General features: G+C 51.3%; 54 protein-coding genes and 1 other RNA gene (2 of these 55 cut by a window edge). 3 read left to right on the forward strand and 52 right to left on the reverse strand.

The window, feature by feature from the left end:
• The 14 genes from K5753_05805 to K5753_05870 all read right to left on the reverse strand — a co-directional run.
• On the reverse strand, positions 1-895 hold the 5' portion of the coding sequence (locus K5753_05805; protein ID MCR4726710.1) for a hypothetical protein. It extends 563 nt beyond the left edge of the window; 895 of the gene's 1,458 nt are visible here — the first part of the coding sequence; the start codon lies at positions 893-895; the stop codon falls past the left edge of the window.
• Positions 888-1,931 (reverse strand): flavodoxin-dependent (E)-4-hydroxy-3-methylbut-2-enyl-diphosphate synthase, encoded by a 1,044-nt coding sequence (gene ispG, locus K5753_05810; GenBank protein MCR4726711.1) that lies wholly within the window; start codon positions 1,929-1,931, stop codon positions 888-890. Before ispG ends, K5753_05805 begins: the two co-directional genes overlap by 8 nt.
• A gap of 3 nt (positions 1,932-1,934) precedes the next feature.
• On the reverse strand, positions 1,935-3,038 hold the full coding sequence (locus K5753_05815; GenBank protein MCR4726712.1) for a site-2 protease family protein: 1,104 nt from the start codon (positions 3,036-3,038) through the stop codon (positions 1,935-1,937).
• Positions 3,035-4,177 (reverse strand): 1-deoxy-D-xylulose-5-phosphate reductoisomerase, encoded by a 1,143-nt coding sequence (gene dxr, locus K5753_05820; GenBank protein ID MCR4726713.1) that lies wholly within the window; start codon positions 4,175-4,177, stop codon positions 3,035-3,037. Before dxr ends, K5753_05815 begins: the two co-directional genes overlap by 4 nt.
• Entirely contained in the window at positions 4,174-5,040 is an 867-nt protein-coding gene (locus K5753_05825; GenBank protein ID MCR4726714.1) for a phosphatidate cytidylyltransferase, read from the reverse strand. The genes dxr and K5753_05825 overlap by 4 nt, the downstream gene beginning before the upstream one ends.
• Entirely contained in the window at positions 5,033-5,722 is a 690-nt protein-coding gene (uppS, locus tag K5753_05830; protein MCR4726715.1) for a di-trans,poly-cis-decaprenylcistransferase, read from the reverse strand. The genes K5753_05825 and uppS overlap by 8 nt, the downstream gene beginning before the upstream one ends.
• Positions 5,723-5,733: 11 nt before the next feature.
• Positions 5,734-6,294, reverse strand: coding sequence for a ribosome recycling factor (frr, locus tag K5753_05835; protein MCR4726716.1), 561 nt, complete (start codon positions 6,292-6,294; stop codon positions 5,734-5,736).
• A gap of 82 nt (positions 6,295-6,376) precedes the next feature.
• Positions 6,377-7,081, reverse strand: coding sequence for a UMP kinase (pyrH, locus tag K5753_05840; GenBank protein ID MCR4726717.1), 705 nt, complete (start codon positions 7,079-7,081; stop codon positions 6,377-6,379).
• Between the two features lie 89 nt (positions 7,082-7,170).
• Entirely contained in the window at positions 7,171-8,049 is an 879-nt protein-coding gene (tsf, locus tag K5753_05845) for a translation elongation factor Ts (GenBank protein MCR4726718.1), read from the reverse strand.
• 17 nt (positions 8,050-8,066) lie between these two features.
• Positions 8,067-8,852, reverse strand: coding sequence for a 30S ribosomal protein S2 (gene rpsB / locus K5753_05850; protein ID MCR4726719.1), 786 nt, complete (start codon positions 8,850-8,852; stop codon positions 8,067-8,069).
• A 221-nt stretch (positions 8,853-9,073) separates the two neighbouring features.
• Complete coding sequence (locus K5753_05855; GenBank protein MCR4726720.1) at positions 9,074-9,406, reverse strand: DUF1292 domain-containing protein; 333 nt, start codon at positions 9,404-9,406, stop codon at positions 9,074-9,076.
• Positions 9,407-9,417: 11 nt separating this feature from the next.
• Positions 9,418-9,822, reverse strand: a complete 405-nt coding sequence (gene ruvX / locus K5753_05860) for a Holliday junction resolvase RuvX (protein ID MCR4726721.1) — start codon at positions 9,820-9,822, stop codon at positions 9,418-9,420.
• 39 nt (positions 9,823-9,861) lie between these two features.
• Positions 9,862-11,154, reverse strand: coding sequence for a replication-associated recombination protein A (locus tag K5753_05865; protein MCR4726722.1), 1,293 nt, complete (start codon positions 11,152-11,154; stop codon positions 9,862-9,864).
• A gap of 46 nt (positions 11,155-11,200) precedes the next feature.
• Complete coding sequence (locus K5753_05870) at positions 11,201-18,526, reverse strand: hypothetical protein (GenBank protein MCR4726723.1); 7,326 nt, start codon at positions 18,524-18,526, stop codon at positions 11,201-11,203.
• A gap of 74 nt (positions 18,527-18,600) precedes the next feature.
• Between K5753_05870 and rnpB the strand changes: the two genes are divergently transcribed.
• An RNA gene (rnpB, locus tag K5753_05875) (RNase P RNA component class A) lies at positions 18,601-18,928 on the forward strand.
• A 34-nt stretch (positions 18,929-18,962) separates the two neighbouring features.
• Here the strand turns inward: rnpB and sigK (K5753_05880) are convergent.
• The 26 genes from sigK (K5753_05880) to tig all read right to left on the reverse strand — a co-directional run bounded on the left by sigK (K5753_05880) (position 18,963) and on the right by tig (position 45,260).
• Positions 18,963-19,667, reverse strand: a complete 705-nt coding sequence (gene sigK, locus K5753_05880) for an RNA polymerase sporulation sigma factor SigK (protein ID MCR4726724.1) — start codon at positions 19,665-19,667, stop codon at positions 18,963-18,965.
• A gap of 84 nt (positions 19,668-19,751) precedes the next feature.
• Entirely contained in the window at positions 19,752-20,567 is an 816-nt protein-coding gene (locus tag K5753_05885; protein ID MCR4726725.1) for an RluA family pseudouridine synthase, read from the reverse strand.
• The gene (nrdR, locus tag K5753_05890) at positions 20,567-21,022 is read right to left on the reverse strand and encodes a transcriptional regulator NrdR (GenBank protein MCR4726726.1); all 456 of its coding nucleotides are present in this window, start codon (positions 21,020-21,022) and stop codon (positions 20,567-20,569) included. The genes K5753_05885 and nrdR overlap by 1 nt, the downstream gene beginning before the upstream one ends.
• A 97-nt stretch (positions 21,023-21,119) precedes the next feature.
• Positions 21,120-21,380 (reverse strand): YlmC/YmxH family sporulation protein, encoded by a 261-nt coding sequence (locus K5753_05895; protein ID MCR4726727.1) that lies wholly within the window; start codon positions 21,378-21,380, stop codon positions 21,120-21,122.
• A gap of 104 nt (positions 21,381-21,484) precedes the next feature.
• Entirely contained in the window at positions 21,485-22,261 is a 777-nt protein-coding gene (locus K5753_05900) for a sigma-70 family RNA polymerase sigma factor (protein MCR4726728.1), read from the reverse strand.
• Between the two features lie 53 nt (positions 22,262-22,314).
• Positions 22,315-23,028, reverse strand: coding sequence for an RNA polymerase sporulation sigma factor SigK (gene sigK, locus K5753_05905; protein ID MCR4726729.1), 714 nt, complete (start codon positions 23,026-23,028; stop codon positions 22,315-22,317).
• Between the two features lie 12 nt (positions 23,029-23,040).
• Positions 23,041-23,799, reverse strand: coding sequence for a sigma-E processing peptidase SpoIIGA (locus K5753_05910; GenBank protein MCR4726730.1), 759 nt, complete (start codon positions 23,797-23,799; stop codon positions 23,041-23,043).
• 113 nt (positions 23,800-23,912) lie between these two features.
• Positions 23,913-25,160 (reverse strand): cell division protein FtsZ, encoded by a 1,248-nt coding sequence (gene ftsZ / locus K5753_05915; GenBank protein MCR4726731.1) that lies wholly within the window; start codon positions 25,158-25,160, stop codon positions 23,913-23,915.
• Between the two features lie 9 nt (positions 25,161-25,169).
• Positions 25,170-26,321 carry a hypothetical protein gene (locus K5753_05920; GenBank protein MCR4726732.1) on the reverse strand — a complete coding sequence of 384 codons (1,152 nt, stop codon included), beginning with the start codon at positions 26,319-26,321 and terminating at the stop codon, positions 25,170-25,172.
• 99 nt (positions 26,322-26,420) lie between these two features.
• Complete coding sequence (locus tag K5753_05925) at positions 26,421-27,239, reverse strand: FtsQ-type POTRA domain-containing protein (GenBank protein ID MCR4726733.1); 819 nt, start codon at positions 27,237-27,239, stop codon at positions 26,421-26,423.
• The gene (gene murA / locus K5753_05930; protein MCR4726734.1) at positions 27,239-28,489 is read right to left on the reverse strand and encodes a UDP-N-acetylglucosamine 1-carboxyvinyltransferase; all 1,251 of its coding nucleotides are present in this window, start codon (positions 28,487-28,489) and stop codon (positions 27,239-27,241) included. Before murA ends, K5753_05925 begins: the two co-directional genes overlap by 1 nt.
• 24 nt (positions 28,490-28,513) lie before the next feature.
• Positions 28,514-29,698 carry a putative lipid II flippase FtsW gene (gene ftsW / locus K5753_05935; protein MCR4726735.1) on the reverse strand — a complete coding sequence of 395 codons (1,185 nt, stop codon included), beginning with the start codon at positions 29,696-29,698 and terminating at the stop codon, positions 28,514-28,516.
• Positions 29,658-30,917, reverse strand: a complete 1,260-nt coding sequence (murD, locus tag K5753_05940) for a UDP-N-acetylmuramoyl-L-alanine--D-glutamate ligase (protein MCR4726736.1) — start codon at positions 30,915-30,917, stop codon at positions 29,658-29,660. The genes ftsW and murD overlap by 41 nt, the downstream gene beginning before the upstream one ends.
• Complete coding sequence (gene mraY / locus K5753_05945) at positions 30,907-31,911, reverse strand: phospho-N-acetylmuramoyl-pentapeptide-transferase (GenBank protein MCR4726737.1); 1,005 nt, start codon at positions 31,909-31,911, stop codon at positions 30,907-30,909. Before mraY ends, murD begins: the two co-directional genes overlap by 11 nt.
• A gap of 7 nt (positions 31,912-31,918) precedes the next feature.
• A complete protein-coding gene (locus K5753_05950) occupies positions 31,919-33,352 on the reverse strand; it encodes a UDP-N-acetylmuramoyl-L-alanyl-D-glutamate--2,6-diaminopimelate ligase (protein MCR4726738.1) in 1,434 nt (477 codons plus the stop codon).
• 2 nt (positions 33,353-33,354) lie between these two features.
• Positions 33,355-35,157 (reverse strand): PASTA domain-containing protein, encoded by a 1,803-nt coding sequence (locus tag K5753_05955; GenBank protein MCR4726739.1) that lies wholly within the window; start codon positions 35,155-35,157, stop codon positions 33,355-33,357.
• 105 nt (positions 35,158-35,262) lie between these two features.
• Positions 35,263-35,961, reverse strand: a complete 699-nt coding sequence (locus tag K5753_05960; GenBank protein ID MCR4726740.1) for a hypothetical protein — start codon at positions 35,959-35,961, stop codon at positions 35,263-35,265.
• 16 nt (positions 35,962-35,977) lie between these two features.
• On the reverse strand, positions 35,978-36,904 hold the full coding sequence (gene rsmH / locus K5753_05965) for a 16S rRNA (cytosine(1402)-N(4))-methyltransferase RsmH (protein ID MCR4726741.1): 927 nt from the start codon (positions 36,902-36,904) through the stop codon (positions 35,978-35,980).
• Positions 36,904-37,335 (reverse strand): hypothetical protein, encoded by a 432-nt coding sequence (locus K5753_05970; GenBank protein MCR4726742.1) that lies wholly within the window; start codon positions 37,333-37,335, stop codon positions 36,904-36,906. Before K5753_05970 ends, rsmH begins: the two co-directional genes overlap by 1 nt.
• A 285-nt stretch (positions 37,336-37,620) precedes the next feature.
• Entirely contained in the window at positions 37,621-38,304 is a 684-nt protein-coding gene (locus K5753_05975; protein ID MCR4726743.1) for a metallophosphoesterase, read from the reverse strand.
• A 68-nt stretch (positions 38,305-38,372) separates the two neighbouring features.
• Entirely contained in the window at positions 38,373-39,005 is a 633-nt protein-coding gene (locus tag K5753_05980) for a hypothetical protein (protein MCR4726744.1), read from the reverse strand.
• A 92-nt stretch (positions 39,006-39,097) separates the two neighbouring features.
• Positions 39,098-39,685, reverse strand: coding sequence for a ribosome biogenesis GTP-binding protein YihA/YsxC (yihA, locus tag K5753_05985; GenBank protein ID MCR4726745.1), 588 nt, complete (start codon positions 39,683-39,685; stop codon positions 39,098-39,100).
• On the reverse strand, positions 39,685-41,979 hold the full coding sequence (gene lon / locus K5753_05990; GenBank protein MCR4726746.1) for an endopeptidase La: 2,295 nt from the start codon (positions 41,977-41,979) through the stop codon (positions 39,685-39,687). Before lon ends, yihA begins: the two co-directional genes overlap by 1 nt.
• Positions 41,980-41,996: 17 nt before the next feature.
• On the reverse strand, positions 41,997-43,229 hold the full coding sequence (gene clpX / locus K5753_05995; GenBank protein MCR4726747.1) for an ATP-dependent Clp protease ATP-binding subunit ClpX: 1,233 nt from the start codon (positions 43,227-43,229) through the stop codon (positions 41,997-41,999).
• Between the two features lie 29 nt (positions 43,230-43,258).
• Positions 43,259-43,849 carry an ATP-dependent Clp protease proteolytic subunit gene (locus tag K5753_06000; GenBank protein MCR4726748.1) on the reverse strand — a complete coding sequence of 197 codons (591 nt, stop codon included), beginning with the start codon at positions 43,847-43,849 and terminating at the stop codon, positions 43,259-43,261.
• A 61-nt stretch (positions 43,850-43,910) separates the two neighbouring features.
• Entirely contained in the window at positions 43,911-45,260 is a 1,350-nt protein-coding gene (gene tig, locus K5753_06005; GenBank protein MCR4726749.1) for a trigger factor, read from the reverse strand.
• Between the two features lie 194 nt (positions 45,261-45,454).
• Here tig and K5753_06010 point away from each other — a divergent pair, with 194 nt between their 5' ends.
• Positions 45,455-47,140, forward strand: coding sequence for an NFACT family protein (locus K5753_06010; GenBank protein ID MCR4726750.1), 1,686 nt, complete (start codon positions 45,455-45,457; stop codon positions 47,138-47,140).
• Between the two features lie 2 nt (positions 47,141-47,142).
• Here the strand turns inward: K5753_06010 and K5753_06015 are convergent, their stop codons facing one another.
• The 10 genes from K5753_06015 to yqeK form a co-directional block, all read right to left on the reverse strand.
• Positions 47,143-48,057, reverse strand: a complete 915-nt coding sequence (locus tag K5753_06015) for an RluA family pseudouridine synthase (GenBank protein MCR4726751.1) — start codon at positions 48,055-48,057, stop codon at positions 47,143-47,145.
• The gene (lspA, locus tag K5753_06020; GenBank protein ID MCR4726752.1) at positions 48,041-48,700 is read right to left on the reverse strand and encodes a signal peptidase II; all 660 of its coding nucleotides are present in this window, start codon (positions 48,698-48,700) and stop codon (positions 48,041-48,043) included. The genes K5753_06015 and lspA overlap by 17 nt, the downstream gene beginning before the upstream one ends.
• Positions 48,681-49,166, reverse strand: a complete 486-nt coding sequence (locus K5753_06025; protein ID MCR4726753.1) for a cell division protein SepF — start codon at positions 49,164-49,166, stop codon at positions 48,681-48,683. The genes lspA and K5753_06025 overlap by 20 nt, the downstream gene beginning before the upstream one ends.
• A gap of 9 nt (positions 49,167-49,175) precedes the next feature.
• The gene (locus K5753_06030; GenBank protein ID MCR4726754.1) at positions 49,176-49,862 is read right to left on the reverse strand and encodes a YggS family pyridoxal phosphate-dependent enzyme; all 687 of its coding nucleotides are present in this window, start codon (positions 49,860-49,862) and stop codon (positions 49,176-49,178) included.
• 85 nt (positions 49,863-49,947) lie between these two features.
• Positions 49,948-50,592 (reverse strand): single-stranded DNA-binding protein, encoded by a 645-nt coding sequence (locus tag K5753_06035; GenBank protein ID MCR4726755.1) that lies wholly within the window; start codon positions 50,590-50,592, stop codon positions 49,948-49,950.
• Positions 50,593-50,600: 8 nt separating this feature from the next.
• Positions 50,601-51,368 carry a polysaccharide deacetylase family protein gene (locus K5753_06040; GenBank protein MCR4726756.1) on the reverse strand — a complete coding sequence of 256 codons (768 nt, stop codon included), beginning with the start codon at positions 51,366-51,368 and terminating at the stop codon, positions 50,601-50,603.
• Positions 51,369-51,531: 163 nt separating this feature from the next.
• Complete coding sequence (locus tag K5753_06045) at positions 51,532-53,478, reverse strand: YgiQ family radical SAM protein (protein MCR4726757.1); 1,947 nt, start codon at positions 53,476-53,478, stop codon at positions 51,532-51,534.
• An 88-nt stretch (positions 53,479-53,566) separates the two neighbouring features.
• Complete coding sequence (locus K5753_06050) at positions 53,567-53,917, reverse strand: hypothetical protein (GenBank protein ID MCR4726758.1); 351 nt, start codon at positions 53,915-53,917, stop codon at positions 53,567-53,569.
• A 28-nt stretch (positions 53,918-53,945) separates the two neighbouring features.
• Positions 53,946-54,302, reverse strand: coding sequence for a ribosome silencing factor (gene rsfS / locus K5753_06055; protein MCR4726759.1), 357 nt, complete (start codon positions 54,300-54,302; stop codon positions 53,946-53,948).
• Between the two features lie 42 nt (positions 54,303-54,344).
• On the reverse strand, positions 54,345-55,448 hold the full coding sequence (gene yqeK / locus K5753_06060) for a bis(5'-nucleosyl)-tetraphosphatase (symmetrical) YqeK (protein ID MCR4726760.1): 1,104 nt from the start codon (positions 55,446-55,448) through the stop codon (positions 54,345-54,347).
• Between the two features lie 79 nt (positions 55,449-55,527).
• Between yqeK and K5753_06065 the strand changes: the two genes are divergently transcribed.
• Positions 55,528-56,295 (forward strand): hypothetical protein, encoded by a 768-nt coding sequence (locus K5753_06065; protein MCR4726761.1) that lies wholly within the window; start codon positions 55,528-55,530, stop codon positions 56,293-56,295.
• Between the two features lie 134 nt (positions 56,296-56,429).
• Here the strand turns inward: K5753_06065 and K5753_06070 are convergent, their stop codons facing one another.
• Together K5753_06070 and obgE are read right to left on the reverse strand one after the other, a co-directional pair.
• The gene (locus tag K5753_06070) at positions 56,430-56,735 is read right to left on the reverse strand and encodes a YhbY family RNA-binding protein (GenBank protein MCR4726762.1); all 306 of its coding nucleotides are present in this window, start codon (positions 56,733-56,735) and stop codon (positions 56,430-56,432) included.
• Between the two features lie 3 nt (positions 56,736-56,738).
• Positions 56,739-57,671 carry the 3' portion of a GTPase ObgE gene (gene obgE / locus K5753_06075; protein ID MCR4726763.1) on the reverse strand. 327 nt of this gene lie beyond the right edge of the window, so 933 of the gene's 1,260 nt are visible here — the last part of the coding sequence; its start codon lies beyond the right edge, outside the window — the gene reads right to left on this strand; its stop codon occupies positions 56,739-56,741.

The following is a 57,671-nucleotide window of genomic DNA, read 5'->3' on the forward strand; positions in this document are numbered from 1 at the left end:
AAGGAACCGTGCAAAGCGCGATCGAACGCGCGTACATACTCAAAGACGCTTTATCGTCGCGGCTGTTCACCCTACCGCGGCAAACGACGTCGACCCCGTTTTGCAAAAGAGGCATCGCCCCGTCGATATTGACGAAGACGTTCAAAGAACCCGTCGTGTCGTTGATACTGAACGTGTAATAATGCGGATAAAACCTTCTTCCTTCCACACGCTTGCTCTCGTCTCGATCATAATAGCGCAGGAAAGCGACTTTCCCGCAACAGACGACGTCTTGCCCTTCGCCTTTGAGCGTGCTGATATGGACGGCGGGCGAAAGCAGTTCGGACTCTTTTCCGAAAAGTATCTTTTTATCCGTGACCGAAACGCTTTTTCCGTAGCGTTGCGCCGATTTGGTCTCGATTTTGATCTCTTGATCGTCCGGGATCAAGACGAAGGTCAATTCGGAATCCGATGAAAAACGTTCGTATATGAACTTTTTGATGCGTTCGTCGAAATCGACGATCTCCATATACTTTTTCAAATTTTCCGCGACGGGGATATCCAAACGGATCTTATCGTCGATTTTCACTTGGATCGCGGTAAAATCGATATTCGCGCTGACCAAAGGAAAATGCTTTTCCATATACTCGATCAAAGCGGACTTGAAATTCTCCTCGGTAACGACGATCTTTTCGAATTTGCAATACACGGTAAACGACCCGCCGAGAGCCTTTTTAACGACGTCCTTGATCTTTTCGACGTCGGTCGAATTAAAATGGTAATCGAAAATATCCTCGGGCATCAAAAAGACGACGTTCGCGCGTCGATCCTGCGTGGAGACCTCCACCCGTCCGAGACGAAGATAATCGTACGCTCCGTCGAATTCTTCTTTCAGCAAATGCAAAATATCAGTCACGGAGATCCTCCTCGATGATCGAAAGGAGTTCGAGCAGGATTTTATCGTTCGGAACGGTCTTTATGATCTTTCCGCTCTTCATAATCGCAGACTTTTCCTTACCTCCCGCGACGCCGACGTCCGCGTTCGACCCCTCGCCCACGCCGTTTACGACGCAGCCCATAACCGCGACCGTGTAGGGCTTTTTGATATCCTTCGTCGCTTCCTTGATCTTTTCGGAAAAAGTTAAAACGTCGATCTCCGTTCGCGCGCAAGTCGGACATGAGATCACGTCCACGAAATTCTTTTTGAGTCCGATCGCCTTCAAAAGGTTGTCCGCCGCGTAGACTTCGCGAACGGGATCTCCCGTCAAAGAAACGCGGATCGTATCGCCGATCCCATCCAAAAGAAGCGCGCCGATCCCGGCGTACGATTTCGCGAGCGCGATCTCGCCGCCCCCCGCTTCGGTCACGCCGACGTGAAGCGGATAATCGCATTCCTTCGCGATCAATCGATAGGCTTCGACGTTCGTTTGAACGGACGAACACTTCGCGGAGATCACAATATCGTAAAAGCCGAATTTTTCGAGCAATTTGACGTTTTCGAGCGCGCTTGCCGCAAGCGCTTTCGCGCCGAATCCGTAGGCTTCGCGGGCTTTCTTTTCAAGCGAACCGCCGTTTACGCCGACGCGGATCGGGACTCCGTGACGCTTCGCCGCGGTAACGACGGATTCGACCGCCCTTTCCGAACCGATATTCGACGGATTCAACCTGACTTTGTCCACTCCGTTTTCGATCGAGGCGATCGCGAGTTTATGGTCGAAATGAATATCCGCGACCAAAGGAAGATCGGTCGATTCGCGGATCTCGCGAAGAGCCTTCGCGGCGGCTTCGTCGTTTACGCTGACGCGAACGATCTCTACGCCCGCTTTTTTAAGCGCGGAAATTTGAGCGATCGTCGCTTTCGCGTCGCTCGTCTTCGTGTTCGTCATGGATTGGATCGAAACGGGCGCGCCCCCTCCGATCTGTAAATTTCTTATCTTAACGGATTTCGTCATACGCTAAAATAACCTCGCAATCGTCCCGAGATTCAAAATGTCGCATAGGATCGCGAACCCGAATAGCAAGACCAAGCCGACCGTGTGAATGATGGCTTCGACCTTGCGATTGACCGGTTTCCCCGCGATCCATTCGATCAAGACGAAGACGACGTGACAGCCGTCGAGCGCGGGAAACGGAAGCGCGTTCATCAAAGCGACGCTCGCGCTCATAATCCCGAACATCAAGAGAACGCCGCGGAAACCGAGCGACATCGTGACTCTGCCCATCGCCGCGACGCTCGTCACCGTCCCGCCGACCGAGCCTTTGAGCCCGACCGCACCGGTAAACAAACCGCCGAGCGTCTTAAAGGTCAAGACGACGAGCTGACCGATAAAAATAAAACTGCGAATGAACGCTTCCCAAACGTTCAGCCGATAATAATCGTAGCCGATATTGATGCCGAAGCCGTGATAGACTTCCGTAACTTCATTCCCGTCTTCGTCCGTTTCGTGCGATTTGAAATCCGCCTTATAGACGGAAATATCCGTCTTTTTGCCGTTTCGGATAACGGTCACCGTCGCTTCTTCGTCGCAACTCGAAAGCAGAGTCGAAATATTCGTGTCGATCACGGAATAGACGTTCTTCCCGTTTACGCGATACAGAAGATCCCCGACCTCGAAATTCTGCTCGATCGCAGTTTGCGGCTCGTTCAACGTAACGATTTTCGGAAGGGTGTAACCGTAGGTCGCGAAAAGGATCGTAAGAATTAGGACGGCGGAAATAAAGTTAAAAGTAACGCCCGCGAGCAGGACGAGGATGCGCTTCCAAGGTTTTTGGCTGTTGAACGCGCCTTCTGCCTCACTGTCGCCTTCTTCCCCTTCAAACGCGCAAAAACCGCCGAGCGGGATCGCGCGAAGCGAAAAGACTTCTCCCGTCGATGCGTTTTTCCGAGAAAAGAGCTTCGGACCGAATCCGATCGAGAACTCGTTGATCTTGAATTTCAAAAGTTTCCCGACGAGATAATGCCCGGATTCGTGCACCATAATCATCACCATTAAAGCGACGATCGCGATCAAAATGGAAAGGGCTATATGCAAGCCACCGTTCAACGCGCTTAAAATCATACCTCACCTACCGCTTGTAGAGTATATTTTCGAGCCTCGGCGTTTATGTTGAAAACGTCCGAAAGGTCGTATGCGCCGCCGATCCCTTGAAAATGCGACACGACTTTTTCAAGAACGCGGGCGAGATCGAAATAACCGATCTTCCCGGAGAGATACATCGGGACGAGGACGTCGTCCGCTGCCATATAACACGCGCCGTAAAGTCCACCCTTTTTCGCCGCTTCGAGAGCGACGGCAAAAGCGGGATAACGCGCGAGATCGACGGGCTTAAAGGAAAGATCCAAATCGAGCGGCAATCTCGAAACAAGCGTTTTCACACGATCGGGATACGAGAACGCATAGGCGATCGGGAGACGCATATCGGGATTCGCGAGCTGCGCGATCACAGCCCCGTCGACAAAGCGAACCATCGAATGAACGATGCTTTCGCGATGGATCACCGTCTCGATCTTCTCGATCGGCATCTCAAACAAATGCATCGCTTCGATGACTTCGAAGCCCTTATTGACCATCGTGGCGCAATCGACCGTGATCTTTTTTCCCATATTCCAATTCGGATGCGAAAGCGCGACCGAAGGATCGAGAGAATCGATCTCGCGAAGAGGAACGTCGCGGAATGCGCCCCCGCTCGACGTTATGATCAAAGACTCGACTTCCGATCTCTTCCCCGCTTGCAAGCATTGAAACAGCGCGGAATGTTCGCTGTCCACGGGAATGATCTCGGAAGAAAGTTTTTTCGCGAGATCCATAACGAATTCGCCGGCGCAAACGAGCATTTCCTTATTGGAAAGCGCGATACGCGCGCCTTTTTTTATCGCGGCGATCGTCGGTTCGAGTGAAGCGATCCCGACGACGGAATTCAGAAACACGTCGTAAGAGGATTCTTCGGCGGCTCGGACCAAAGCTCCCTCGCCCGTAAAAACACGGCAAGGATAGGAAAGATCTTGCGCCGAAAACGATTCTTTCCCGGTATAACAAACGTTCGGAACTTGAAATTCGTTCGCAAGTGAGATCAAGCCCCCGAGATTCGAATGCGCCGAAACGAGCGAGATCGAGTACGCCCCGCCGCTCTTTCGTATGATATCGACGGCTTGTCCGCCGATCGAACCCGTAACCCCGATGATCGCGATCTTTTTCATAGCGCGGCTCCGTTATAGATCACGAAAAAGAAGAAAACGGCGGGAACGACGAAGAGCAAACTGTCCAGCCTGTCCATAACGCCGCCGTGACCGGGGAAAATCTTTCCGAAATCTTTGATTCCCATTTTGCGTTTGAGCCAAGAAGCCGCGAGATCGCCGATGATCGCGAGCAAGGTGCAAACGGGTGTGAACAAAAGATAAGCAAGCGCGGAAAAGCCGACTTTATCGAACAGGTGCGTCAAGCCGACGTTCGGCAGACGATCGAAAACGCGGAACACGTCGAATAAAAGAAGGACGACGGTCGCTCCGATCAAACCGCCGACGAACGCGCCGACCGCGCCCGCAACGGTTTTCTTCGGACTGACGTCCTCGATCAGTTTCTTTTTTCCGAAAAGCATCCCGGCGAACAGCGCGAACGCGTCGGACAAAAGCGTAACGAACAAAATATAGAATATGCCGAGCAAATTACCGTAAGAACGGTTTACGAGCATAAAGAGCGAACAAAGCAACATCGGATACACGAGGATCAAAACCGTGTATTCGAGGTCTTTGAGTTCGAATTTTTTTCTTTCGAGAATAAAATCGCCGAGCGCGGAAACGCAAGAAAGCGAAAACGCCGCGAGGACTCCGGTCGCGCCGAAGAACCAAAAGCAAGGATAGACGGCGAGCGCGAAAAACACAAGCGGGATCAAAAGCGCGTTAAATCCGCTCTTTTTGCCGACGAGGACCATTTCCGCGCCGCCGAGAAAGGCAAACGCCAAAAACAAAACGTCCGCAAACGCGGTGTGGAACGTTCGAAGATAAAGAAGAAACAAAAGCGCGATCGAAACCAAGACGATCGCCGTCAGATTTCGTTTAAGCATTTTTATCCTCCAAACCGCCGAATTTTCTCGAACGCGATGAAAATTCTTCGATACATTTCGTCAAATTTCTTTTATTGAAATCCGGCCAAAGAGTTTTCGTAAACAAAAGCTCGGCGTATGCGCTTTGAAGAAGCAAAAAGTTGCTGAGACGGATCTCCCCGCCCGTTCGAACGACGAGATCGGGAAACGGAACGTCCTTCGTGTAAAGCGCGGCGGCGATCTCTTCTTTCGTAACCGAAGAAACCCCCTTCGCGAGAAGTTTATTCACGGCGTTCGTGATTTCCTCCCAACTTCCGTAATTGATCGCGATGCAGACCGTCAGACCGGTTTTCGAAGCGCTTTCCTTTTCGATCTTCTCCGCGCCCTCCCGAATGTCGGGCGGCATTTCGCGCATATTTCCGATAAAAATTACGCGATAATTTTCATCTTTATGCTCTTCGATCTCACCGATAAAGCGGCGAAACATATCGAAAAGATAATCGACCTCATCTTTGGGTCGATTCCAGTTCTCAGTAGAAAAAGCATAAAACGTAACGTATTTTACTCCGATCTCCGCACAATTTTCGATCGTGCGTTTCAGAGCTTCCGTTCCCATTTTATGCCCGTACTTTCTCGGCAAGCGGCGGCGTTCCGCCCACCTGCCGTTTCCATCCATAATAAAAGCAATATGCTCGGGTATCATCAGACCTCCGATTATACGCTCAAAATCTCGCTTTCTTTATCCTTAAAGGCTTTTTCGACACCGGCAAGGTAATCGTTCAAGAGTTTATCGACGTCCTTTTCGAGAGCTTTGACGTCGTCCTCGGTAATGAGCGAGTCTTTTTTGAGCTTTTTAAGACCTTCGTTCGCGTCGCGTCTGTGATTGCGAAGCGCGACTTTCGCGTTCTCCGTCGTCTGTTTGAGCTCTTTGACAAGGGCTTGGCGACGCTCTTCGGTAAGATCGGGGAAGACCAAACGAATGACTTTACCGTCATTATTCGGCGTGATGCCGACGTTCGCGTCGATTATTGCCTTTTCGGCGGCTTTTAATGCGCTCCCGTCCCAAATCGAGACGACGATCATTTTCGCTTCCGGTACGGTAATGCTGCCCATTTGGTTCAAAGGCGTCGGAGTCCCGTAATAATCGACCATAACCTTATCGAGAATATGCGGATTCGCCCTGCCGGCGCGAATATTCAGGATATGGGTTTTATAAGAATCAACCGCCTTTTTGAGCGCGGATTCATATCCGTCCAAAAGTTCCAAAACTTCCATAATATCGTATGACATAGTTCAAACTCCCGTTACATAATTATATATTTTAACATAAGTTCGCGCGGAAAGCAACCCGCGAATTTCAGTGGATCAACGTTCCGATCTTTTCGCCTCTGACCGCTTTCAAGATGCTGCCTTCATCCTTCAAACCGAAGACGATAAGAGGGATCTTGTTATCCATACAAAGCGAAGCGGCGGTGTAGTCCATAACGCCGAGGGACTTATTCAAAAGATCAATATAGTGCAACTCGTCGTATTTCAAAGCGGCGGGATCGATCTTCGGATCCGCGCTGTAAACGCCGTCCACATTCTTCGCGAGAAGGATCGCGTTCGCTCCGATTTCGGCGGCGCGAAGGACGGCGGCGGTATCCGTCGTAAAGTACGGGTTTCCGGTTCCGCAAGCGAAAATCACGATCCTGCCCTTTTTCAGGTGATTGATCGCCTTTCTTTGGATATAAGGCTCCGCGACGCGCGTGATCGTCAGGGCGGTCATGACCCTCGTTTCCGCGCCGAAACGCTCGAATGCGTCTTGCAGAGCAAGCGCGTTCATGACGGTCGCGAGCATCCCCATATGATCGGCGGTCGCGCGGTCGGACATATGTTTCGCCTTTCCGCCTCTCCAAAAGTTTCCGCCTCCGCAGACGATGCCGACTTCGACGCCCTGCTGCTTGACCTGAATAATATCTTTGACGATACGTTCGATCGTCTCGGGGCAAAGCCCGAAGCCGCTCTCTCCGCCGAGCGCCTCGCCCGAAATTTTGATAATGACTCTCTTATATCCGCTCATTCGAAAATTCTCCCGTATATCCGATTATTTCAAGAAAAATGGGTTATAAAAAAGGGCAAAATGAATTGCCCTTTTCCCGGTAAGTTTCCTTACTTGATTTGGCTCATAACTTCGTCGACGAAGTTGTCTTGTCTCTTCTCCAAGCCTTCGCCCATTTCGAAGCGAACAAAACGCTTGACGGCGAGATTCAGACCCGCTTCTTTATTGACGGAAGCAAGATATTGCTTGATCGAAAGATCGGGGTTCTTGACGAACTGTTGATCCATCAAGCAAACGTCCTTATAGTACTTATTGATACGACCGAGAACCATTTTTTCGACGATCGCGGCGGGCTTTCCTTCATTCAAAGCCTGCGCGGTCAGGATCTCTTTTTCTTTGTCGAGTTCCGCTTGGGGAACTTCGGAGCTGAAAACGTAAGACGGTTTCGCCGCGGCGATTTGGAGCGCGACGTCGTGCGCGAATTCACGGGAAGCGGGGGTGTCTTCACCCGTTACTTCGACGAGAACGCCGACCTTGCCGCCCATATGAATGTAGCTCTCGAGGATACCGCCTTCCGCGGTGAATTTTTGAAAACGACGGATCGCGATTTTTTCGCCGATCTTCGCGGTCGCTTCGATAACGTCCGCATTTTTCGCGGCGATCAAAGCGTCGACGTCAGCGACGTCGTTCTTAACCACGTAATCCGCGACGCCCGCTACGAACGCTTGATACGCGTCGCCCTTCGCGACGAAATCGGTTTCACAGTTCACTTCGACGAGCGCGCCGACGTTGCCTTCGATCTTCGCGGCGACGACGCCTTCCGCGGCGATCCTCGACGCTTTCTTCGCGGCGGTCGCCATTCCTTTTTCACGAAGGATCTCGATCGCTTTTTCCATATCTCCGTTCGCTTCGGTCAGGGCTTTTTTGCAGTCCATCATACCGACGCCGGTCTTTTCTCTGAGTTCTTTAACGTCACTTGCGGTAAACATAGTTCTATCCTCCTAAATTATTCAGCGGCGGGAACTTCCGCGGCTTCCGCGGGAGCGGCTTCTTCTGCGGTTTCTGCGGCGGGAGCGACTTCTTCTTCCTCATCGGAGACGCTGAACTCGACGCCCTCTTTCGCCTCTATGACCGCGTTCGCGATCGTGGAAGCGATGAGTTTGACCGCACGGATCGCATCGTCGTTGCCCGGGATCACGCAGGTGATGTTGTCGGGGTTACATTTCGTGTCGACGAGAGCGACGACGGGAATGCCGAGCTTATTCGCTTCGTCGACGGCGAGGTGCTCTTTATCGACGTCCACGACGAACATAAGATCGGGGAGTTGGCGCATATATTTGATGCCGCCGAGGTTTCTTTCGAGGATATCGCGCTCTTTCAAAAGCAAGCCGACTTCTTTCTTCGGAAGAAGATCGAATTCTCCGAGCTGCTCCATTTGATTGAGCTTATTCAAGCGCTCGATACGGGTGCGGATGGTCTTGAAGTTCGTAAGCGTGCCGCCGAGCCATCTTTGATTGATGTAATACATCGAGCAACGCTCCGCTTCTTCCTTGATCGCGTCTTGCGCTTGTTTCTTGGTTCCGACGAAAAGGACGGTCTTGCCCATTTTGACTTGGTCGCGAACGAACGCATAGGCTTTTTCGATCTCAACGACCGTCTTTTCGAGGTCGATGATATGAACGCCGTTACGAGCCGTATAGATATACTTGCTCATCTTGGGGTTCCAAGTGCGCGTTTGGTGACCGAAATGAACGCCGGCTTCCAAAAGTTGTTTCATGGTGATTACTGACATACAAAAAATTCCTCCTGTTTTTTCTTCCCGCAGCTTCAACGACCGCCCCAACTCAAACGAGCAACAGTACGATCTCGACCGCAGTGCTTTTTTAGCAATATAAATAATATCATATTAAAAACCGCTTCGCAACGATTTTCGCGCTGTTTTTGGCAAAAAAAATAAAAAAGTCGTGCGAACGAAATCGAACGCGCGACTTTTTCACGTTGCAAAAAGAAAACTTATTTCTTATCTTCGCAGCCCGCGCAACCGGAGCAATCGCCGTCGCAGCCTTCGGAATTATTCTCCAAAAACTTTTCGAAGACGGCGTTCAATTCCGCTTCGTCCTCGATCGGAGTAAGATCGACGGTCTCGTCCCCGTTATCGTTCAAGTGGAAGATATAACAGCTGCCCTCTTCGTACTCCTCGCCGCCCTCGATCGGTTCGACGACGCAATACAGCTTTCCGTTCAACTCGACGGTGTCCAAAAATTCGCATTGAATTTCTTTTCCGTCCTCGTCCGTCAAGACGATGGTTTCGATCTCTTCGTTGTTTTCGATTTTTTCGTTTTCCATAATACCCTCGCTTATTTATTCAGATAATCGCGCAAGATGATCTCCGCCGCGACTTTATCAATGACTTTTTTCCTTTCTTCGCGGCTGAGCCCCGCTTCGATCAAGATCTCTTCCGCTTCGACGCTCGTCAGGCGCTCGTCCTCATATTCGACGGGAAGCCCCGAAGTTTCTTCGAGAAGATCGCCGAACGCGCGAACCTTCGAAGCTCTTTCGCCTTCCGTCCCGTCCATATTCAAAGGAAGTCCCAAAAGGATCATTTCGCAGCCGCGCGATCTCGCCATTTCGGTGAAATACAACGCGTCCGCCTTATAGCCTCTCGAAAGATGGATCTCGACGCCGTTCGCGCTGATCCCCAAAGGATCGCTGATCGCAACGCCCGTGCGCTTTACTCCGACGTCCAAACAAAGAATCCTCATAATCCGATTATATCGTAAAAGCGCGCCGTTGGCAAGGGTTTAGCCCTTGTTGCGCTTCAAAACTTTCGCGCGTTGCAACGTTTTTTCGAAACCGTTCGAAGAGGGTTCGTAAAAAGTCTCGTCTTTGATCGCGTCGGGCAAATATTGTTGCTCGACCCAACCGCCGAAAGAATGCGGATACTTATATCCTTCGATCTTTTCCTGCTTATAGTTCGCGTCCTTCAAATGTTTCGGGACGATATCGCCGTAGGTCTTTTCCACCGCGTCGTGAGCGGAATAGAGCGCGCGAACGACGGAATTGCTTTTCGAAGCTTCGCAGACGTAGATAATCGCTTCGGTCAAAGGAATTCTTCCCTCGGGAAGTCCGATATTCTGCATCGCGGTCAAAGCCGAGATCGCAATCGTCAAGGCGTAAGGATCCGCCATACCGACGTCCTCCGCCGAATGGACGACGAGCCGACGGCACACGAGGAGCGGATCGCACCCCGAGGAGATCAAACGCTCCATCCAATAGACGGCGGCGTCCGCGTCGCTTCCGCGGAGAGATTTGCAAAAAGCGGAGATCATATCGTAATAGGTGCTTTCGTCGATCGCAAGATACTTCTTTTGGACGGACTGCGAAGCGATCTCTTTCGTGATCGTTACAACGCCGTTATTATCCGGAGGGGTCGTTATGACCGCGAGTTCGAGGGCGTTATAAGCGATGCGGAGATCTCCGTCGGAAGCATAGGCGAAATGCTCGAAAACGCCGTCTTCGACTTTTACGTTATAGCTTTTCAACCCGCGCTCGTCCGAAAGAGACAAGCGAAGCGCGTTTACGATCTCTTCGGAAGAAAGCGGCTTGAACTCAAACAAGCGGCATCTCGAAACGATCGCTTTCGTCATCGCGATAAAGGGGTTCTCCGTCGTCGAGCCGATAAAGGTGATGACGCCCTCTTCGATCGCGGAAAGCATACAATCGGATTGCGCTTTACTCCAACGGTGACACTCGTCGAGAAGAAGATAGGTCTTCGTCCCGTACATTTTCAAACGCGCGCGCGCTTCGTCGATGACTTTTTTCGCGTCCGCGACGCCGCTCGAAACGGCGTTCAACTTTTCGAAATGAGATTTCGTCGTCTCAGCGATGATATTCGCGAGGCTGGTTTTTCCCGAACCGGGAACGCCGTAAAAAATGCAACTGCCGAGCCGATCCGCCGCGATCGCGCGGCGAAGAAGAGTTCCTTCTCCGACGATATGTTTTTGCCCGATAAACTCGGAAAGAGTCCGAGGGCGCATTCTCTCGGCGAGCGGTTTGGCTTGATCGGCGTTTGAAGTAAAATCAAATAAATCCATAGAAATATCATACCACGCCTCCGATCTTTTATCAAGAGATTCCGCGTTAAACGAAGGTGACTTCGATCTTTTCTTCCGCCCGGCACTCGGAAAGCGGAACGAACGCGACTTCTTTTCCGCGAAACAGGAGCGAGGGTTTCCCGCCGCGGCGATAATTCGCCTCGATCTTGACCCCACCGAGATCGATTCGGACGGTCAACGCTCCGAAAGCGGCGGGCAAACACGGCTTGAAGTACAGCCGATCGCCTCGCTTTTTGATCCCGAAAAAGTCTTCGGTCAGCGTGTATTTGAGCCAAGCCGCGCTTCCCGTGTACCAAGTCCAACCCGCTCTTCCCGCGTACGGCTCCGCGCCGTAGACGTCTCCCGCGAGGACGTAGGGTTCGCCTTTATAGACCTCCGCGCCCTTTTTCGTCTTCGCCCGAAGGATAGGATTGAGGCTTCGGATCGCGCGATACGCTTCCTCCGCTTTTCCGCATTCCAAGAGAGCCTTGACGTACCAAACCGCGGCGTGCGTATATTGTCCGCCGTTTTCGCGAACTCCCTTCGGATAAGCGGAGATATAGCCGAAATTCGAAGTTTCGTCGAAAGGCGGCGCGGAGAGTTTAACGATCCCGTTCGACGGATCGACGAGTTCTTTCGCGCTGCCCAGCGCGGTCTCGGCGTCCGCTCTCGGGGTCGCTTCGGAAAGGATCGCCCAAGTCTGCGGATTCAAAGCGATCGTACATTTCGGCGTGGTTTTATAACCGAGCCACTCCCCGCCGTCCGTAAAACACAGGGGATATCTGCCGCCCTTAAACAAAGGTTTTAAAGCCGCGAAAAGTTTTTCCGTTTCTCTTTTCAGTTCACGCGCCGTCTCTTCCTCGAAAAACGGCAAACACTTTTTAATGCAGGCATAGGCGAATTCCGTCAGCCAAACGCTTTCGCCGCGCCCTTTTTCACCCACGCGATCGAGTCCGTCGTTCCAATCGCCCGTTCCGATCTTCAAAAGTCCGTGTTCGCCGTAGGAAAGAGAGACGCGGATCGCGCGAAGAAGATGCTCGCGAAGCGGCGCGCTCGATCCGACGAGCGGGATCTCATAGCGGCTTTGCTCCCCCTCATTGAGCGGATCGGAAGAAAGGAACGGAACGATTTCGTCGAGGATCGAAAGGTCGCCCGTAACGGAAACGTATTTTTCGGTCACGAAGCAAAGCCAAAGTCGATCGTCGGAAATGCGCGTTCGAACGCCCGTCCTCGGCGAATGCCACCAATGCTGGACGTCGCCATCTTCGAACTGATGCGACGCGGCGAGCAGGATCTGTTCGCGCGCCCTCGCCGGACAAGAGATCAAAAGGGACAAAACGTCTTGCAGTTGGTCGCGAAACCCAAACGCGCCGCTGACTTGATACAGACCCGCCTTCGCGTTCAAGCGAGCGCTTTGCACCTGATACGGCAACGAAAAATTATACAACCGGTCGAGCGCAGGATCGGAAGAAGAAACCGTGATCGCGTTTCGAAAAATATCCGAAAGCGTTTTCGCGCTGGATAAGGGCAAATCTTTCTCGGAAATCGTTTGATCGGACGAAGAGATCGCAAATCGAAACGCGCCCTTTTCAAGCGGTTTGCAGAAAGTAAAGACGAAGGGTTCGCCCGACGCTTTCGGGAGATCGACCGTCGCGTCGCCGCCGAGCGCATAGACGAAAATGCTTTTTCCGTTGCTTGCGTTCGTCAGCTTGATCTTCTCATCGATCCGTTCGGAAAAGATCGCATCCGAACCGCGCCACCCGAGCGCGGGTATAAGCTCGAAGGACAATCGGATTTCCTTCCGAGGGTCGGAAGACAAAACGATCTCGAAAATCTTCGTCTCTCCGCTTTGGACGGGAAAGACGTTTATCTTCACGAACGCGCCCGAGATCTCGCGGGAAAAACCGCTCGATCCGATCGAATGAACGCAGGAAAACGAAGAAAGCGAATAAGTCTTTCCGTCCGAAGACAAAAGGACGGTTTCGGGAGAAGCATCCGAGATTGCATCGCCGAACCAAACGGAGAGTTTATCCTCTCTGGAATTTTCGCCGAACGAAAAACCACCGCCGCTTTCGGTAAGGACGAATCCGCCTTTTTTCGCGCCGACGACGTTTGCATAGGGTAAAAGGGTCTTTTTGCCAAACGGGCGGACTTCATATCCGCTTTCCGAAAATCCGCCCTCTCCGCTCTCCTCGACCAACCGGAAGGCGGCGGACGAATCGTTTCTTTCGAAAACCCTCGGGAGTTTCGGAAACCCTCTTCGCTCTTCTGTTTTCGTAGGATAGCGAACGCACGCGCATTTCTCGAAATCCTTCCCTTCTTCGACCGAAAAGACCGAGACTTTCGGATGACTTGCCGTTATTCCTCGGACAAACGACAATCCGTCCGCGCCCGCCCCGCCGACGTTCTCCGCAGTAACCACGAGCTTATGATCGATCCCGCAGGACACGAGCAACACCGAAGCCTCGACAAACCGCTCGACGACCTCCTTTTTCCATCCTTTATCCAGACGATAATACGCGATCTTTTCTTCGGGCGAAACGGAGAGCGCGGCAAGCTTATCCTTCAAAAGAAAGCGCATTCGGATCGCATCGTTCGACGGACGAGAGAAAAGAAGTTTGCTTCCGAGATCGGAGACTTCCGAAAGATCGATCCTTTTTTCTTTCGATCGCCCGAGGAGATCCAACGCGCCCGCGGGAAAGGCAAGCGAGAGTCTTTCCGCTTTGTTTTTTACTTCCTCTTCCCCTTTCGCCGCAAGCATAAAAACGTAAATCGAGCGTTTGGAATGCGGGCGAACGGTCACTTCACCGCAAAAGGCAAAGCAAGGATATAAAACGTCGCCGAACGGCGGCGCAAGATCTCGTTTGACGCCCTCCGCAGTGTCCTCGATCCCATCCCGCCCCGGGACGTTATATCGGTTCGTGTTGAAAATGAGATTTTCCAATCCTTTGACCGTAAGGGACGAGGCGATCTCCGTTTCACAGCGCGCGTTCGTCCGTTTCGCATAGACGGTCTCGCCCTCTCTTCTCGTCGAAACGAACAGATCGGAAAATGCGGGATGGGAATCGTAAGCGTCCGTCCCGTTCAGTTGTAGATCGAGAAAACCGGAGACCGTGACTTTTCGATCTTCGTCACCGTCGTTTACGACCGTCAATTTCCGCATTTCTCCGTTATAACCCGACAAAAGATACGTTTCGAGTGAAACTCCGCGATTTTCGTTTTCATACGTTACGCCGCCGCTCGAAAAAATCGCTCGGACGTCTTTTTCACACAAAGGATAAAAGGTCGGAGAAAAGATCTCCCCGTTCTCCTTGATTTGAAAGAAAAAACCGCCCTTTTCGGGTCGATAAGAAGAAAACTTATTGACGCGCTTCCCGTCAAAACAGGAAAAACTTCGACCGAGCGAATCCGAGACGATCGAATACGAACCGTCCTTCGCGGCGTAAACGGAAGCGGGCTCTTCGGGCGAAAAAGAAAGCGATTCTTTCATGGGAGAGCGGTCGGCGCAAATCGAGACCCTCATCGGTTGTTTCGACGAGACGTTCTCTTCGGCAAGCAAAAGAGCGACGGAAGCGTTCTCGACGCGCTCGTTAAAGAGTCGGACGACGGCGTCCCCCGTCAAGGCGTTCGTGATCGCGGCGAGGCTCATCCCCTGATGATGGGTCATAAAAGTTCGAACGACCGCGCCGCCCGCGTCGAAATCAATGGATTCGTAAAAACCGAACTTTCCTCGTAAGCCCAATTTTTCGAGATTTTCGAGGTTCGAAACGCAAGCGCGCGGATTGCAAGGAAGATAGAGAAAGGTCGCGTAAGGCGCGATCACGTTCGCGCATTCTTCGGAAAGAGCGAGAGAATTTACCCCGATCGCTTTATACTTATACGCCGTCGCGTCGTTAAAATCGTGATAGGCGCATTCCGATCGCCCGAACACGCCTTCTACCCGATCGTCGAATTGCGCGGCAAACGATTTTATTTCCTGAACGCCGAGAAACGCGTCCTTCGGCGCTTTCATAAACAGTCTGGGAAGCATATACTCGAAAGCCGTTCCGCTCCAAGACAAAAGCGTGTTCCCGCGCAGCGAAGAGCAATCCCTTCCGAGGGAAAAATAGCAAGTCGGATCCACGCCCTGCTCGATCAAAAACGCGTAAGCGAGCCTCGATTCGGAAGCAAGAAGATCGTATCTTCCGTACAGACGATCTTCGGGAACGTTTTTCGAGATCGCGAGGAGTTTATCGGTCTTATCGAAAAGCGCGGTAAAGTCCGCCGAACGGATCGCGGCGTCGATCCGAGAAGCGAGGTCGAACGCTTTCTCTTCTTTCGCGAACGCCCAGACGACCGATAAACACGCGAGATAATTCGCGCTGTCCACGGAAGAGACGACGCGCGGAGCTTTTACTTCGAGCGTCTTTACGTCATACCAGTTATAAAGGTGACCTTTCCACGTTTCGAGTTTTTCCGTTTGATCGAAGATCCGCTTTATCCGTTCGAGAGCGGTCTTTCGGTCGACGAGAGAAAGGAGCGCGGCGCAAACTTCCGAGAGCATCCAAAAGCCGAGATTCGTCGGAGAAGTCATATTCGCTTTGGTCTCAAACGGATAATATTGATAATTGTCCGGGATCAAACCGTCTTCGCTTTGCTCGGAAAAATAGGAATAAATATCCTTTGCGTAAGAAAGAAGGACGTTCTTTTCCTTTTCTTCGAGCGGTTTTTCTTTTCGATCCTTTCCGCAAAGGATCAGGAAAAACAGATAAACGGAAAATAGAAACGCATAGAGCGTAAACCAGACGTTTCCGAGGGCGAGAACGAGCGCGGCGGACAGAATCACCGAAGGAAGCGCGATTCTTGCTCCGTCCGCAAAGCCGCCCGCTTTTTGCGTTTTTCGAAAGGGCGTCCATTGAAGCAGCGTCTTACTGCGCGTCGCCATTTTGAAAACGGTTGCGAAAAACAAATACGCTCCGTTCAACGCTCGAAACGGCGCGAGAAACAATCGCTCCGCGAGATTTCCGATCGAAAACGAAACGGCGGTCAAGACGTAGCGAAGCCGCACTCTTCCGAAAACCGAACGAAAGGACGCGACGAGCGCATAAACGTGGGCGAATAACAGGATCGAAAGCGCGTAAAACAGCATAAAATGAGCGTTCAGAAAGAGCGCGACGACGGCGAGCGTAAAGAGACAAGCGTCGGAAAAGACCGAGAAGCCGTTGATAAACAAAACGAGCTTATAGATCGGCGCGATCGGATTTACGATCCGCTCTCCGCTTTTCTTTCGAATCTTCGGGCAAAGCGCGTACGGAAGCAGTTGAACGTCGCCTCTTTGCCAACGGGATTCCCGCATAACGTCGGCGGCAAAGGTTTTTGGCGCGTCTTCGTAAACGCACCGCTTAACCGTCGAAGAGCGAAGGACCGCTCCCTCGATCACGTCGTGACTTAAAATTTTGCCGTCGGGGAAGAAATCCGATAGTTTCCGAACGTACGGCTCGATGCGAACGATCGCTTTTCCGGAATAGCTCGCCGCGTCGAATCGATCCGCGTAAAAATCGCTGTAAAAAGGATAGGCTTCGATTGCGCAGGAACGAGAATATTTTTCGGAATAGAAAGTCGTCAGCGAATAGCGATTCACCTTTCCGCCGAACGTCAAAAGATCGTATTCGGCGTTCAAAGGATGGCTCAAAGCAAGGATGGAAGCTTTGATCGTCCCGGGAAGGACGGCGCTGTCATCATCCAGCAAGACGGCGAAGACGCCCTGCGGAGGATCGCCGAAAAGATCGAATTTCGAAAAATCCGACTTCAAAACGGCGGATAAAAAAGAAAGCAAAGCGCCGCGTTTTCTCTCGTAGGCAACCCACTTCCCCCCGATCTTCTCCCGATGACGGATCAAGACGGAAACGCGCGGCGGCAACTCCTTTTCTCGCAAATACGAAAGCAGTTTTTCATCTCTTTCCGTTCGCGAAGCGTCACTCTCGGGGAAATCCGCCACGACGGAATATGCGACGTTTTCATCCGTGCAAGTCGCCGCTATGATCGAGATATGTCGGATCGCTTCGTCGATATCCTTTTCGGACGAGAGAAACCTTGACACGGCAACGACGGTTTTGCACTTCTCGGGCAGAACTTCGTAGTCCATTTGCGGCACGGGGCGTTTTACGCCTGCGGCGGATAAAAACCTCTTGATCAAGTATTCGACGGGGTGCAATGCCGCGATAAACAGCGGCAAAACGGCAAAATAGGAAAATACCGTTCGAAGAAAATAGGCGGGAAACGCCGCGACAAGCAAAGAGATTCCGAGCACAGCGGTCGCGTAGCCGCCCTGCACTTTTCTTTTATCGAGCGGCGGTTTTTCGGTCTTGCCCGTTTTCAGATACTCTTTTACGCTCGCTTCGCATTTGTACAAAACCGTTCCAAAGTGGACGTCCCATTCCTTCGCGAGAAAGAGCGACGCGCGCGCGACGACGCTTTCGGTCGTTTGAAGTTTTCTCGCCGTCTCGAAAGTTACGGAAAGATAATCTTTTCGGGCGGCGTCGGACATCGAGCGATAGTCTTCGTCTTCCGAATAAATCTCGTTGATCTTCGAAAGCGAAACGAAACTTTCGTCCGGAAACGTCCTCAATAAATCTCTGAGCGCGTTTACGGCGGTCGCCGAAATATGCTCGTTCGCCGCCAGATCGTTCTCGAATCCGAGTCTCGCGCCGTCGAAATCGATTTCGGGATGCGCGCGCTCGACTGCTTTGATTTGCTCTCCGCGAAAAGTCGCGTAATAAAAAAGATAACTGTCCGAAAGGCGATACTTCGAATTGAATTTCGGTTTTTCCGCGCGCACGCGATTCCCGTAATACCGAACGGAACGGACGAATATTTCCGACAGTTCGAGCAAAAGTCGGTACGCGATCGCGTCGCGGAGAGCGGTAAGCTCTGGATAGGTTAAGGGCGTAACGATCGAAAAAGTCCGAACGACGTTCTCGATCTTTTCCCTCGTCAAAAGATCCCCCGAATATCGAACGATAAAATCGGCGAGAACGCAAACGCGCGGCGCGCCGTCCGTGTGTGGCAACGAGACGAAATCCGCGGCTCGAACGCGCTTCAAAGAGCCGTACAGCAACCGATAATTTTCAAGAATCCATTTCTCGAAAGGGTACAAATCCAAGCCGCGACCCTTCTTCCGAAGAACGGTTCGATAGCATTGTCTCAAAGAAAAAGCGATCGGAAAGACGGAGACCCCCGCCCCTCCGCTTTTTACGTTTCGAAGGGATTTCGCAAGAAAATTCAGCGTTCGGACGGCGTCTTCGTCCGATTCGATCTTCCCGTACTCGTACGTTCTTTTCGAAAAGAGTTTCGTTAAGAAATACAAAAGCTTATTCGCAAGATAGAAAATCATAAACGAAGTATTTACGATTTACGATCAAAATAATCATTTGCAATCGGCGTTTCGAAGTGGTATAATGCAAAACGTGAGTTAACCAGACGGTCGCATCGAAAGATGAGGAAAGTCCGAGCACCGCAGGACAGAGTGCCGGCTAACTACCGGTGGAGGCGACTTTAAGGAAAGTGCACAGAAATATACAGCCCGGTTTTCGCCGCGGCGATAGGTGAAATGGCGAGGTAAGAGCTCACCGGCGCTTCGGTAACGAAGCGGCCAGGTAAACCCCACTTGGTGCAAGAGAGGATAGGTTTTAACGCGGTCCGCCACTATCCGACGTTCGCTTGAACGCGTAGGTAACTGCGCGTCTAGATAGATGACCGTTTAATACAGAACTCGGCTTACAGATTAACTCACTTTTTCAAAAAACCTCGGAGTTTCCGAGGTTTTTTGCTTATCCTTCAATCCCTTGTTCGATCAAATATCCTTTGAGTTTTTGAAGGACTTTCGTCTCGATCCGAGAAATATAGGATCGGGAGATCCCGAGCCGTTTCGCGATCTCGCGCTGCGGAAGGACGTCCGCGCCGTCGAGCCCGTAACGGTATTTGATGATCGTGTATTCCCTTTCGTCCAAAACTTCCTTTACGATCTCGCCGAGTTGCTTTTCGGATTCCTTTTTCTCCACGATCTGCGCCACGTCGCCGTCCGGTTGCTCGATCGTCTCCATCAACGTGATCTCGTTTCCGTCTTTATCCGATCCGATCGAAGAAGTCAGCGAGACGCAAACGCGGTGCTTTTTATTCGCGCGTATCGCCATCAAAATCTCGTTTTCGATGCAGCGGGCGGCGTAGGTCGCGAATTGCGTCCCTTTATCGTATCGAAAAGTTCGGATCGCTTTCAAAAGACCGATCGAACCGATGCTGATCATATCCGACGGATCGAGCGCGTCGACGTACTTTTTCGCGACGTGAACGACGAGGCGCATATTATGGGAAACGAGTTCGTCGCGCGCTTTCGGATCGCCCGCCGTATAACGCTCGAAACACGCCCTCTCTTCTTTCGCGGTAAACGGCTTCGGAAAAACATTGTTTTTCTCGATATAGCTCGTCAGACAAAACGCGCCCGATAACAGCGCGAGGATGCTCTCGATCAAAAAAATAATACCTCCGAAATAAGGTATTATTTTATATTCCGACAAAAAGCGAATATTGCTTGTACGCCTCTAAAACGTACAAGCCGCCGTCTAAATACGGATCGTGATTCGATTCAAATAAAAAAGTGCGGAATTTTCGGGAAATGAGAAAGAAACGGACGTCGCCGTCAGGCGATGCTTTTTGATACCGAGCGCTTTATTGATCCGATCGTCGCCGTATTTACCGTCCCCGAGAATGAAATATCCGTAAAAAGCGAGCATCGCGCGGATCTGATGCATTTTCCCTTTATGCAGGCGCACCTTTACGATCGAGCTTTCGTCTTGCCTTTTTTCGACGGAAACGAAGATCGAAACGGGGATATATCCTTCCTTCGGAAGATCGGAGATCATCGCCCTGCCCTCGGCTTCGTTCTTTTTGTAATAATAGTTCAATTCGATTTCGCCGCGGATCGGCGGAAACCCGTACACTTCCGCGGAATACGTCTTCTCGATAAGCCCTTCTTTCATCGCGCGAAACAGTTCTCTTTCCGAAGCGGAGTCTTTCGCGAAAAGCAGGACTCCGTCCGTGTTGGTATCGAGTCGATGCATAAGGACGCAGGATTCGCCCTTTTCCTTTTTTACGAGGGATTCGAAAGAACCCGCGCCCTCGCTTGCGATCCCTTTCGGCTTATAGACGGCGAGCAAATGCTCGTCCTCATATAAAACTTTTACGGTTTTTTGCGCGCGGGGATAGATCGAAATCACGCCGCGAGAAATCCTCTCCTCTCCCGTGACGCGCTTTCCGTCCGCCTTAACGTCCTTGCGGCGAAGACAGGCGCATATTTCGGAATACGTCAATTCGGGAAAGAGTTCCGGCAGGATCTTTTTGATCGGTTTTTCCTGACCGGAATACGCGCGCTCCAACATTATTTTTTCCCGAGGATCCTTTCGATCTCGGACAGGAACGTATCGATATCTTTGAATTCTTTATAGACGGAAGCAAAACGGACGTAAGCGACTTCGTCGAGGTTTTTCAATCCTTTCATCACTTCGTCGCCGATCTTATCGCTGGAAATTTCGTTTACGCCGAGATTATAGACGGTCTTTTCGATATCGGAAACGAGTTTTTCGATGCTCTCATAGGAAACGGGGCGCTTTTCGCATGCTTTTACGATGCCTCCGCGGAGTTTCGCGGAATCGAAAAGCTCGCGCGTCCCGTCCTTCTTGATCACGAAGACAGGAATACGCTCGACGACTTCATAAGTCGTAAAACGGCGACCGCAATTCAGGCATTCGCGCCTTCTGCGAATCGAAGAGCCGTCTTCCGCGACCCTTGAATCAATGACTTTGCTTTCCATCGAACCGCAATATAAGCACTTCATAACCGCTCCTTTCCGCGGGTTTTCCCGCTGCTTTCGCCGTTATTTTACTATATATTGCGTTTTTTTGCAAGGAAAAACACTATTTTCCCGAAAGGATTCAGGCTTTGGACGGAAAGGATGCGATCATCAAATTCACGAGGATCACGTCATCGCCGATCTTTACGATATTCTGCCACGGGATAAAGACGGCGTCCTTCCCCGAAAAACTCTTGATCGCGGATTTATCCCCGGGCGCCATAATGCCGAGGACTCTGCCGTTACAGGTCAGCGCAAGATCGTTGATCCGACCGAGCCGCCGTCCGTCCGCGATATTGACGATTTCTTTTCCTCTGAGCTCGCAAAAAGTCAATTCGTTCATAATTAAGCATATTTCTAAAAGCTCGCAAATATGATAAGGCTCGAAGACGAAGAAAGCGACGAAACCGTTAAAGAAGGATCGTTCGAGAACGGCGCGATACAGAGTCAGACCGAAAGCTCTTCTTTGATCCTCTTGATCGCGTTGTTTTCGAGTCGCGAGACCTGCGCTTGCGAAATATGCGAAAGTTTACTGACTTCGGTTTGCGTTTTCCCGACGAAATAGCGTAAATAGATGACTTCTTTTTCGTTTTTCGGGAGTTTTGAGATCGCTTTTTTCAGATCCAATCGTTCCGTCCAGCCGTCCTCGGGGTTCTTTTCGCCGACGATCCCGTCCATTACGAGCAGAGAATCGGGATCCCCGCCCGAGATCGGCTCGTATAAAGACAAGGGCGTCGCGATCGCATCCAGCGCGCAGACGACTTCTTTTATGGGAACGTCCATTTCTTCCGCGATCTCAAAGAGGCTCGGATCGGCTACGTTCTTCTTTTCCAGCGACTCTCTGGCTTGCATCGCCTTATAGGCGACGTCACGCATCGCGCGACTGACCTTGATTCCGTTCGACTCCCGAATATAGCGACGGATCTCGCCGAGGATCATCGGGACGGCGTAGGTGCTGAATAAAACCCCGTGTCTCAAATCGAAATTGTTCAACGCCTTTACAAGCCCGAGGCAACCGACCTGAAACAGATCGTCCGGATCCGCGTTTGCGTTTGGGAAACGGTGAACCATCGAAAGGACAAGCCGCATATTCGCAAGCAAAAACGTTTCGCGCGCGGCTTTGTCCCCCTCTTTGATCCGTTTCAGGTATTCCGAGCTTTCTTTTTGCGTCAATTTCGGCAATTCGTTCGTGTCGATCCCGCAAATACTTACCTTTCGTGCCATACAGTCCTCCTATGTAAAAGGCACGAACATAGTATTCGACAAAAATATCCGTTTTATACAAATTTTGCCATTTCTTTTTTGAGTTTTCCGAGGACTTTCTTTTCGAGTCTCGATATGTAGGACTGCGAGATCCCCATCATATCCGCGATCTCCTTTTGCGTCTTTTCCTCGGTGTTCATAAGTCCGTAACGCATCTTGATGATCGCCTTTTCCCGCTTCGTCAGTGTCTCGAACGAGCGATAAAGCTCTTCGATCTCGTCCTTTTTCTCTATCTCTTTATAGACCGCGTCCGGCTCCGTCCCGACGACGTCGGACAAAAGAAGTTCGTTTCCTTCCACGTCCACGTTGATCGGTTCGTCCAACGAGATCTCGCATTTTCTTTTTACGACCTTTCTGAGGTGCATCAAAATTTCGTTTTCGATGCAACGCGACGCGAACGTCGCGAGTTTGATATTCTTCGTCGGGTCGAAGGATTGAACCGCTTTCATCAGTCCGATCGCGCCTATGGAGACGAGATCGCTGACGTCGCTGACGCTTCCTTCGAACTTTTTCGCGATATAGACGACCAAACGAAGATTATGCTCGACGATCTCGTTTTTCGCTTTCGGATCGCCCGCGCGACAGCGTTCAAGCGCGTCTCTTTCTTCTTCGGGCGTATAGGGCGCGGGCAACGACTCGCCGTAAATGAAAAAGACTTCTTTTCGGCGCGAAAACAAATCGAACTTCTCAAAGAATTTCCGTAACGCATTTTTGATTCTTTCAAGCATCTTTACCTCTCCTTATTTGTATGGCAGTATCACCGAGTACTCTTTCGGAAGGTCGGACAAGGCCGCCGTCACGTTAGTAAGTCTATTCTCACCGTCCTCCGAATATATCTTGATCTCCGGAATTTTCACGAGCGGGAGGACCTTGCTCCCGCTCGCCGTTCGGATCGGGATCGACCCCATCGTCGGAAGATTCGCGGCGTCGATGGATTTTTCATCGATCAAGATGACGTCGTTTCCGTCCTCGTCCGTCAAAAGATTCCCCGTGTCGAAAAGCGCGGAGAGTTCGAAACGTTTTTCACCGCAAACGAATTCCACCCTCGCCAGCTTGCTTACGGATCGCCTTTCCCTCAGCAAGCCGTTTATTTGGCGAAACGAATAGAGAAAAACGAAACAAGACGCGGCGACTGCGGCTACGATAAGCCCTCGATCCAATCCGATAAACGACAGTTTCAGCGTTCCGCCGAGGAAAAAGGACAGGACGCCGGCAAACGTGAAGTTGATAAAAGCATAAACGAAAGTAAAAATCAAGTATTCGCGAAGACTCCCCTTTCCGAAGAGGATCGCCGTCAAGAGAAACAGCGTCGCGATTTTATAGAGCAGCGCAAATCGAAGGACCAAAGGAGAAAGGAGCGCGAGTCCGCTCCCGATCGTAGCGGCGAGAAGAAACCGACGAACTTCGGTTTTTCGCCGAACGGCGAGCGTCGCGGCGTACGACAAAAACAGATCCAAGCAAAAATTATCGATAAGTACCGCTTCGACGATGATCTCCATTCCTAAACTATAACACGCGCGCGCGTAGAAGTTTTTTAAAGAAAACGTCGAAAACGACCGACAAAAGACAAAAAAAAGGATCGGCGTTTTTCACCGATCCTTTCACAAAATCGTTACTTTTTCAATTTTTTCATAAAAGGAGGAAGATCGTTATCCGAAACCGGGATCCTGCCGCTGTCTTCATCAAAACGGCTGAACGGATTGCGCTTTTGCGCGAACGGACGATCCTGCCCGACGGGAGGTTCTTTGGAGAACCCGCCGCTTAAAGGCTGGGATTCCTTTTGGAGCGGGCGATTGATCGGAGGATAGGTCGTTTTCGAGCCGAATCCGCTCGGCTTCGTGCGAGTCGAGGACGCCGCGTGCTTAAATCCGGTCGCAATGATCGTTACGACGACTTTATTGCCGAGCGCTTCGTTCACGTCCGCTCCGAAAATAACCATCGATTCGGGATTCAAAACTCTTCTGACCATCATTCCGGCTTCCTCGACTTCGGAAAGTTCGAGGTTTTCGCCGCCCGTGATATTGAGGATCGCCGCGGTCGCCTCGCTGATATTCGTTTCGAGAAGCTTATTATTGACGGCAGCGCTGACCGCGTCCACCATGCGATTCTCGCCTTCCGCTTCGCCGATACCGATCAAAGCGAACCCTTTTTCTTTCAGGACCGTCTTCACGTCCGCGAAGTCAAGGTTGATCATCGAGGGTTTGACGATCAGATCCGCGATCCCCTGAATACCCTGACGCAAAACGTCGTCCGCAAAGGAGAACGCTTCGGAGAACTTCGTCCCCTTCGGCATGATTTCAAGCAATTTCTCGTTCGGAACGACGAGGAGCGTGTCGACGTACTGCCTGAGCTCGTTGATACCCGCTTCGGCTTGCGCGATCCTTCTTTCTCCTTCGAAACGGAAAGGCGTCGTCACGATGGCGATCGTCAGGATCCCAAGCTCGTGCGCGATGCTCGCGATGACGGGCGCGGCGCCCGTCCCCGTTCCACCGCCCATACCGGCGGTAATGAAAAGAAGATCCACTCCGTCGAGGAGTTTCTTGATAATCTCGCGGCTTTCTTCCGCGGCTTTTTTACCGATCGAAGGATTGGAACCCGCGCCGAGACCTTTCGTCAGTTGCGCGCCGAGAACGACTCTCTTGGGCGCGACGGAATAGATCAGATCCTGCTTATCGGTATTCGCAGACACGAATTCCGCGCTCGTGATTCCCGATTTGATCATGCGGTTGACCGCATTATTTCCCGCGCCGCCGACGCCGATCACGAGGATCTTACAAACGCGCTCGACCAAAACGTTCGGGTCAAGATCCGCGACGTCGCCTTCGAATAATCCACTTTCACTCGTATATTCTTCTTCCATACGAACCTCCTATTTGCCAAACAACTTTTTCAAAATGCCGAATCTATGCTTTTTCTCCGAACCTAACGCTTCCTTTAAGAGCCCGACCGCCGTCGCGTAGTACGGCTTATTCAAATTCGGGACGGAAGGCAAGACGTACTCGACCTTCCTCGAAAGAGCTTTCGACAGATATTCACGCGCGCCTCGAACGGATGAAAAACCACCGCCCGACAAATACAGCGTTGCGTCGGACGGCAGGTCGAACCGAAAAGCTTCCAACGCTTTTCCGATATACGACGCGACGTAATCGACGCATTCTTTAACCATTTCGTTTACTTCGCCGATCGGAAACGAATAGCGATTCGTCTCGTAATCGAACTCGTAAAAGCCCTCGTCCTTATATCCGAGATTGATGCGGCTCGACAGATATTCCGCCGCGCCGAAGGGGATCTCCAACGCTTCCGAAAGACCGGCGGGAACGAAGCCACCGCCGAGGGAAAACGTCTTCATTTCGAGGACGCCCGCGCCGCCGAGATAGAGGACGGTCGTCGCCAAATAGCCGATATCCGCGACCAAGACGCCCGACTCCCTTTCTTCCGCGCCGAACAAATGCGCCGCCGAAGCGTACTCCGATTGAAGAAAAGAGACGTCTTTGATCCCACACCGATAAAAGACCTGCTTCAAGTCGGAAAGGATCTCGGCGTAAGCGCCGATATAGGAAATTCGGCAGCGAAGCGAATTCGTAACGAGACCGACCGCGTCCGTCGCGCTTTCGCCCTCTTCGGTCAAAAACCCGATCGGAAGCGCGAGCAAGCGCACGCAATCTCCCGAAGAAAAGGGATCGTTAAAGGCATAAAGCTCGGAAAGATCGGTTGGCGTGATTTTTTTCTTTTTCGGAAAAGTGACGCGCGCGTTCACGACGCGATGCGCGCAAAACCCCGCGGGAATTCCGACGACGACGCTTTTTACTTTTCCGCACCCTCTTTCGATCCTGTCGATAAGTTTCGAGACGGTCGGGAAAAGCTCTTCCGGGCAAAGCCATTTTCCGTCCATATACCCGCTATACTCCATCTCGAAAGAACTCTTTACGGAAAAATTATCTTCCGAAAGTCTTTCCGCTCTGTACGCGCAAATGCTTTTCGAGCCAATATCGATAACGGTAACGTCTGACAAAAACGGCATACTACCCCCTATTTAGTTATTATAAAAGAAAATAGGGATATTGTCAATATTAAAACGAGCAATTAAAAAGCGAAAATGCGGTGATTCGGGGCGAAATCGTCACTCCAAATTTTCCATCCACTTATACGCGACGACGGACGAATCCTTATCGAGCGCGATATAGCCGCGGGAAAGATCTTTGGAAGTATCTTCCGAAGTATAGACATAGTTGCAAAGATAGAGCTGCTGATAGATCGAAGTGGAAAGCGACGTATCCAAAACGAGGATCACGCCGGTATTCGTCGTGATGTAAACGCGAAGGTTTTCGCCGTCTTCGCGAATATCGATCTTTTTGAAGAAGGTCAAAAAGCTCGTCCCGGACAAATCCAAAGCGGGCTCCTCCGCGGAAGACGCGATAACGGGAAGCAACGCTCCTTTTTTGTCCTCCGAAAAATCGAATTTCGAACCGACGAGCGAAAGCGCGCCGAGCGCGGGCGGATCGAAAGACACGCCTTCGACCTTGGTCGCTCCGTGCGCCAAAAATTCATCGTACGAAACGACTTCCAATATTTTCAAAGAAGAATCCACGATCGCGCCGCACGTCATATCCGAAGAAGCGATCTTCATGATCGCGGTGCGGACGGTCGCCTTAATGATGACTTTATTCGGAAAACGACGGACGATATCGAGGACTTCGACGTAAGGATTCGCCTTTTCGATCTCCGCTTTCGATTTCGCTTTATTGATCGAAATAATGCTTCGACCGATCGCGATCCCGGAAGACTCGCGAATATCCTCCTCGTTTATGAGATCGGAGGAGACCGCCGCTTCGACGGAAATATGGCGGACGACGAACACCGTGCAAGTCAAAAGGACCATCACGAGAATGACGATCAATAAACTTACAAAGACGGCGATCATTATGTTTGACTTTCTCATTATAACCTCTTTACGTCCGCTCCCAATTGATTCATAACGGTTTCGATCTTTTCGTATCCGCGGTCGATATGAAACGCGTTTTCGATCGTCGTGTAGCCCTCGGCTTTCACGCCCGCGATCACGAGCGCAGCCCCACCTCGGAGATCACCTGCGGAAACCGACGCGCCTTCGAGATTTCTAACCCCTCGAACGATCGCCGTTCGATCCTTCACCGTGATCAGCGCGCCCATTTTAATAAGCTCGCGAACGATGCGAAACCTCGTCTCGAAAACGTTCTCCACGATCACGCCCGTCCCTTCCGAAACCGACATCAAAGTCATCATCTGCGATTGAAGATCGGTCGGGAATCCGGGATACGGTTGAGTTTCGAGTTTATCGAAATTCCGCGTTCGTGCGTAACCGCGTACTATAATTTTATCACTTCGCGCGTCGATAAAGCAAGAGGATTTGCTCAATTTGAAAAGCAGGGGCTCGATATGCTCGGGCTGACAATTCGTCAAAGCGATCTCACCCCCGCAAGTCGCGCCGGCGATCAACAAGGTCCCCGCGACGATCCGATCCGGGATCGGTTCGTAGCTTACGCCGTGGAGTTTCTTCACCCCCTCGATCGTTATCGTCCCTCCTCCCGCTCCGCAGATTTTTCCACCCATCGCGTTTATGAAGTTTTGAAGATCGACGATCTCCGGTTCTTTCGCGGCGTTTCGAATGCGCGTCCTGCCCTTCGCGAGACTTGCGACCATCATAAGGTTTTCCGTCGCGCCGACGGACGGAAAGTCTAGCATAATGTCCGCGCCCTTTAAACGAGACGCGTCGCAATAGATCATCCCGTGACTTTCTTCGACCGCGATCCCGAGTTCCTGCAAACCTTTAATATGTATATCGAGCGGGCGAACGCCGATATCGCACCCTCCGGGGTACGCGACCGCCGCTTTCCCGAGCCGAGCGAGAACGGGGCCGAGAAGAAAGACCGACGATCGAAGTTCCTTCGCGAGATCGGTCGGGACGCTGAAACGCGACAAGTCCGTACTTTCGAGCGATACGACTCCGTCTTCAAACGACGCTTTCGTCCCGAGCGCCTGCACGATCTTCAACATATTTTTGACGTCGGTGATTTCGGGAACGTTCAGGATCTCGCACTTTTCTCCCGTCAAGACCGAAGCCGCGATCATCGGCAAAACGGCATTTTTCGCGGCTTTAAGGGCGTACTCGCCCCTCAAAACGGAGCCGCCTTTTACGAGCAATTTCGACATAGTTCATCTCCAAACGAAAAGATATTACATTTTATGGTCGTCGCCCGCAAAGTTGCCACCTTTTCGATTGATCGACAGAAGGACTCCGATCGCGGTCATAAAACTGACGAGCGAACTGCCGCCCGCGCTGACGAGCGGAAGCGGAAGCCCGGTCGGCGGGATGCACCCCGTGACGACGCAAAGATTGACCGCCGTCTGCACCGCGATAACCGAAGTAATCCCCGCGGAAAGAAGCGCGTCGAAACGATCGCGCGCCTTCCACGCCGTTTGGAATCCGAAACAGATCAAAGCGCCGAACGCCGTCATAACAAAAACGGCGCCGAAAAGGCCGAGTTCTTCCCCGATCACGGAAAAAATGAAATCCGATTCGGCGAAAGGTAAAAACAAATATTTTTGACGACTGCCGAAAAGCCCTACGCCGAAAAAGCCGCCTCTGCACAGCGCGTAATAGGACTGGATCAATTGATACCCTTCTCCTTTCGGAGACGCCCAAGGATCGAGAAACGCCGCCAAGCGTTTCAACCGATAGGGTTCGAGAAAGATCAAAAGCGGGATCGCCGCAAGGATCGGCAGCGCCAAAAGCGCGAGTTTTTTGATCTCGATCCCGCCTACGAGAAGCATAAACAACATCACGCATAGCACGCACATCGTTATGCTCATATTGGGTTCGAGCATTATGAGGACGCACATCGCCGCGCCGACCCCTCCGACGACGAAAAGATCCCGCCATCTCCCGATCCCTTTTTCGGACAAATAGGACGACGCGAAAACGACGTAGCCGAATTTCGCGATCTCGGACGGTTGCATCGTCATAAACCCGAGATTGATCCAGCGGCGCGCGCCGTAACTTTCCACGCCGAGCCCGGGGATAAAGATCACGACGAGAAGAAGAAACGAAACCGCGAGAATGACGTAACGGATCTTTTTGATCGTCTGCGTTTTCACTCTCGAAACGCCGAACATCGCCGCCGTTCCGACGAAGAGCGCGACAGTCTGCTTCTTGACGTAATAAAACGAATCGCCGAAATTCTTTTTCGCGACGTAGGAACTCGCGCTGTAAATCATCAACAGACCGAAAAGCGCGATCCCGAGCGTCAAAACGACGATCTTTCCGTTCAACACCCGATAAAAACGCTCGGACGGCGACGAGCCCAAGGAAAGAAAGGGTTTAACGGATAAGTCGCGCGCCGTGCTTTTCGAGTAACGCATTGAATCGCTCCCCCCTTTCTACGTAATCGGAATATCGGTCGAAAGACGCCGAAGCCGGCGAAAACAGCAACGCCGAAAGCGGATCGCTCTTAAAATGGATCAAACAGCTTTCGAGGTCGGGCATCAAAACGCATTTCGCGCGAAACGCGGGATCCGCCGAAGAATAGATCTCCGCAGCGTTTGCGCCCGTAAGATAAACCCGCTCGATCCGAGGTCCGATCCCTTCCGACAAGCGCGCGTACGACTCGCCCTTATCACTTCCTCCGAGGATTAAAGCCGTCGGTGTTTCCCGCAACGAGCAAGCGAAAAGCGTCGCGTCGATATTCGTTCCTTTGCTGTCGTTGAAAACCTCTGCGCCGCAAAACGTCCCGACGAATTCGTTTCGAAACGGCGGAAGTTTTACCGACGAATACGCTTTCAAATACTTCCGATCCGGTCGAAAGACGCTCGAAGATAACGCGAAAGCGCATAGAAAATCGAGATCGAAGGCTTTCCCGCGCGAAATTTCGGGCAGACGAAACCTTCCCGCCGCGCAAACGATCTCGCGACCGATCAAGCGATAATCCGCGCCTTCGGAAAGCCCGTATGTATAATCCGCGGAAACGGAGGCTTGATTCCGATCGTCCGCGTTTTTAACGGAATACTTCGCGTTTTTCAGAAGCGAAAGTTTGATAGAGCGATACCGCTCTTTCGTCAAGTGACGATCGAGGTGATCTTCACCGACGTTCGTCAAACACGCCGCAAAGGGTTCGAAGACGACGCTCTGCTCGATTTGAAAACTGCTGATTTCGAGGACGACGAGATCACGCGATCGGATCTTCGCCGCTTGGAAAATAAACGGAACGCCGATATTTCCCAAAACGTAGGTTTTCCGCTCTGTCGAAAGCATTTCTCCGAGGATCGAGCAGACGGTCGTTTTCCCGTTCGTTCCGCTGACGGCAAAAACGTTTTTGCTCTTGCAGTTGAGAAACGCGAGATCGATTTCGGAAAGGACGGGGATCCCGTTTTCACGGAGCCTCGACAGCAACGCGTGCTTTAAGGAAATCCCGGGACTTACGACCGCAAAATCCAAACGCGAAAGATCCGACGCACCGAAGGTAGAGGAAGAAAAATCGTCGTAAACGACGCACCTTGCCCCTCTCTTCTCCAAAAACGATTTACTCGCTTTCCCGCTTTCTCCGAGACCGATTATCAAGACGTTTTTATTTTCATAACGCATAGAGTCCGACCACCACCGACAGAATTGCAAGCGCGCCCATCATCAAAGTGATCGTAAAATAGAGGTTGCAGATCTTCGCTTCGCCGAGCCCTTTCTTTTCGAGATGATGGTGAAAAGGTGCCATCAGGAAGATTCGCTTTCCGCGCGTCCATTTGAAATAGGCGACTTGCAATACTATGGATATGCCCGAAACGACGTACGTTATTCCGACGAAAAGGATCAAAAACGGCTGTTTTGTAAAAAGCGCGATCGCCGCGGACGCGCCGCCGAGCGCAAGCGACCCCGTATCTCCCATAAAAATGCTCGCGCGATTCGTGTTAAAAAGCAAAAACGCCGCGACGCCCCCGATCAAAGCGAACGTAAAAAAGATCAACGTCGGCTCCGCTTCCGAAGTAAATAAACAGATAATTTGGACGACGCCGAACGTAAACAAATAAACGAGAGAGGTATTGGACGCGAGACCGTCGATCCCGTCCGTCAGATTCACGCAATTGGAAAGCGCGAGATAGACGAACGCCGCGAACGGAACGTAAAAGACTCCGAAGTCGACCTCTTTCCCGTAAAAAGGAAGAAAAACCCCGCTTCCGATCCTCCGAAACGCATAAAAGGAAACGATCAACGCGATCGCGACCTGCCCGACGATCTTTTGATAGGGTCTGAGCCCCATATTGTCTTTCGTTCGGATCTTGATAAAATCGTCCAAGAAACCGAGAACGGAAAAAGAAACCGTAACGAACGCGGCGATGAGTCCGACGGACAATCCGCGATCTACGGAAAAAGCGATCACGGTCAAAAGCGAAGGTACGAGGAAGATAAAACCGCCGAAAGTCGGCGTTCCCGCTTTCGCCGCGTGCTGCTCGACGTAAGACAAGATGGGTTGTCCCGCATGCAACCGCTTCGCAAGCCGAATCACGAGAGGCGCAAAGACGACGCCCACGAGAAAAGATGTCAGAAGCGCGAGGATCGCGCCGATGATCGTTCCGAATTTTTCCAAGAAACACCTACTCTTCTAATTCTCGGAGAATTTCTTCGTCGCTATACGGTTTTTTTTCGCCTTGAATATCCATATAGGTTTCGTGACCCTTTCCCGCGATCACGATAACGTCGCCGCTTTTCGAAAGCTCGAAAGCTCTATGGATCGCTGCGGCGCGATCGAGGACGATCTCGAATTTCGAGCCGCTCGGGATTCCGGATGCGATCTCGGATGCGATTGTTTCTTCCTTTTCAAACCTCGGATTATCGTTCGTCACGATCGTAAAATCGGAATACTCCGACGCGATCTTTCCCATCAGCGGACGCTTGGTTTTATCGCGATTTCCTCCGCATCCGAAGACGGTAAAGACGCTGCCGTCCGCGCGAGAGCGAACCGCTCTCAAAAGATTCGACAGTCCGTCCGGAGTATGCGCGTAGTCGATCACGACGCGCCTCTCTCTCAAATACCGAACGTCATACCGACCGGGGATCTTTTCCATATTCGCAAGCGCCTTTTTGATCGTCTCCGCGCCGATTCCCATATACATTGCCGTAGCGGTCGCAGCCATAATATTATACACGTTGAATATTCCACAAAGCGGACATACGATATCGAATATGCAATCGAACGCATTGATCGTAAAGGACAGACCTTTTTCCCCGTCTTCCACGTCGATCGCGAAGACGTCCGCAGGGTTATCGATCCCGTAAGAAATCGTCGGAACTTTCGGGTCTTCCAGCAATCGAACGGCATAAGGATCGTCGGAATTTACGACGGCAAGCGCCGTGTTCGGATGGCAAAAGTACGAAAGCTTTACGTCCGCATATCGCTTCATATTCCCGAAAAAATCCAAATGATCTTGGGTTATATTCGTCAAAATCCCCGCTTTCGCCTTAATTCCCGCGAGTTTATCGTAATGAATCGCGTGTGCGGACGCTTCCATAAAGACGTACTCGACGCCCTGCTTAAACATCCGAGACAAATTATAATGCAAATCGATCGGATCAGGCGTCGTCAAGACTCCTTCCTTTCTCTCGCCGTCGATCTTATAACCGAGCGTCCCGACGGTCGCGGTCTTAAATCCGGCGTATGAAAAGATCGAAGACAGAATTTCCGTCGTCGAAGTCTTCCCGTTCGTACCTACGACGGTAACGACGTTCATCTTCCCCGCCGGATTATCATACAAGTTACCACAGGCGATGGCAAATGCTTTCCTTGCGTTTTTAACGAGAAACAAGGGGATAGAAACGGGGATTTCCCGCTCGGAGACGATCGCCGCGGCTCCGTTTCTTTCCGCTTCTGCGGCGAATTCCGCGCCGTCGAACGCGCTTCCTTTCAGGCAGAAAAAGAGCTTACCGTCTACGGATTTTCGACTGTCCGACTCGACGCCCACGGCGTCCGTTTTCTTATAGTTTTCGACCTTCACGATCTCAACGTTCGCAAGCAATTTCAATACGTCCATTTCTATTCCTCCGACAGCGCGATCCAAGCGATCGTGTTTTCGTTTACGGTCTTACCCGCTTCGGGATACATCGCGACGACCGTTCCGCCGCTCCCGGTCAACTCGTACGTCAACCCGAATTTATTCAAAGTTTTGATCGCTTCGCCCGCGCGCAATCCTACAAGGTTCGGCATCTCGAAATAGGTATGCGATTGAACGCTCTCGGTCGGTCGAATCTCCTTATAATCGAAGATCCTTGAAAAGATCTGTCCGACGTAAGGCGCGGCGACCAAACTCCCGTAATAACGATACCCCTCGGGCTCGTCGACCATAAAATAGACGACGTACTCGGGATCCTCCACCGTACTGAACCCGATAAACGAAGAGACGTATTTCCCTGCGGCGATTCCACCGCCCGCGTACTTTTGCGCCGTCCCCGTCTTTCCGCCGATCGAATAACCGCTGACGCCGGCAAGCTTCCCGCTCCCCAGCGAAACGACGTTCTTCAATAACTTCCGAACGATCCCGCTCGTTTCACTCGAAACGACCGTTCGTTTCACCGAAGGATACTTCCTCAAAACGACGTTGCCTCTTTCATCCGAAACGCTTTTCAGCAGATACGGCGTAACGAGCGAACCTCCGTTTACAGCGGCGGCAGTCGCCGCGACGAGCTGCATCGGCGTGATCGCGATCGCCTGACCGAAGCCGATACGAGCCGCGTCGACGGGTTTGACCGATTCCTTTTTCAAGAGGATGGAAGAGGTTTCCCCCGTAAAATCGATGCCCGTTTTGGCGCGCAAACCGAACGCTTCGAAGTAGGAATACAATCGCTCCACACCGATCCGCTCGGCAAGCTCCATAAAAACGCAGTTGCAGCTGTTTTGCACGCCCTCGGCGAACGTTTGACTCCCGTGCCCGATCGATTTCCAGCATTTGATTCTTTTCCCATCCACGATCTTGCCGCCCGTGCAATAAAAGCGATCCTTTTCGCTAACCACGCCGAGCGACAGCGCAATCGCCGTCGTTAAGATCTTAAAAGTCGATCCGGGTTCATAGACCGAGGAGATCGCGTTCAACTTCATTTTTTCGAATAACGCCGCGACTTTCGATCGGTCGATATGATTCAGATCGAAAGAAGGCGCCTGCGCCATCGCGAGGATCTCGCCCGTTTTCGCATTCATCACGACGCAATTCGCGCTTTTCGCATTATATTCCGAAAGCGCGGAATTTACGGCGTTTTCGGCGAAAAATTGAATATACGCGTCAATCGTCAAAGAGACGTTCAATCCATCCGTCGCGGGGAGATATTCGACGTTTCCGCTGAGCTCTTTCCCGACGAGATCGGTTTCCGTCAGTTCCTTGCCGTCCTGCCCCGCCAAATATGTGTCGTAATACGCTTCGAGTCCGGACTGCCCCCTGCCGTCCGCGTTTACGAATCCCATGAGCTGCGACATATAATTTCCGAATTTGTAATAGCGTTGGACGTCGCGGCTGAAATACATTCCGTCCGCGCCGCTGTCTTTCAAAGCGCGCATCTCTTCTTTTGAGATTTTTTTCGCAACCGTGATTTCGGAAACGCCGCGTTTCGATATTTTCTCACGGATAGACGAAAAATCCTTTCCGAGGACGTCGGAAATCGCGCGCGCCGTCTGATCCGAGGAAGTCGTCGAATTCGGTCTGACGTACAGCGTATAGGTCGTGTTGCATCCGGCGAGAACGACACCGTTTCGATCGGTGATATTTCCGCGAACGGCTTTCAAAGGAACGTCGCGCGTCCATTGATCGAGCGCGCGGGCTTGCAAGGTTTTACCTTGGACGATCTGCAAATAAAAAAGTTTTCCGAATACGGTTAAAAAAATAAAGGTTATCAGCGCAAGTATCGCAAATAACCTTCTTTTGATCTTAAATTGTGATATGAAACTCAACTGCCGTCAGCCTCCGAAGCGATCGTTCAACCAAGTGCAGAACTTGTCGAATCCTTTTTCTTTCTCTTCGGTTTTTTGAATGGTCTCCGGTATTTCGATCGCGGCGATCTCTCCGTTTTTCAACATAACGTAGGTTTCACCGCCGATTTTCGCTTGTTGCTCTTCCGCGGCGCTGACGTTCGGATCCTCTTGATTTTCCGCGCTTGCGGAAACCGCCGTTCCCGTCGACGCCATTTTAGCCGTTTTCACGGACTCCGCCTTGAAGTCGACGAGCGAAAGCGTGACCCCGATCATCGCCACGACGGCGAGAACGATATACGCGATCGCAAACGGCATCTTTTTCTTGCTGATCATCCGTTTTTCTTTCTTTTGCTCCGACGCGTGTTTTCTGTCCCACATTCTGTCGAAGTTATTATCCGCCGCTTCCATGCTTGCCTGATACGCCCCGTAGCGCGCCTCATCCGAACGCTCCAAACGGCTCTTGGACGACCTTCTTTCGAGAGAGTTCATAAGTCTGTTGCGGTCTTCGTCCGAAGTACGCAGCTTTTCGCTTTCGTAATAAGAATCCGAATAGCGGTCTTCACAGCGACCCGCGCCGAAACGATCGGCGTCGACGCGCCCACGGTTAAACGAATAGCGATCGCGATTTCTTCCGCAATCGATATCGGCGTCCGAATACCTATCGTAACGATTTGCCACTAACATCTTATTCCCTCCTTTTTTACAGTATTCCTTTTTTCTCCGCGATCCTGAGCTTCGCGCTTTTGGCTCGCGGGTTTCGTTCAAGTTCCTCGGTTGACGCGACGATCGGTTTTTTCGTCACGATATCGACTTCGCTGACCTTTCCGCAGGTGCAGATCGGCGTCCTCGGCGGACAAATGCAATCGAGTTCCGCATATTTCATCGCCTGCTTCACGATCCTGTCTTCCAGCGAATGGAAGGTAATGACCGCGATCCGCCCGCCCGGTTTCAATAGTTTGATCCCTTGAAGGACGGCTTCGTACAGCCCGTTCAGTTCTCCGTTCACTTCGATGCGGATCGCCTGAAAAACGCGTTTTGCGGGATGCGAACCGCCGTAACGGACTTTGGGCGGGATCGATCGTTCGATGATCCCGACGAGTTCACCCGTCGTCTTGATCGGAGAAATCGCCCGCTGTTTTACGATATTCGCGGCGATTTTTCTCGCATACGGTTCTTCGCCGAACTTGAAAAATATCTCCGTCAGTTCTTTTTCCGAATACTCGTTTACGACCTTTTCCGCCGAAAACGATCGATCTTTATCCATTCTCATATCGAGCGGCGCGTCGAATCGGTAGGAAAAGCCGCGGCTCGGAGTGTCGAGCTGGTAGGAAGAAACGCCGAGATCCATCAATATTCCGTCCAACGGGTCTCCGTCCCACTCGTTCAACACGTTCTTGAAATCGTCGTGAAAGTAGGTAACGCCGTCGCCGAGCACGCTTTTCGCGAAAGACAACGCGTCCGCGTCCTTATCGACCGCATACAGTTTTCCCGACGTAAGCTTTTTTAAGATCCGAGAACTGTGTCCCGCGCCGCCGAGGGTGCAATCGAGATAAACACCGTTCGGCTTGACGGCGAGACCTTCGACGGTCTCCTCCGCCATAACGGGGATATGCGCGAACTCAGCCATTATTTCAGAGCCTTGAAGTCCGCCATATTGGATTGCGAAACGGACTTATCCCTTCTCTTCGAATAATTCTCGGCGCTCCATATTTCGAGCTTATTGACGACGCCGACGAAGACGATCTCGTCTTTCAAACCGACGCGCTCACGCATCGCAAGGGGGATCTGATAGCGATCCTGACTATCCGCCGTAAACGGATAAATGTTCGAAAACATTTCACGAACGCTGTCGTACGCGTCGCCGTCGAAGACTTCGAGGTCGGCGTACTTTTCGGAGAGCTTGTCCATCATATCTTCGGTATAGACCACAAGATAATCCCCGGCGCCGTAGCCGATCGAAAGATTATGCCCGAGCAATTCTTTAATCCTTGCCGGGATGCGTACTCTTCCTTTCGGGTCGATCTGATAATTATAGGTGCCGGTGATGATACTCCTCAAAGACCTACTCCTCCTTGTCCATATCATATCACTTTTCATCCACTTTCGTCCACTATTTTTGAAAAATAATTAAAAAAATTTTATTTTTCTTCAAAAATATCAATATATAGTATTTTTCAAATTATAAAAACACAATATATTGATTCGCTGGCGTGGTCAAAAGTGGATCGCAGAAAACAAAAAGCGATTCAACATATCAAAATATGCGAGAAAACAACTATAAAAAACGCGCTTTCACGGTCTTCGGAAAGCGCGATTGCTGATCGAGTGGTCAAAAATGGATATTTATTCGGAGATCGGAATCAAAGAGAAATCGACGAGATCGCAGCTCGTCAAATAATACGTCGTTCCGTCGATATAGACCTGCCTTTTCGCATAGGAATTCCCGTGCAAATGCCCGTACACGACTTTTTCGACCCCGTACGCGGAAAACAATTTCGTAACGTCCGTCGGTTGGCGATCTACGAGAAAAGGCGGATAATGCGCCATGCCGATCACGACGTCGCCCTCTTTTCTCTCTTTTTGCATCGCTTGCAAAGAAAGCTCCAACCTTAAAAGCTCGCGGTGATAGATCTTTTCGTCTTCTTCGGTCTCGAATTCGAGCGTCCAACCGCGAGAACCGCAAAACAAATACTTTCCGACGCGGATCACGTCATTTTGGATCGCGCGCATCGTTTGCGGGAGAATACCCCGCACCTTTCCGATCGACTGCCACCAATAATCGTGATTCCCTTTCAAAAGGATTTTCGTTCCGGGAAGTTCGGCGATCGAAAAAAGGTCGGGCTTCGCCTCTTCCAGCGTCATTCCCCAAGAAATATCGCCGGAGATCAAGACCACGTCTTCTTCCGAAACCTTTTCGATCCAATCCTTTTTGATCTTATCGAAATGCCCTTCCCATTTTTTGCCGAAAACGTCCATCGGCTTGTCCACGTTATTCCCGAGATGCAGATCGGAGATAGAATAAATCATAGTTTAATCATAGCATAAACCCGCGCGTTTTACAAGTTTTTTGAAGCGCGCGGGCAAACGCTTTGACGTTATCTCGGAAAAAGCGGCAGATCGAAAAACCCTTCGCAGATCTCCTCCTGATACTCCTGACAAGGCGGTATGTAGCAATACCCGTAAGACGGGACCAAAAGTTCGACGTCCATCACGACTTTCAAAATGACCGTTACGCAAAGCGTGATCTCGAACTGACCGTCCGAAAGATACGACCCTTCCGCGGATACCGCGTTTACGACCGCGACGATCTCATACGGGATTACCGAAGGTTCGGGAACGCGCAGCAGGACGTCGCGAGAAAGCGTAAGGCTCGAAACTCCGGTCGCCTGCGTTCCGTTCGCGTCCGTAAACGCGACTTGAAGCGGGATCGTCACGTTCGCCTGAACGCGACTGCAACCCGGGCTTTCACTCGCCGGCGTAACGACGAGATCGGAGACGGTGCCCGTCGAAGAAGAGCTTCGCGCCGAGACGAACGCGAACGGCTCCGAAACCTCCGCGGGCGTCGTGCTTTGAAGCGCGACCACTTGATCGGATAACGTTTCTTGCTTGATACAGGCGTCAAAAACCTTCTTGACTTCGATGCAAACCTTTTCGCAAAGCCCGTTTACGGCGTTTCCAACGATCGGCCCCGGCATGCGATCGGGTCGAACATTGTTAGAAAAAGACATAGAATTACCTCCTTTTTATTTCACTATTGAATTATATGAAAAGAGGTCGTCAAACGTGAAAAAACGGAATTCTGAATTAAAAACGAAAAAAATCAGTCCGCTTGCAAAAGATCGGAAAGATGCGAAAGAAGCTCGTTTCTGCCCTCACCGGAGAAAGAAGAAGCGACGAAGACGTCAGAGACCGGAAGAGAAAAAGCGTCCGCGATCTTTTTTGCGGCGGCTTTGCGATTCATTTTCGAAAGTTTATCGGCTTTCGTCGCGACCACCGTAAACGGAAGATCGTAATAGCGAAAATATTCGGCGAGAGAAAGATCCAAAGGGCTCGGATCGTGGCGGATATCGACAAGCAAGACGACGTGTTTCAACGCTTTCGATTCGCGGAGATAAAACTCGATGATCTCCTTCCAAGAATCTTTCTCTTTGTCCGTCACCTTCGCGTAACCGTAGCCCGGAAGATCGACGAGATAAAACTCGCCTTTGTTGATATTGAAATAATTCAACATTCTCGTGCGACCGGGTTCGGAAGACGATCTCGCAAGTTTTTTGCGATTCGTCAGCATATTGATAAAAGAAGACTTTCCGACGTTAGAACGTCCGGCGATCGCGATCTCGGGAACTTTCTCCTGATAGATTTTCTTTTGGACGACGCTCGTTTCGTACTCGGCGGAAAGAATTCTGATCATTTTATCAATAAAGAATAAACTTCGCGGATCTCGTTAACGTAACAAAACTTGATCTTTTCGCGAAGATTTTCGGGGATATCTTTTACGTCCTTTTCGTTCCCCGACGGCAAAATAATATTCTTGATCCCGTTTCGAAGCGCGGCGAGACACTTTTCCTTAACGCCGCCGATCGGCGTAATGCGACCGAGAAGCGTGATCTCGCCCGTGATCGCGTAATCCCCGCGCACGGTTTGATTCGTCAGCGCGGAATAGACCGCGGTCGAGATCGCCGCGCCCGCGGACGGTCCGTCTTTCGGAACCGCGCCTTCGGGGAAATGGATGAAGACGTCCTTTTCCGAAAGGTCTCCGTCTCCGAGAGAGGAACGGATCACCTCTTTTCGAGCGTTCGCGATCGCGATCTCCACGGATTCCTTCATAACGTTCCCGAGATTTCCGGTAACGATCTTTTTATCTTTTCCTTTGATGACGCTGCACTCGACGTCCAACATTTCGCCGCCGTTTTCCGTCCAAGCAAGCCCGTGGACGACGCCGACGCGATCCGATTTCAAAATCTCGTCGTCCGAAAAACGCGGAATCCCGAGATAGGTTTCGAGGTCTTTTTCTTCAACGGTAAGCGTCTTTTCGCCCTCGACGGCTTTGACCGCAAACTTACGAAGGATCTTTCCGATCAACTGTTCGAGCTTACGAACGCCGGCTTCGCGCGTGTAATGCTCGATCATAGCGGCGATCGCTCCGTCCGTCAACGTCACGCTTCCTTCTTCGAGCCCGAGATTTTTAAGGGCTTTCGGAAGCAAGAACTTTTGAGCGATCACGGTTTTTTCTTCGGGCGTATAACTGCCGAGCTCGATGATCTCCATCCTGTCCAAAAGCGGGCGGGACATCGTCGAAAGCGAATTCGCCGTCGTTATAAACATAACCTTGGAAAGGTCGAACGGAAGATCGATATAGTGATCCTGAAAGGTGGAATTTTGCTTCGGATCCAAGACTTCAAGAAGCGCGTTCGAAGGGTCGCCCTTATAATCCGCGCCGAGTTTATCGATCTCGTCGAGCAAGAAGACGGGATTAGACGTCCCCGCCTTTTTGATCCCGGCAATGATCCTGCCGGGCATAGAGCCTATGTAGGTGCGGCGATGACCGCGAATCTCCGCCTCGTCGTGAACGCCGCCGAGACTCGCGCGAACGTATTCTCTTCCGAGAGCGCGCGCGATAGACGCGACGATCGAAGTCTTACCGACGCCCGGAGGTCCGACCAGACAAAGAATATTCGTCGTCTCGCCCTTTCCGAGCGCATGAACGGCGAGATATTCGATAATTCTCTCTTTAACGTCGTTTATACCGAAATGATCTTCATCCAAAATTCGGCGAGCTTTTTCAATATCGACGGTCTCTTCGCTGAACTTACCCCACGGAAGCGCGAGAACGGTGTCGATATAATTTTTGCAAACGAAACTTTCGGGGCTGCCCGTTTGAAGCGAGAGCATCTTGGAAAGCTCCTTTTTGAGCTTTTCTTTTACCTCGTCGGAAGCGTTCAATTCTTCGATCGCCTGCGTATATTTTTCCTCTTCGTCGTCACCGCCGTAAAGCTCTTCGTTGATGACTTTCAGTTCTTCGCGAAGATAATATTCTCTTTGACTCTTATCGATATTTTCCTGAACTTTGCGCTCGATCTCGTCGCGAATTTTGGATTGATCGAGTTGGACGCCGATCGCGACGGCGACCTTTTCAAGGCGTTCGCTCGTCCGCTTCGCGTAAAAGAGATCGTTCGGATCGATCGCGTGAAACGCGGCGCCGTACATATTGATCCAGCGATCCGCATCATTCTCGTCAAAGGGCGGAAGCTCGCGATAGATCTTCTCCGCGTTTTGCGCCGTTCCGAGCTTTTTGATCCCCGAAGAAATCAGCTCGCCATACGCCGCGGCGGTCTCTTGATCGCAATCGTTTTCGTAAGGATAATCCGATATTTTCGCGTAAGGAATATCATCGGAAAATGCGATCTCCAACAAATGAACGCGCGTGATCGAGCGGCCGAAAAAGGCTTGCGTTTCGCCCTTCGGAACGGTTCGATTGATCGTAACGAGCGTCCCGATTTTCTCCTCTGCGGAAAGATCGTCCGTAGCGACGAACGAAGTCCCCGGCAAAAGGACGGCGGCATACTTGTCGTCGTACATACGCTTGTCGATATTCAAACCGACGTCGTTATCGGGAAGGATCGCTTTCTTAAAACCGATCAAAACCGGATAAAAATCTTTGAGTGAGTCATTCTCGCTTAAAGCAATAACGTTTTCGTTCATCATTCGTACTCCGATCGTTACGCGGAACGCTTATAAATGATCGTCGGTTGCGCGGCTTTCTTTATGGAATCGGAAGTAATAACAACCTTTTCCACGTCGGCATTCCCCGGAAGATCGAACATAACGTCGAGCATAACGTCTTCCAAAATACAGCGAAGACCTCTCGCGCCCGTTTTGAGTTCGATCGCCTTTTTCGCAACCTCTCTGATCGCATCATCGTCAAAATCAAGTTCGACGTGATCGAAACCGAAAAGCTTCTTATACTGCTTCGTAAGCGCGTTTTTCGGCTCGGTAAGGATCTTTACGAGCGCTTCTTCGTCCAAGGCGTTCAGTCCGACGACGATCGGCACTCTGCCGACGAATTCGGGGATCAAACCGAACTTGATGAGATCGTCCGGTTGGACGTCTTTGATCATATCCGCGTAACTATGCTCCGCCTTGACGGAAACCGCCGCGCCGAATCCGAGCGACGAGGTATCTTTTCTCTTTTCCACGATCTTATCGAGTCCGACGAACGCGCCTCCGCAAATAAAGAGGATATTCGTCGTGTCGATTTGAATGCATTCCTGCTGCGGATGTTTTCTGCCGCCCTGCGGGGGGACGCTGGCAACCGTGCTTTCGATGATCTTCAAAAGCGCCTGTTGCACCCCTTCTCCGCTGACGTCGCGCGTGATAGAGACGTTCTCCCCCTTTCTCGCGATCTTGTCGATCTCGTCGATATAGACGATGCCTCTTTCCGCGAGTTTCACGTCGTAATTCGCCGCTTGGATCAATTTCAAAAGGATATTCTCCACGTCGTCGCCGACGTAACCCGCTTCGGTAAGCGTCGTTGCGTCCGCAACGGCAAACGGGACTTTCAAAATACCCGCAAGAGTCTTGGCGAGAAGAGTTTTTCCGCTTCCCGTGGGTCCGAGCAGCAGGACGTTGCTCTTTTCGAGGACGACGCCGTCCGATGCGTCCATATTCTTGTCGATCCGCTTATAGTGATTGTACACCGCGACGGAAAGCGTCCTTTTCGCTTCTTCCTGACCGACGATATACTCATCCAACTTCTCTTTGATCTCTTTCGGCGTGGGGAGCACATCTCTTTCCGCGGCGGGCTCTTCGATTTGTTCGGACTGCAAAATATCGGAGCAGAGACGCACGCATTCATCGCAAATATACGCGCCGCTCTCCGAACCGATCATCCGCTTAACGTCTTTATCCGCTCTTCCGCAAAAAGAACATCTGTTTCCTTCTTCTATTTTCACTCTTTTCCCACTCCTAAATGATTCGCGCTTTATCTGTTATAATAGATCTTGTCGATCAAACCGTATTGAAGGGCTTCTTCCGCGCTCATAAAATTATCCCTTTCCGTGTCGTTGCAAACCTTTTCATAGGGTTGCCCGGTGCGCTCGGACAAAATACGGTTCAATTTTTCTTTGGTCCTCAAAAGATGATCGGTATAGATCGCGACGTCCGTCGCCTGACCGCTGATTCCGCCCGAAACGAGAACTTGGTGGATCATAATATCCGCGTTCGGAAGCGCGAATCTCTTTCCTTTCGTTCCCGCGGAAAGAAGAAGCGCGCCCATACTCATCGCGTTACCGATGCAGATCGTGTTTACGTCACACTTGATATAATTCATCGTGTCGTAGATCGCGAGCCCGTCCGAAACGGAGCCGCCCGGGCTGTTGATATAAAGGCAGATGTCCTTCGAAGGATCTTTCGCTTCGAGATAGATCATTTGAGCGATAATGCTGTTTGCGGTGTCGGAATCGATCGCGCCCGAAAGGAAAATGATCCTGTCTTCAAGCAAACGGGAGTAAATGTCGTATTGTCTTTCGCCCCTGTTCGTTTGATCGATAACGTATGGAATAATATTTTTGATCTTCTTATCTTCCACTTGTCTATCTCCTTATGCTTTTAATTTATTGGCAAAAAACCGAATTCTATTCCTTCAAATCGTTATGTTCGGAGAGGAATTTGATAATCTTATCCGTCATAAGGGTGTTGAGGATATAATCGGCTTCGTCTTGCTTCATATTTCTTCTGTAATCGCCGGTCTTTTTACCCGCGGAAGCCGCTCTGACTTCGATCGCCGCTTCGAAATCCGCTTGGGTAACTTGGATGTTCTCTTTTTCGACGATGTGATTCATAATAAAGCGGGTCGTTTCGCGATCTTTCGCTTCGGCTTTATAGCCGTCGATCAGATCCTGCTCGGTCTTCCCGATATACTTCAAATAGGTCGCGAAAGGAATGCCTTGGCTTTCCATATTGTGGCGCATATCCGCAAGCATATTCTGGGCTCTTTGGTCGATGAGCGCGGCAGACAATTCGATCGAGTTGTTTTTGATCAAAGCTTCGACGATGCGGTTCGAGGTCGCGATCTCGGCGTTCTTGGTTTCGCGCTCTTCCGCTTTCTTGCGGATATCCGCTTTATAAGCTTCAAGGGTGTCGAATTCGCTGACGTCTTTCGCGAAATCATCGTCCAACTCGGGGAGTTTCTTCTCTTTAACGGTGTTCACTTTGCAAGCGAAGACCGCTTCTTTACCCGCGAGATCCTTCGCGCCGTAATCTCCCGGGAAAGTGACTTTGACGTCTCTTTCCTCGCCCGCTTTCGCGCCGACGAGTTGATCTTCGAAACCGGGGATGAACGCGCCGCTTCCGATCACGAGATCTTGCTTTTCCGCGGTGCCTCCGTCGAACTTGACGCCGTCGATCGAGCCGCTGTAATCAAGGTTGATCTGATCGCCGTTCTTGACTTCGCGATCGACGACCTCCCAAAAGCCCGCTCTGTCGCGAGCGGCGGCGACTTCGCGCTCGACCGCGCCGTCCACGTCCGGCAAAACCTTTTGGATTTCGAGACCGGTGTATTTGATTTCGACGTCGGAAGGCATATACGCGACGGTCAAACTAAACGAAACTTTTCCGTTTTCGAGAGCGGAGACGTCAAGCGCGGGACGCATCGCGAGCTTCGCGTAGTCGACGGTCTTGCTTTCCATCAAAGCGTTATAGACTTCGTTCACGGCGACTTCTTCGGTGTCGGAGACGAAAACGTCTTTTCCGTAGGTATTTTCGATAACCGATTTGGGAGCGTGTCCTTTTCTGAATCCGACGATGTTGAACTTACCTTTATTTTGGATATACGCAAGTTCTTCAAACGCTTTCCAAGCTTCGCCTTCAACGGTGAAGGCATAAACTTCGGTCAAATTGTCGGACTTTTCGACGGTGTAAGCGAGGTCGAAATCTTTCGTTTGCGCGCCGATTTTAACGGTTACTTTCAATGTATTGTTGCTCATTAGGTAATTCCTCCGTAAATAATTGCAGGTATATACTAACATAAATATATTTATGCGCGCAAGCAATTTGACCGATCAAGGGTAAAATCTTCCGAAAGAACACTCTTTTATCCATCGAAAACCGAGCGCGCAACGCAAGACGGAAAGGGAAATAATGATTGAAATAAAGCATTCTCCTATGCTACAATAACGATATGCCAAGCGATTTCATTACGCTAAACGCCCTCGCCCGCGAACTGAACAACACGCTCGCAGGCGGGAAAATACGAAGGATCTGCCAGCCCGAGAAGGACGAGATCACACTCAGCGTTTTCAACGGAAAAACCAATCTTTTATTGGTCGTCAGCGCGAATCCGAATTCTCCGCGCGTCCATTTGACGACGACGAAAAAAGAGAATCCCTATGCGGCGCCCCCTCTTCTCATGATTCTCCGAAAATACGTCGGAGCCGCCGTCATCAAAAACGTCTCCACCCTCGCGAACGACAGGATTCTCAGATTTACTCTGCAATCCAGAAACGAAATGTTCGACGATGAAACCTTCTATCTCGTTTGCGAGCTCATGGGTCGTTACAGCAACCTCATTCTTTTGAACGAAGACGGCCGCATTCTCGATTCGCTGCATAAGCTCGTCCCGGACGAGCAGCAAAAAAGGCAGATCCTGCCGAACGCCTTCTATCTCCCGCCCGAACAGAACAAAGTCTTCATCGGCGACAAAGAAGGATTGAAAAACGCGCTCGAAAAAACCGATCGGAATTTCCGCGATTTCCTCGTAAAAGAAACGGCGGGCGTTTCGGGAGCAAGCGCGGATCAAATCCTTTTCGAAGCGGAAAAGCGAGGCGGACTTACGCCCGAGACGATTTCCGAAGTCGCATTCGAATTTACCGACATCTATTCGTCGAAATACTTTTGCCCGACTCTGAAAACGGGCGAAAAAGCGGATTTCTTCCCCTATCGCTATGCGTTCGCCGCGGTCGAACTACGCGAGCGATTAAACGATTGCGCGGACGAAGTATTCTCCGCATGCGACAGAGAACAGCGCGTAAAAGCGAAAGCAAAAGAGCTCGAACGCGTCTTGAACGCGGCGGTCAAAAAAGCGAAAAACTCCATTTCGATCCTCCTCAAAAAGCTCAGCGAAGAGGAAAAAGCGGAAGAGATCCGAATCAAAGCCGAACTCATCACTTCGAATTTATACAAGATCGCGCCTCGCGAAACGAAAGTCGAAGTCTACGATTATTACAAAAACGAGAACGTAACCGTCGACCTCGACCCCGCGCTCTCGCCTTCCGCATACGCGCAAAAGCTTTATAAAAAGTACGCGAAACTCAAACGCGGAAAAGAGATCAACGCGCAAATGCTCGAACAAAACGAAGCGAATCTCGAATACTTCGCGACCCTGCTCTCTTCTCTCCGACTTGCGACGAATCTCGAAGACGTCTCGATCACGGAAGAAGAAATGATCGCGGCGGGTCTGATTCGAAAAAAGCAGACCAAAGGAAAGGAGAAAAAGATCCTGCCGAAATATTACGCGTTTTTATGCGAAGGGTTTAAGATCCTCTGCGGTCGCGGCGGCGCGCAAAACGAAGAAGTGACCTTCAAAGAGGCGAAAGAAAACGATCTTTGGCTCCACGCCGCGAAATCGCACGGCGCGCACGTCGTCATTCTGACCGAGAAGAAAGCCGTTCCGGACGAAGTCTTGCTCCGCGCGGCGGAGATCGCCGCCTACTATTCCGAAAGACGCTCGGACGAAAACGTCGCGATCGATTACACGATCCGCAAAAACGTTCGCAGGCATCCCGCGAAAAAAATCGGGCTCGTGATCTACAACGATTATAAAACCGTCGTAGTCAAGCCCGATCCCCATTCGGAACTATCCGTCTGAAATCAGAGTTTTCCCTCGAAACCGAGTTTTTGAAGCGCGGCGGCGAACGCGGCGTTCAGCGGCGCTTCGAACGTCATTTTTTCTCCCGTCACCGGATGAAAGAGGACGAGTTTGTGCGCGTGTAAGAGTTGCCCGTAAGGCGCGAGTTTTTCATTTGCTTTTCCGTAGGTTTTATCCCCGACGACGGGATGCGAGATGCTTTTCATATGGACGCGGATTTGGTGCGTTCGCCCCGTTTTGAGTTCGCATTCCACAAGGGTGTATTTTTGAAAACGGGCAATGACCTTAAACAGGGTCACGGCTCTCCTGCCTCCTTCCTCGGTCACCGCCATTTTCTTTCGATCCTTTTTGCTTCTTCCGATCTTTTTATCGATGATTCCTTCGTCTTCCGCGATATTCCCCTCGACGAGCGCATAATAGTAGCGCAACGCTTTTTTAGAGGATATCTGCTCCGAAAGAGAGAGATGCGCCGCGTCGTTTTTCGCGATCACGAGAAGCCCCGAAGTGTCCTTATCCAAGCGATGGACGATGCCCGGTCGGATCTCTCCGTTTATGCCGCTGAGATCGCCGATCTTATATAAAAGCGCGTTTACGAGCGTCCCGTCCGGAGAACCCGCCGCGGGATGCGTGACCATTCCCTGCGGTTTATTGACGACGGCGAGAGAGGAATCCTCGTAGACGATCTCGATCGGAAGATCTTCCGCTTTCGCTTCGATCGGCTTCGCGTCCGGGATCGAGACGGAAAGGACGTCGCCCACGGAGAGCTTTACTCCGCATTTCAAAACGGGTTTCCCGTTCAAAAGAACGCGCCCGTCTTCCACGGCTTTCGCGATCGAAGAGCGAGTCTTTTCAAGCGCGGCTGACAGATAAACGTCCAACCTTTCACCGCTCGTCTCGACCTTACATTCCCGATCCATTTTCCCCTCTTTCCGAATCGCTTGCGATCAAATCGTCGGACATTTCTTTTTCGTCACCGTCGACCTCGCCCGAATCTTTCGCGTCGCCTTCCGAAGCAGGCGAATCCGACGGGAGGACCTCTGCGGTTTCTTTTCTTTTCTTCGTATCTTCCGCGTAAAAGATGATCAAGTAGACGACGAGCATAATGACGCCGAAGGTCAAAAACACGTCGGCGAGGTTGCAGATCGCGAAGTTTCGTTTGAAAAGCGTGTAAACGATCGTGTAGTCGATAAAGTCGCGGACGTAACCGAGCATCGCCCGATCGATCAAATTACCGAGCCCGCCCGCCACGATAAAGGACAAAGCGACGTGAAGAAGGACGCCGCCTTTTTCCTTGTACTTCTTTTTCACGAGATGATACGCCATAAAGCCAACGATCCCCGCGACGACGATGCCGACGAGAACGCATAAAAAGATCCTCGAATTGCTGAAAATACCGAACGCCGCGCCCGTGTTTTCGCTGTAACGAAAGGTCAGAACGCCTTTGATCGCTTCATACGACCCGTCGCCCGACAGCAAATATTTCGCGGCGAAATGCTTGGAAATGAGGTCGCCCGCAAGCAGCGCGGCGACGATCAAAACGTCAACGATTAAAATAACCATCGCCCGAATCCGTGATCCCCGTCCCCGCCGGAGTGATCAAAAAGGTAAATTCCTTGATCCTGCGCATACTGCCGCCGAGCGCGAAAGAGGCTCCGCTCAGAAAATCCAAAACGCGCTGCGCCGAAGCGCCGTCCACCCCTTCGAGATTGACGATGACCGACTCTTTCCTCGCGAGTTTCTCGATCATTTCCTGAACGTCTTTATAACTCTTGGGCGCGCAGATCGTAACGTTTCCGAGACCGCCGTACTCATCGCCGTAAGAGGGTCTTTTATCCTCGGTTTGTCGCGGAGCGCGATACTCGTCGAAGTCCCTTTGATAATCGGAGTTTTGCCTGCGCGAAGAAAAAGGATCTTCGCCCCTGTCGCGCGAAGAACGCGGATTCTCGTCGTTCAACCCTTCGAAAAGGCGCGAACGCGAAGACTCGTTTCTGTCGTTTTTATCGAAATAATCCCATCTGTCCGCCATAGTTTCCTCCTATTTTGCGTAAAAACGCGCGCCGAAAACCGCGCTGCCGACCCTGACCATATTGCTTCCGTTCGCAAGCGCGATCGGATAATCGCCGCTCATCCCCGCGGAAAGGATCGTGACGTCGAAATTCTCCGCTTCGATCTCTTTGGCTTTCTCGAAAAGCTCGCGCAAACGCGCGTACAGAGGGAGCAATTCACCCTCTTCCGCGTTCGGCAAAACGCTCATCAGCCCCTTGACCTTCAAATGCGGCATCTTTTCGATCTCGGATAACAAAGGAAAAAGCTCCTCTTCCGACACGCCGCCTTTACTCTCTTCGTTTCCGACGTTGACTTCGATCAAAACGTTCATCACCTTACCGATCTTCGCGGCGCGCTTCTCGATCTCTTCCGCCAAGCGAAGAGAATCGACCGATTGGATCAAGTCGACCTTATCGACGATATATTTTACTTTATTCGTCTGCAAACGGCCGATAAACTGCCAAACGAGACCCTCTTTCTCGAAATACTTCGAAAGAAGTTCCTGAACTTTGTTTTCGCCGTAAACGACGCCGGGGCGCGCTTCGGCAAGCGCTTTCAAAACGCTTTGATCCACCGTCTTGGACGCGAGAACCAGCGCGGCTTTCCCCGAGGAACGCGCTCGAACGTCCGAGAGGACTTTATCATAATTTTCAATAACTTGCGAGATTTCTTCCATAAAATAAAGTATAGCATTTTACCTATCTTTTGTAAAGCGTAAAAAAAGGCTCGCCCCTTTCGGATCGAGCCGCCGCCGTATTTTATTAATTTGCCTGTCGGACTTCGGTCTCCGAGGAAAGCGCGATCACCCGACTGATCGAGACTTCGTAGGCGGTTTTCGTCCGATACGACCCGTCCTCCTGCAACTTTTGATATTCCCTGCTTTGGATCCTTCCGAGGACGGAGATCCTCTCTCCGACGCCGAGCCCGTTTACGAACCTGGCGTTTCTTCCCCAAGCGATGCAAGGGATGTAATCGGATTTATTATAGGCGCGATTCACGGCGAGAAGCAGATCGCAGATCTCTCGTTTGAAGGGCGTCGTCCGATACAAAGGCGGCTTACAGATATATCCTTCGAGTTCGATCGAATTCGGATTCGTCTCCTCGTCGAATTCGACGATATCGCGGACGAAAACCGTCAGCATCAATCGACTGCGTTCTTCGTCGAGTTTGTTATAGCTTCTGAACTGCCCGACGACGGTCAGGACCGACCCGATCGACGCGTCGTAACGGGATAGCAAGCGTTCGGAAACGGTGATCGGCAAAAGATCCGTTTGAGACGACAGGCGCGGGACTTCGAGTTTGAGTTCGTAAAACCCTTCGCCGAAAACCTCGTGGCTGAATCTCGCTTCCTCTGCGACCTTTCCCGTCAAAGTAACTCGATTGTTGTTCATTTCTTCGTAATTCATAATGCCTCCTATTTGTTTAAGTGTTGGACGCCTTGCGCGTCGATAAAGTAATCGGTCGAATACAGTAGCTCGCTCATCGTGACGAAGGTAAAGCCGCGGCTTACAAGATCGTCGAGGACGGTCGGGAGCGCGTCGAGGATATGATCGCTGTTGTTATGGCAAAGGATGATCGAACCGTTTTTCACTTTGGAAGTGATCCTTTGCGCGATCTCCTTCCCCGATATCCCTTTCCAGTCCAAGCTGTCCACGTCCCATTGAACGGGGATCATCCCGATGCTTTCCACATAGGAGATCAATCGGTCGTCATACTCCCCGAACGGTGCGCGGAACACCCGAGGGGTTATGCCCGTTATCGTTCGGACGGCGGAATTAACAAAGTCGACTTCCGCTTTGAGCTTATCGGGAGAAAGCGCGGATATATGAAGATGCGATCTCGAATGATTTCCGATCTCCATTCCGTGATCCGCGATATAGGCGACTTCTTCTTTATACGCGTCCACCCAAAAGCCGACGAGAAAGAAGGTCGCTTTCAAATTGCGCTCCGTAAGGAGATCGACGATCCTCCTCGTCTTATCCGCGCCCCAAGCCGCGTCGAAAGAGATCGCGATTTTCTTTTCTTCTCCGACGTCCACGCGATACACCGGCAGTTTTTTGTCGGAATGCGCGAAGACCGTCTCGTTAACGTTTACGAAATTCAGGCAAACGGCGCAGGTCGCAAAGACGATCAAAAGCAAAAACGCTTGGATCAGATTTTTCTTTTTTACGACGAAGAACATATCCCACCTCGCTACGATAAAGGTTTTCGAGAGCGGAATTATCGGTAATAATCGCGAAAAACGGCAAAAATAAACGTTTGACGTCGGATACGAAAAAAAACCGCTCGACTATTCCTATTATCGAGCGGCGAAAAATATGATATTCGAAAACGAAAAGAGCGGATCAGCGATCCCCTTTCTTTTTGGGCGCGCGATACGCGCTCGGAGCCGATTTTTTCTTCGCGGAGTACGGATTTCCGCTTTGCTTCGGCTTCGCGCCGGAGTACGCACCGGAGTACGCATACGCGCCCGTCTTTCTTTCCGAAGCGGGCTTTCTGTCCTTTCTCGGCTTGATCAGACACTGCGGTCCGTTCCCGATCAGATCCGTCCTACCCGCTTTGACGAGCGCGGCGTACACGAGTTCGTAATTCTCGGGTCTCCCGTACTGCAAAAGGGCGCGCTGCTCGCGCTTTTCCTCTCGCGATTTCGGGACGTAGACGGGTTTCATATCGTCCGGGTTCAAGCCCGTGTAGTACATGCAGGTCGATCTCGTGGACGGCGTCGGATAAAAATCCTGCACCTGCTCCGGGACGGAATGGATCGAATGCAGATAGACTGCGAGCTCGATCGCGTCGTTCAAGGTCGATCCCGGATGAGAAGAAATGAAGTACGGAACGAGATACTGCTCTTTTCCGATCTCCTTATTGATTTTCTCATACTCCTGCTTGAATTTCAGATAGGTTTGGAAAGAAGGTTTGTTCATATAGGACAAAACTTTCTCGGAACAATGCTCGGGCGCGACTTTGAGTTGACCGCTGACGTGATGCTCGACGAGCTCTTTGAAAAAGGTTTTATCCTCGTCGTACATTATGTAATCGAAACGAACGCCGCTTCGGACGAATACCTTTTTGACGCCTTTGACCGCTCGAAGCGAACGAAGCAAATGCAGATATTCGCCGTGATGAACTTTGAGATTCGGGCAACGGGAATACCCGATGCAACGCTTGTTTTTGCAAGCGCCGAGCGTCTTTTGCTTATCGCAGGCGTCTCCGTAAAAATCGGCGGTCGGTCCGCCGACGTCGTGAATATATCCTTTGAATTCGGGATCCTTCGTAAAGCTTTCCGCTTCTTTCAAGATCGATTCTTCCGAGCGGTTCTGCACCCTCCTTCCCTGATGAAAAGTCAATGCGCAATAACTGCATTCCCCGAAGCATCCGCGCACCGAACTGATCGAAAATTTCACTTCCTTGATCGCAGGCACGCCTTTTTTATACGACGGATGATACGTCCGCATGAAAGGCAAGGAATAGACGAGGTCCATCTCCTCCGTCGTCAACGGTTTTTGCGGAGGATTCTGGATAACGTAACGGTCGCCGTGTTTTTGGACGAGGGTCTCGCCCGTAATATAGTCGCTGTTTTCGGATTGAAGTTTGAAGGCTTTCGCGTACTTTTCTTTACTTTCTTTGACCTCTTCGAACGAGGGACAAAAGCGCGCGTGTTCTTTCAAAAAGGTTTGCGTTTTTTCGGAAAGACGGGAAAACTCGGCGGCGTAACAGGTCCCGCGAACGTCTTTGATCGAAGATAGCGGAACGCCTTTTTTCACGAGGCGCAAAAGATCCCAAAGCGGGCGCTCTCCCATTCCGTACATCAAAAGATCCGCCTTGGACGACAAAAGGATCGAGGGCATGACTTCGTCCGCCCAATAGTCGTAATGGGCGAAACGGCGCAGGCTCGCTTCGATCCCGCCGATGACGACCGGAACCGAGGGATACAGGCGCTTCAACGCGTTCGAATAGACAGTCACGACGCGATCGGGTCTTTTCCCGAACTCGCCGCCCTCGCTGTACACGTCCGTCGTCCTGCGAATCTTCGCGACGGTGTAATTATTCACCATACTGTCCACGACGCCGCCCGAAACCATAAAGCCGATCTTCGGCTCGCCGAAACGGGTAAAATCCGCATCGTTTTGCGGTTGCGCGAGGACTGCGACGGAAAAGCCTTCCCGCTCGATCAGGCGCGCAATGATCGCGTGACCGAAAGAGGGATGGTCGACGTACGCGTCGGCGGAAACCAAAACGAAATCGGGCTGTTCCCCATTCAATTCTTCTTTCGTTACGGGTAAAAACGGCATAGTATCACCTGCACCTATTATAAACGAACGACCGAAAAGGCGCAAGCCGTCGAATAAAAAAAAGAAGGCGCGTCACCTTCTTTCGTCACTATGCGCCCAAGCGGGAAACGAAGCATTTCGATCGGATCTTCCGAATGCGCTTTATAAGATACCTTTCGTCGCTCGACCTTCCTCGTCTTTCGACGCGACGGATCGCCGCGAAAGAAAGGGAATCATCCGTCAAAACGACCGATCTTTCGAGCGCTTTCGAAAAAGTCTTCGCGGCATTTTCAAAAGCCGCTCTCTTTTCTTCATAGCTCGAAAACGCTTCGGGAACGACCGCGACGATCGCTTCGTCTGCTCCTTGAAAGATCAAATACGTTTTTATCCCTTCCACCTTTCCGAAAGACGGCGAAACCGCCGCCGCGAGGGAAAGGATCGCTCCCAAAATAACCGTCATAGGAGCAGTATGCGGGGAAAAGAAGAAATTATTCGTCCGCCACGGCGGTCACGTTGCTTCCGTCTGCGTTTGCCCAAAGTTTCTCGAATTGATAAAGATCGCGCATACTCGTGTGGAAAATATGGACGATCACGCGATCGTAATCGATGACGATCCATCTTCCGTCTTTCAAGCCGTCCGCACGGGAAGCGTAGATCCCCTCTTCTTCGAGTTTTCCCGTCGTCTCGTCGTAAGCGGCCCTTCCGAGGTTCGGATTGCGCGCCGAACAAACGACGAAAGCTTCGGCGACGTCCGTCTTATCCTTAACGTCGATCACGACGATGTTTTGACACTTATGCGCCGCCAAAAGCGCGACGATTTTTTCGATCAATTTTTCAGTTTCCATATTCTCTCCTTCGAGCGGTTTTCCGCTCCGCCGCCGAGACGGCTATTTGCAATAATAGTTATAGCACTCGACCGTCAAATAATAAACGGGTTTGCCCGTTTGAAGCAAAAGTTCGTAGCTCCGTTTCAGAGAAAGAACGAAGCCTTCGTCCAAATTTCGAAACGCCGCCGCGCGAATCTCTTCCACGCCCGCGTAGTGCCGATTCGGTTCGACGACGTCCGCGAGATAGACGAGTTTTTCGAGATCGCTCATCGCCGCGCGCCCCGTCGTGTGATAACGGACGGCGTTAATGACGTCCTCATCCGTCACGCCGTACGCGATCTTCGCTTCTTCCGCGCCGTTGAACGCGTGCAGGACTTTCGTCCCGATCGCGTCTTCGGGGACGCCCTTGTGGACGACTTCCGAGTATTTCATACAATCGTGCAACAAACAAGCGACGAACGCCTTTTCTTTATCCACGCCGAATTTCTCCGCCATTTCGATCCCGGTCAAGACGACGCCGCAGGTATGATTCCACCTCTTTTCGGGAAGAGCGGCTTTCACCTTTTCCGCCATCGCCTTCTTCTCCGCATACAGGTTTTCCGCAAATGCGATCTCTTTTACTCCTTTCGGAAGATCGGGCGCATCCGCTCCGAGCGCGATCGCGGCGCGCAGGACGGACGAGGATACCGCTCTGCCCTTGACTTCTTCGACGACGGTGATTTGACCGCCGAATTCTTTCGTCAGTTCGAGAGCAAAGGCGCGAAGGTCGGAAATTTCCTCATCTCCGCGGGGAACGACGAAGATCGGGCAGATCTTCAAAACCTCTTTCGGCTCGTGCCAAGAACGGAACGCGAGCAAGCTGTCGCCGCCGATAATAAATCCGATCTCCCCGTACTTCTTCTTCAAGACGGGCAAGACGCAGGAAGAGTACGCTCTTCCTTCGAAAGTCGTCTCGGTTTCATCGATCTCGACGGAAACTCCCTTATACGCTTCCTCGATCATTTTCTTTCGAGCGGAAAAAGGCGAGACGTGATCCTTATGCGGAGAATTACCAGACGGCAAAAGGACGATCTTCTCGAAACGCCCGCTTTTCAAAAGACCTTTAACGATCGAAACGTGTTCTTGATGCGGAGGATCGAACGCTCCGCCGAAAATCCCTATCATAGAAATTATTATACACGAGATCCGCTTTGATTTCAAGAAACAAAGGGGTAAAATTGCGGCGTTTGGGAAAAATCGGAGTATGGGAAAAATCTTTGATAAGATCATTCTGTCTGCTCTCGCCGCGCTCGTCCTCTTTCTCGGTTTTCATTTCTTCACGGGATCTTACGCGATATCGACCGCGCTATCGCTTCTTACGCTCGCGATCTTCCTTCTCCTGTCGATTCGAAAAAAGACCTTCGCTCCGAGCCGTTTTCTCTCCAAGCGGGATTTTATCCGCTCCGTTTTGTTAAACGGAAACGAGTATTTGAAAACCCTCGTCGAGCGCGCGCTTTGTTCCGACCATACGATCGAAGAAACGCGCGGCGGGACGATTCTTAAAAAAGACGGGCGAAAAGCACTCGTCTGTTACGCCTATAAATTCGGCTCGCTTTCCGAAGAAGACGTCGCGAAATGCTATCGTCTGGCAAAAAGCGCGGGGGCGGACGAGATCTACGCGTTGACGAACCACACAGAGAGAAAAGCGTTGGCGGTAACGGCGTACATCCCCCAACGATTTACGATCATCGGCGCGGGAACGATTTATAAGTACTTAATGAAAAAAGGGCTGATTCTCGAAAAAACGAAAGGAAAAACCGAACGAAAAAAGGCGGGCGTTTTACTACGCTCCGCCCTTACGGCAAGCAATGCGAAATACTTCGTTTTCGCCGGTTTTTCGACCGCGCTCGTCGCCCTGCTGACGCCGTTTGCGGCTTATTATATCGCGTTTGCCTTTCTCGATTTGATTCTCGCTTCGCTCTCGCTCATTCTAAGCGAAAAGGACGCGGGGAAAAACGACCTGTTCAGTTAAACGCTTCGTCAAGCGCGATGTGCTTGATCCCTTCTTTATGCGACAAGCGATACAAAACAATCTTGTTCCCGATCGCTTGCACGGGTTCTGCGGACGTTTTTTCCGCTTGAAGCGCGAAGGAAAAAACGACCTGTTCAGTTAAACGCTTCGTCAAGCGCAATGTGCTTGATCCCTTCTTTATGCGACAAGCGATACAAAACAATCTTGTTCCCGATCGCTTGCACGGGTTCTGCGGACGTTTTTTCCGCGACTTCCGCGATCATTCCCTTCGCGCTTTGATCTGCGGAGCGGAGGACGGAGATCTTAACGAGTTCGTGATCTTCCAAGGATTCGTTGATCTGGTCGATCACGGTTTCCGTCAAACCGTTTTTGCCGATCTGAACGGTCGTCGGGGTCGTCATTGCGATGGATATCAATTTACTTCTTGTCTTACTGTTCATATTCTACTCCCATAATTCGAATTCGACGTCTCCGACGACGATCGTGTCGCCGTCCTTCGCGCCGAGTTCTTTCAAACGGGCGATCACGCCCTTTTCTTTCAAAATGTTTTGGAAATAACGGTTGCTTTCCACGTCGCTGAGAACGATCTTGCGGATCAGCATTTCCACAAGCCCGCCCGCTACCTCGAAACTGCCGTCCGAAAGCCGCTCTACGGAGAATTCGGAAGGATCGCTCTTCGGGTACTCGAACGGGACGAAATCCATCGGTTCCGCTTCGGGCAGACCTTCCATTTTCGAGAAGATCGCCTTTACGAGCTCATCGATATTATCATACGCCGCAGCGGAAATAACGATCGGCGAAATCCCGGTGTTTTCCGCAAATTTCGAGATATTTTCTTTATCTTCCAAAAGGTCCGTTTTATTCGCGACCACGATTTCGGGAAGCTCTGCGAGGAATTCGTTATACTGCTTTAACTCTTCGCGGATCGTCCGATAATCGGCGACGGGATCGCGCCCTTCGATGCCGGAAATATCGACGACGTGGACGAGCAGACGGACGCGCTCGATATGGCGAAGGAAAGTATGCCCGAGCCCGAAGCCTTCCGCCGCGCCCTCGATCAAACCGGGAATATCCGCGATGACGTAGCTTTTGTCATACGCTTTGATCACGCCGAGGTTGGGCGAAAGCGTCGTAAAATGATAATTCGCGATCTTGGGTTTCGCGTTCGTGAGAACGGAGAGCAAGGTCGATTTTCCGACGTTCGGGAAGCCGATGAGCCCGATATCCGCGATCGTTTTGAGTTCGAGCGTAAGCGTGCGTTCGATCGTAACTTCGCCGAGCTCCGCAAAGTTCGGCGTGCGCCGAGTCGGCGTGGCGAATCGCGCGTTTCCGCGCCCGCCTTTTCCGCCTTTCAAGATGACTTTCCGATCGCCGTC

It is taken from the genome of Clostridia bacterium, from assembly GCA_024685775.1.
Classification (GTDB): Bacteria; Bacillota; Clostridia; order Christensenellales; family CAG-1252; genus CAG-1252.

Coding starts and splice junctions, on each gene's coding strand:
- frr (MCR4726716.1), bottom strand. CDS start 6,294: ATGGAAGTTTTGGAACTTTTGGACGGATATGAATCCGCGCTCAAAAAG.
- K5753_05920 (MCR4726732.1), bottom strand. CDS start 26,321: ATGCCGTTTTTGTCAGACGTTACCGTTATCGATATTGGCTCGAAAAGC.
- K5753_05960 (MCR4726740.1), bottom strand. CDS start 35,961: ATGTTAGTGGCAAATCGTTACGATAGGTATTCGGACGCCGATATCGAT.
- rsmH (MCR4726741.1), bottom strand. CDS start 36,904: ATGGCTGAGTTCGCGCATATCCCCGTTATGGCGGAGGAGACCGTCGAA.
- K5753_06040 (MCR4726756.1), bottom strand. CDS start 51,368: ATGTTCTTCGTCGTAAAAAAGAAAAATCTGATCCAAGCGTTTTTGCTT.
- murA (MCR4726734.1), bottom strand. CDS start 28,489: ATGTCGAAATTGCTCGTAAAAGGCGGCTCCGTTTTGAGGGGCGAGTAC.
- K5753_05885 (MCR4726725.1), bottom strand. CDS start 20,567: ATGTTGGAGCGCGCGTATTCCGGTCAGGAAAAACCGATCAAAAAGATC.
- uppS (MCR4726715.1), bottom strand. CDS start 5,722: ATGATACCCGAGCATATTGCTTTTATTATGGATGGAAACGGCAGGTGG.
- K5753_05980 (MCR4726744.1), bottom strand. CDS start 39,005: ATGTCTTTTTCTAACAATGTTCGACCCGATCGCATGCCGGGGCCGATC.
- K5753_06035 (MCR4726755.1), bottom strand. CDS start 50,592: ATGAATTACGAAGAAATGAACAACAATCGAGTTACTTTGACGGGAAAG.
- K5753_06015 (MCR4726751.1), bottom strand. CDS start 48,057: ATGGATCGGGAATGTAAGGTCGAGACGAGCGGTGAAAGGTTGGACGTT.
- tig (MCR4726749.1), bottom strand. CDS start 45,260: ATGAGCAACAATACATTGAAAGTAACCGTTAAAATCGGCGCGCAAACG.
- K5753_05910 (MCR4726730.1), bottom strand. CDS start 23,799: ATGGAGATCATCGTCGAAGCGGTACTTATCGATAATTTTTGCTTGGAT.
- K5753_05925 (MCR4726733.1), bottom strand. CDS start 27,239: ATGAGAAAGTCAAACATAATGATCGCCGTCTTTGTAAGTTTATTGATC.
- K5753_06065 (MCR4726761.1), top strand. CDS start 55,528: ATGGGAAAAATCTTTGATAAGATCATTCTGTCTGCTCTCGCCGCGCTC.
- K5753_05895 (MCR4726727.1), bottom strand. CDS start 21,380: ATGAACGAATTGACTTTTTGCGAGCTCAGAGGAAAAGAAATCGTCAAT.
- K5753_06010 (MCR4726750.1), top strand. CDS start 45,455: ATGCCAAGCGATTTCATTACGCTAAACGCCCTCGCCCGCGAACTGAAC.
- K5753_06045 (MCR4726757.1), bottom strand. CDS start 53,478: ATGCCGTTTTTACCCGTAACGAAAGAAGAATTGAATGGGGAACAGCCC.
- K5753_05870 (MCR4726723.1), bottom strand. CDS start 18,526: ATGATTTTCTATCTTGCGAATAAGCTTTTGTATTTCTTAACGAAACTC.
- dxr (MCR4726713.1), bottom strand. CDS start 4,177: ATGAAAAAGATCGCGATCATCGGGGTTACGGGTTCGATCGGCGGACAA.
- K5753_05975 (MCR4726743.1), bottom strand. CDS start 38,304: ATGATTTATTCTATCTCCGATCTGCATCTCGGGAATAACGTGGACAAG.
- K5753_06050 (MCR4726758.1), bottom strand. CDS start 53,917: ATGACGGTTATTTTGGGAGCGATCCTTTCCCTCGCGGCGGCGGTTTCG.
- ruvX (MCR4726721.1), bottom strand. CDS start 9,822: ATGAGGATTCTTTGTTTGGACGTCGGAGTAAAGCGCACGGGCGTTGCG.
- K5753_05950 (MCR4726738.1), bottom strand. CDS start 33,352: ATGGACGTATTGAAATTGCTTGCGAACGTTGAGATCGTGAAGGTCGAA.
- sigK (MCR4726729.1), bottom strand. CDS start 23,028: ATGCTTGAAAGAATCAAAAATGCGTTACGGAAATTCTTTGAGAAGTTC.
- K5753_05825 (MCR4726714.1), bottom strand. CDS start 5,040: ATGCTTAAACGAAATCTGACGGCGATCGTCTTGGTTTCGATCGCGCTT.
- ispG (MCR4726711.1), bottom strand. CDS start 1,931: ATGACGAAATCCGTTAAGATAAGAAATTTACAGATCGGAGGGGGCGCG.
- lspA (MCR4726752.1), bottom strand. CDS start 48,700: ATGGTTATTTTAATCGTTGACGTTTTGATCGTCGCCGCGCTGCTTGCG.
- rsfS (MCR4726759.1), bottom strand. CDS start 54,302: ATGGAAACTGAAAAATTGATCGAAAAAATCGTCGCGCTTTTGGCGGCG.
- ftsZ (MCR4726731.1), bottom strand. CDS start 25,160: ATGGAAGAAGAATATACGAGTGAAAGTGGATTATTCGAAGGCGACGTC.
- K5753_06030 (MCR4726754.1), bottom strand. CDS start 49,862: ATGGAAGAAATCTCGCAAGTTATTGAAAATTATGATAAAGTCCTCTCG.
- tsf (MCR4726718.1), bottom strand. CDS start 8,049: ATGTTTACCGCAAGTGACGTTAAAGAACTCAGAGAAAAGACCGGCGTC.
- murD (MCR4726736.1), bottom strand. CDS start 30,917: ATGCGTTATGAAAATAAAAACGTCTTGATAATCGGTCTCGGAGAAAGC.
- pyrH (MCR4726717.1), bottom strand. CDS start 7,081: ATGAGCGGATATAAGAGAGTCATTATCAAAATTTCGGGCGAGGCGCTC.
- K5753_05815 (MCR4726712.1), bottom strand. CDS start 3,038: ATGATTTTAAGCGCGTTGAACGGTGGCTTGCATATAGCCCTTTCCATT.
- nrdR (MCR4726726.1), bottom strand. CDS start 21,022: ATGAAGTGCTTATATTGCGGTTCGATGGAAAGCAAAGTCATTGATTCA.
- ftsW (MCR4726735.1), bottom strand. CDS start 29,698: ATGCGTTACTCGAAAAGCACGGCGCGCGACTTATCCGTTAAACCCTTT.
- K5753_05855 (MCR4726720.1), bottom strand. CDS start 9,406: ATGGAAAACGAAAAAATCGAAAACAACGAAGAGATCGAAACCATCGTC.
- K5753_05865 (MCR4726722.1), bottom strand. CDS start 11,154: ATGGATTTATTTGATTTTACTTCAAACGCCGATCAAGCCAAACCGCTC.
- rpsB (MCR4726719.1), bottom strand. CDS start 8,852: ATGTCAGTAATCACCATGAAACAACTTTTGGAAGCCGGCGTTCATTTC.
- K5753_06025 (MCR4726753.1), bottom strand. CDS start 49,166: ATGGCGGACAGATGGGATTATTTCGATAAAAACGACAGAAACGAGTCT.
- lon (MCR4726746.1), bottom strand. CDS start 41,979: ATGAACGAAAACGTTATTGCTTTAAGCGAGAATGACTCACTCAAAGAT.
- yqeK (MCR4726760.1), bottom strand. CDS start 55,448: ATGATAGGGATTTTCGGCGGAGCGTTCGATCCTCCGCATCAAGAACAC.
- K5753_06070 (MCR4726762.1), bottom strand. CDS start 56,735: ATGAACAGTAAGACAAGAAGTAAATTGATATCCATCGCAATGACGACC.
- K5753_05900 (MCR4726728.1), bottom strand. CDS start 22,261: ATGGCACGAAAGGTAAGTATTTGCGGGATCGACACGAACGAATTGCCG.